49 protein-coding genes, 2 tRNA genes and 1 pseudogene (2 of these 52 only partly in view) are annotated in these 56,583 nt (G+C 68.5%); 30 read left to right on the plus strand and 22 right to left on the minus strand.

Translation table 11 applies throughout. From position 1 onward, the window contains the following. The 4 genes from Q0V34_RS02845 to Q0V34_RS02860 all read left to right on the plus strand — a co-directional run. A protein-coding gene (locus tag Q0V34_RS02845) for a glutathione S-transferase N-terminal domain-containing protein (protein WP_297507392.1) crosses the window boundary here: on the plus strand, positions 1–57 show its end. It extends 549 nt beyond the left edge of the window; only the last 57 of its 606 coding nucleotides appear in the window; the start codon falls outside the window, past its left edge; it ends in the stop codon at positions 55–57. Positions 58–210: 153 nt separating this feature from the next. Then, complete coding sequence (locus Q0V34_RS02850) at positions 211–327, plus strand: hypothetical protein (protein ID WP_295108901.1); 117 nt, start codon at positions 211–213, stop codon at positions 325–327. 92 nt (positions 328–419) lie between these two features. Further along, entirely contained in the window at positions 420–953 is a 534-nt protein-coding gene (locus Q0V34_RS02855; RefSeq protein WP_297507412.1) for a DUF2975 domain-containing protein, read from the plus strand. 17 nt (positions 954–970) lie between these two features. Further along, positions 971–1,198 (plus strand): helix-turn-helix transcriptional regulator, encoded by a 228-nt coding sequence (locus tag Q0V34_RS02860; protein WP_297507416.1) that lies wholly within the window; start codon positions 971–973, stop codon positions 1,196–1,198. An 18-nt stretch (positions 1,199–1,216) separates the two neighbouring features. Here the strand turns inward: Q0V34_RS02860 and Q0V34_RS02865 are convergent, their stop codons facing one another. Together Q0V34_RS02865 and rph are read right to left on the minus strand one after the other, a co-directional pair. Then, entirely contained in the window at positions 1,217–2,194 is a 978-nt protein-coding gene (locus Q0V34_RS02865) for a S1C family serine protease (protein WP_297507420.1), read from the minus strand. Between the two features lie 65 nt (positions 2,195–2,259). After that, on the minus strand, positions 2,260–2,976 hold the full coding sequence (gene rph, locus Q0V34_RS02870) for a ribonuclease PH (protein ID WP_297507423.1): 717 nt from the start codon (positions 2,974–2,976) through the stop codon (positions 2,260–2,262). 129 nt (positions 2,977–3,105) lie between these two features. Here rph and hrcA point away from each other — a divergent pair, with 129 nt between their 5' ends. The 13 genes from hrcA to Q0V34_RS02935 all read left to right on the plus strand — a co-directional run bounded on the left by hrcA (position 3,106) and on the right by Q0V34_RS02935 (position 20,454). Continuing rightward, a complete protein-coding gene (hrcA, locus tag Q0V34_RS02875) occupies positions 3,106–4,179 on the plus strand; it encodes a heat-inducible transcriptional repressor HrcA (RefSeq protein ID WP_297507428.1) in 1,074 nt (357 codons plus the stop codon). A gap of 12 nt (positions 4,180–4,191) precedes the next feature. Continuing rightward, a complete protein-coding gene (gene grpE / locus Q0V34_RS02880; protein ID WP_297507431.1) occupies positions 4,192–4,815 on the plus strand; it encodes a nucleotide exchange factor GrpE in 624 nt (207 codons plus the stop codon). Between the two features lie 266 nt (positions 4,816–5,081). After that, positions 5,082–6,200 carry a DNA polymerase III subunit beta gene (gene dnaN / locus Q0V34_RS02885; protein ID WP_297507434.1) on the plus strand — a complete coding sequence of 373 codons (1,119 nt, stop codon included), beginning with the start codon at positions 5,082–5,084 and terminating at the stop codon, positions 6,198–6,200. Positions 6,201–6,264: 64 nt separating this feature from the next. Further along, positions 6,265–8,208 (plus strand): S9 family peptidase, encoded by a 1,944-nt coding sequence (locus Q0V34_RS02890; RefSeq protein WP_297507439.1) that lies wholly within the window; start codon positions 6,265–6,267, stop codon positions 8,206–8,208. Positions 8,209–8,265: 57 nt separating this feature from the next. Continuing rightward, positions 8,266–8,553 carry a helix-turn-helix transcriptional regulator gene (locus Q0V34_RS02895; protein WP_297507441.1) on the plus strand — a complete coding sequence of 96 codons (288 nt, stop codon included), beginning with the start codon at positions 8,266–8,268 and terminating at the stop codon, positions 8,551–8,553. Between the two features lie 71 nt (positions 8,554–8,624). Continuing rightward, a complete protein-coding gene (locus Q0V34_RS02900) occupies positions 8,625–8,996 on the plus strand; it encodes a VOC family protein (RefSeq protein WP_297507445.1) in 372 nt (123 codons plus the stop codon). Positions 8,997–9,040: 44 nt separating this feature from the next. Next, the gene (recF, locus tag Q0V34_RS02905; RefSeq protein ID WP_297507448.1) at positions 9,041–10,201 is read left to right on the plus strand and encodes a DNA replication/repair protein RecF; all 1,161 of its coding nucleotides are present in this window, start codon (positions 9,041–9,043) and stop codon (positions 10,199–10,201) included. Positions 10,202–10,214: 13 nt separating this feature from the next. Continuing rightward, a complete protein-coding gene (gene gyrB, locus Q0V34_RS02910; protein ID WP_297507451.1) occupies positions 10,215–12,680 on the plus strand; it encodes a DNA topoisomerase (ATP-hydrolyzing) subunit B in 2,466 nt (821 codons plus the stop codon). A 209-nt stretch (positions 12,681–12,889) separates the two neighbouring features. Beyond that, positions 12,890–13,957: a methyl-accepting chemotaxis protein gene (locus Q0V34_RS02915; protein ID WP_297507454.1), complete on the plus strand. Its 1,068-nt coding sequence runs from the start codon at positions 12,890–12,892 to the stop codon at positions 13,955–13,957. 362 nt (positions 13,958–14,319) lie between these two features. Then, positions 14,320–14,934 carry a hypothetical protein gene (locus tag Q0V34_RS02920; protein ID WP_297507457.1) on the plus strand — a complete coding sequence of 205 codons (615 nt, stop codon included), beginning with the start codon at positions 14,320–14,322 and terminating at the stop codon, positions 14,932–14,934. 74 nt (positions 14,935–15,008) lie between these two features. After that, positions 15,009–16,277, plus strand: a complete 1,269-nt coding sequence (locus tag Q0V34_RS02925) for an outer membrane beta-barrel protein (RefSeq protein WP_297507460.1) — start codon at positions 15,009–15,011, stop codon at positions 16,275–16,277. Between the two features lie 45 nt (positions 16,278–16,322). Next, complete coding sequence (locus Q0V34_RS02930) at positions 16,323–18,542, plus strand: polysaccharide biosynthesis tyrosine autokinase (protein ID WP_297507462.1); 2,220 nt, start codon at positions 16,323–16,325, stop codon at positions 18,540–18,542. Continuing rightward, positions 18,532–20,454, plus strand: a complete 1,923-nt coding sequence (locus Q0V34_RS02935) for an O-antigen ligase (RefSeq protein ID WP_297507464.1) — start codon at positions 18,532–18,534, stop codon at positions 20,452–20,454. Before Q0V34_RS02930 ends, Q0V34_RS02935 begins: the two co-directional genes overlap by 11 nt. Before the next feature lie 27 nt (positions 20,455–20,481). On the opposite strand, the gene Q0V34_RS02940 is transcribed toward Q0V34_RS02935, so the two are convergent. Both Q0V34_RS02940 and Q0V34_RS02945 read right to left on the minus strand, forming a co-directional pair. Beyond that, on the minus strand, positions 20,482–23,016 hold the full coding sequence (locus Q0V34_RS02940) for an HWE histidine kinase domain-containing protein (protein WP_297507467.1): 2,535 nt from the start codon (positions 23,014–23,016) through the stop codon (positions 20,482–20,484). After that, the gene (locus Q0V34_RS02945) at positions 22,985–23,584 is read right to left on the minus strand and encodes a biliverdin-producing heme oxygenase (protein WP_297507470.1); all 600 of its coding nucleotides are present in this window, start codon (positions 23,582–23,584) and stop codon (positions 22,985–22,987) included. Before Q0V34_RS02945 ends, Q0V34_RS02940 begins: the two co-directional genes overlap by 32 nt. Positions 23,585–23,748: 164 nt before the next feature. On the opposite strand from Q0V34_RS02945, the gene Q0V34_RS02950 reads away from it, so the two are divergent. Next, positions 23,749–26,610, plus strand: a complete 2,862-nt coding sequence (locus Q0V34_RS02950) for a pitrilysin family protein (RefSeq protein ID WP_297507472.1) — start codon at positions 23,749–23,751, stop codon at positions 26,608–26,610. Positions 26,611–26,645: 35 nt separating this feature from the next. Further along, positions 26,646–27,878 carry an FAD-dependent oxidoreductase gene (locus Q0V34_RS02955; protein WP_297507475.1) on the plus strand — a complete coding sequence of 411 codons (1,233 nt, stop codon included), beginning with the start codon at positions 26,646–26,648 and terminating at the stop codon, positions 27,876–27,878. Here Q0V34_RS02955 and mscL read toward each other — a convergent pair. From mscL to aroA, 6 genes are all read right to left on the minus strand, one after another. Beyond that, entirely contained in the window at positions 27,871–28,290 is a 420-nt protein-coding gene (gene mscL / locus Q0V34_RS02960) for a large-conductance mechanosensitive channel protein MscL (RefSeq protein WP_297507478.1), read from the minus strand. The genes Q0V34_RS02955 and mscL overlap by 8 nt on opposite strands. Before the next feature lie 77 nt (positions 28,291–28,367). Beyond that, positions 28,368–28,658 (minus strand): integration host factor subunit beta, encoded by a 291-nt coding sequence (locus Q0V34_RS02965; protein ID WP_010921415.1) that lies wholly within the window; start codon positions 28,656–28,658, stop codon positions 28,368–28,370. Positions 28,659–28,776: 118 nt separating this feature from the next. After that, entirely contained in the window at positions 28,777–30,729 is a 1,953-nt protein-coding gene (locus Q0V34_RS02970) for a DUF3857 domain-containing protein (RefSeq protein ID WP_297507733.1), read from the minus strand. A gap of 120 nt (positions 30,730–30,849) precedes the next feature. Beyond that, positions 30,850–32,559, minus strand: coding sequence for a 30S ribosomal protein S1 (gene rpsA / locus Q0V34_RS02975; RefSeq protein ID WP_297507488.1), 1,710 nt, complete (start codon positions 32,557–32,559; stop codon positions 30,850–30,852). 146 nt (positions 32,560–32,705) lie between these two features. Then, a complete protein-coding gene (gene cmk / locus Q0V34_RS02980; RefSeq protein WP_297507492.1) occupies positions 32,706–33,347 on the minus strand; it encodes a (d)CMP kinase in 642 nt (213 codons plus the stop codon). Between the two features lie 127 nt (positions 33,348–33,474). Further along, entirely contained in the window at positions 33,475–34,815 is a 1,341-nt protein-coding gene (gene aroA / locus Q0V34_RS02985; protein WP_297507495.1) for a 3-phosphoshikimate 1-carboxyvinyltransferase, read from the minus strand. Between the two features lie 117 nt (positions 34,816–34,932). On the opposite strand from aroA, the gene Q0V34_RS02990 reads away from it, so the two are divergent. The 4 genes from Q0V34_RS02990 to Q0V34_RS03005 all read left to right on the plus strand — a co-directional run bounded on the left by Q0V34_RS02990 (position 34,933) and on the right by Q0V34_RS03005 (position 36,687). Beyond that, positions 34,933–35,403, plus strand: a complete 471-nt coding sequence (locus tag Q0V34_RS02990) for a TIGR02300 family protein (protein WP_297507498.1) — start codon at positions 34,933–34,935, stop codon at positions 35,401–35,403. A 213-nt stretch (positions 35,404–35,616) separates the two neighbouring features. Further along, positions 35,617–35,692, plus strand: a tRNA-Ala gene (locus tag Q0V34_RS02995). A 178-nt stretch (positions 35,693–35,870) separates the two neighbouring features. Further along, on the plus strand, positions 35,871–36,299 hold the full coding sequence (locus tag Q0V34_RS03000) for an Hsp20 family protein (protein ID WP_297507501.1): 429 nt from the start codon (positions 35,871–35,873) through the stop codon (positions 36,297–36,299). Between the two features lie 118 nt (positions 36,300–36,417). Next, positions 36,418–36,687 carry a DUF1150 family protein gene (locus Q0V34_RS03005; protein ID WP_297507504.1) on the plus strand — a complete coding sequence of 90 codons (270 nt, stop codon included), beginning with the start codon at positions 36,418–36,420 and terminating at the stop codon, positions 36,685–36,687. 26 nt (positions 36,688–36,713) lie between these two features. Here the strand turns inward: Q0V34_RS03005 and ptsN are convergent, their stop codons facing one another. The 9 genes and pseudogenes from ptsN to Q0V34_RS03050 form a co-directional block, all read right to left on the minus strand. Continuing rightward, the gene (ptsN, locus tag Q0V34_RS03010) at positions 36,714–37,178 is read right to left on the minus strand and encodes a PTS IIA-like nitrogen regulatory protein PtsN (RefSeq protein ID WP_297507506.1); all 465 of its coding nucleotides are present in this window, start codon (positions 37,176–37,178) and stop codon (positions 36,714–36,716) included. A gap of 86 nt (positions 37,179–37,264) precedes the next feature. Then, positions 37,265–37,894, minus strand: a complete 630-nt coding sequence (gene raiA, locus Q0V34_RS03015) for a ribosome-associated translation inhibitor RaiA (protein WP_297507736.1) — start codon at positions 37,892–37,894, stop codon at positions 37,265–37,267. A 73-nt stretch (positions 37,895–37,967) separates the two neighbouring features. Beyond that, complete coding sequence (locus tag Q0V34_RS03020; protein ID WP_297507509.1) at positions 37,968–38,579, minus strand: exopolysaccharide biosynthesis protein; 612 nt, start codon at positions 38,577–38,579, stop codon at positions 37,968–37,970. Positions 38,580–38,623: 44 nt separating this feature from the next. Continuing rightward, on the minus strand, positions 38,624–40,123 hold the full coding sequence (gene rpoN / locus Q0V34_RS03025) for an RNA polymerase factor sigma-54 (RefSeq protein ID WP_297507512.1): 1,500 nt from the start codon (positions 40,121–40,123) through the stop codon (positions 38,624–38,626). Between the two features lie 192 nt (positions 40,124–40,315). Continuing rightward, complete coding sequence (gene lptB, locus Q0V34_RS03030; RefSeq protein ID WP_291876773.1) at positions 40,316–41,074, minus strand: LPS export ABC transporter ATP-binding protein; 759 nt, start codon at positions 41,072–41,074, stop codon at positions 40,316–40,318. A 9-nt stretch (positions 41,075–41,083) separates the two neighbouring features. Next, a complete protein-coding gene (locus Q0V34_RS03035) occupies positions 41,084–41,653 on the minus strand; it encodes an LptA/OstA family protein (protein WP_297507739.1) in 570 nt (189 codons plus the stop codon). A 62-nt stretch (positions 41,654–41,715) separates the two neighbouring features. Further along, a pseudogene (gene lptC, locus Q0V34_RS03040) lies at positions 41,716–42,379 on the minus strand (LPS export ABC transporter periplasmic protein LptC). Further along, positions 42,346–42,963, minus strand: a complete 618-nt coding sequence (locus tag Q0V34_RS03045) for a ribonuclease D (RefSeq protein ID WP_297507516.1) — start codon at positions 42,961–42,963, stop codon at positions 42,346–42,348. Before Q0V34_RS03045 ends, lptC begins: the two are co-directional and overlap by 34 nt. Before the next feature lie 149 nt (positions 42,964–43,112). After that, positions 43,113–43,199: transfer RNA gene (locus Q0V34_RS03050), tRNA-Leu, on the minus strand. A 170-nt stretch (positions 43,200–43,369) separates the two neighbouring features. Here Q0V34_RS03050 and Q0V34_RS03055 point away from each other — a divergent pair. Next, positions 43,370–44,329 (plus strand): complex I NDUFA9 subunit family protein, encoded by a 960-nt coding sequence (locus Q0V34_RS03055; RefSeq protein ID WP_297507519.1) that lies wholly within the window; start codon positions 43,370–43,372, stop codon positions 44,327–44,329. 288 nt (positions 44,330–44,617) lie between these two features. Here Q0V34_RS03055 and Q0V34_RS03060 read toward each other — a convergent pair whose 3' ends face one another. Beyond that, entirely contained in the window at positions 44,618–45,292 is a 675-nt protein-coding gene (locus tag Q0V34_RS03060; RefSeq protein WP_297507521.1) for a peroxiredoxin-like family protein, read from the minus strand. A 115-nt stretch (positions 45,293–45,407) separates the two neighbouring features. Between Q0V34_RS03060 and Q0V34_RS03065 the strand changes: the two genes are divergently transcribed. Beyond that, positions 45,408–46,316 carry a LysR family transcriptional regulator gene (locus tag Q0V34_RS03065; protein WP_297507525.1) on the plus strand — a complete coding sequence of 303 codons (909 nt, stop codon included), beginning with the start codon at positions 45,408–45,410 and terminating at the stop codon, positions 46,314–46,316. An 8-nt stretch (positions 46,317–46,324) separates the two neighbouring features. On the opposite strand, the gene Q0V34_RS03070 is transcribed toward Q0V34_RS03065, so the two are convergent. Continuing rightward, positions 46,325–47,128: an undecaprenyl-diphosphate phosphatase gene (locus Q0V34_RS03070; protein ID WP_297507527.1), complete on the minus strand. Its 804-nt coding sequence runs from the start codon at positions 47,126–47,128 to the stop codon at positions 46,325–46,327. Positions 47,129–47,355: 227 nt separating this feature from the next. On the opposite strand from Q0V34_RS03070, the gene Q0V34_RS03075 reads away from it, so the two are divergent. Both Q0V34_RS03075 and gltB read left to right on the plus strand, forming a co-directional pair. Further along, positions 47,356–48,804, plus strand: a complete 1,449-nt coding sequence (locus Q0V34_RS03075) for an NAD(P)-dependent oxidoreductase (protein ID WP_297507531.1) — start codon at positions 47,356–47,358, stop codon at positions 48,802–48,804. A gap of 127 nt (positions 48,805–48,931) precedes the next feature. Then, positions 48,932–53,458 carry a glutamate synthase large subunit gene (gene gltB / locus Q0V34_RS03080; protein ID WP_297507534.1) on the plus strand — a complete coding sequence of 1,509 codons (4,527 nt, stop codon included), beginning with the start codon at positions 48,932–48,934 and terminating at the stop codon, positions 53,456–53,458. A gap of 74 nt (positions 53,459–53,532) precedes the next feature. Here gltB and Q0V34_RS03085 read toward each other — a convergent pair whose 3' ends face one another. Next, positions 53,533–53,964 (minus strand): PaaI family thioesterase, encoded by a 432-nt coding sequence (locus Q0V34_RS03085; protein ID WP_297507537.1) that lies wholly within the window; start codon positions 53,962–53,964, stop codon positions 53,533–53,535. Between the two features lie 92 nt (positions 53,965–54,056). On the opposite strand from Q0V34_RS03085, the gene Q0V34_RS03090 reads away from it, so the two are divergent. The 3 genes in view from Q0V34_RS03090 to Q0V34_RS03100 are tightly spaced (at most 60 nt apart) and all read left to right on the plus strand, a layout consistent with a single transcriptional unit that may run on beyond the window. After that, positions 54,057–54,779: a hypothetical protein gene (locus tag Q0V34_RS03090; protein ID WP_297507540.1), complete on the plus strand. Its 723-nt coding sequence runs from the start codon at positions 54,057–54,059 to the stop codon at positions 54,777–54,779. 9 nt (positions 54,780–54,788) lie between these two features. Further along, positions 54,789–56,399: a cisplatin damage response ATP-dependent DNA ligase gene (locus Q0V34_RS03095; protein WP_297507543.1), complete on the plus strand. Its 1,611-nt coding sequence runs from the start codon at positions 54,789–54,791 to the stop codon at positions 56,397–56,399. A 60-nt stretch (positions 56,400–56,459) separates the two neighbouring features. Further along, positions 56,460–56,583: the start of an ATP-binding protein gene (locus tag Q0V34_RS03100; RefSeq protein ID WP_297507546.1), read on the plus strand. The gene runs 1,634 nt beyond the window's last position; only the first 124 of its 1,758 coding nucleotides appear in the window; its start codon is at positions 56,460–56,462; the stop codon falls past the right edge of the window.

Here is a 56,583-nt window from a genome sequence, read left to right on the forward strand (position 1 = left end):
TATGAACGGGTCTCGAAACGGACCTCGATGGTGGCGACGCACGCGGGCGTGGCCTAATTACCACTCGCCTTGGCGCATGTGCATCATTACCAGAGTTTAATATCGTTTCTCGATAAACGTGATTGGCGGAACCCAAATCGGCTTCTATTTGTTGAGCGTGGCGGAGGGTCGAGCGTTTCGACCCCGAGCCCACTTCAACGGAAAGCCCCGATGTCCGCCGCCCGCCTGTTCCGCATCGCCGACAAGGTCGTCATGACCGCCATCACCGCCGCGCTGATCGTGGCCGTGCCGGTGTCGGCCGTCGCGTTCGTGGTGCAAACGCTCTAAGGCGCGCCTGAGGTTATCGCGGGGACGGCCCGGTCTTTGACGCCTCCCGCGACGCGGGGCAGATTGCAGAGCGTCGCTGTGGGGAAGCAGCCATGCGCGCCTTGGGGCCCGGCTCCGTATCGAGTTTCCTGAAGATCATCCTCGACGTGATCTATGTCGGGCTGTGGATCTTCGTCAGCTTGCTGTCGCTGTTCACGCTGGTCGCGCTGCTGTTCAGCTTCAATCCCGAACTTCTGGCCTCGGTGTTGCCGATCAGCGACGCCGTCGAGGCGATCGCCAAGGACGGCCCGCTGTTCGCCGGCGCCCTGGCCGCGTGGGCTCTGCTGCTGGGCGGCTGGATGGTCATTGTCGAGCGGCTGCGCAAGATCTTCGCCACCCTGACCGCCGGCGACCCCTTCCATCCCGACAATGTGGTGCGGCTGCGCCTGATCGGCCTCGTCTTGGCCGGCCTGGAGGTCGGGCGCTACGTCTTTTCGGGCATGGCCCGCTGGCTGGCCCCGAAGGCCAAGGTCATCGACGACAGCTTCACCCTGACCGCGTGGTTCTCGGTGCTGGTCGTCTTCGTCCTGGCCGAGGTCTTCCGCGAAGGCGCCCGCCTGCGCCGCGAAGCCGAACTGACGATCTGAACCGGAGCGACCCCCGCATGCCCGTCCGCGTGAACCTCGACCGCGTGCTGCTCGACCGCCGCATGTCGCTGACGGAGCTTTCCGACCGCGTGGGCGTGACGATCGCCAACCTGTCGATCCTGAAGACCGGCAAGGCCCGGGCGGTGCGATTTTCGACGCTCGACGCCCTTTGCCGCGAGCTGCAGTGTCAGCCGGGAGACTTGCTGACGTTCGAGTACGGCCCGGCCCAGGCGCAAGAGGACTAGCCGGCTAGGGCCAAGCCGCTAGTTCAGCCGCCGCTTCTTCAGCAGATTGGCCCGGTCCATCGAGCGAATCTCGACCTCGAAGGCGTCGCCTTCGCGCAGGATCTTCAGCGGCACGCTGACGCCGGCGGGTCCCAGGCTCCAGAGCTTCTCGTAGAACTCCGCCAAATCCGAGACGGGCATGCCGTCGACCGCCAGGATCAGATCGCCGGCGCGCAGTTCGGCGCGGTCGGCCGGGCCCTTGGGCGAGATGCCGACCACCACGACGTGATCCTCGACCTCCTGGGCGAAGACGCCCAGCCACGGGCGCGGCGGATGGGGCGCACGACCGCGAGCGAGATCGTCGAGGATCGGCGGCAGGAGCTCGGCCGGCACGAACATGTTCAGCGGCCGGGCCTCGCCGCTCTGGTCGCGGCCTTCCAGGGTCAGCGAACCGAGGCCGACGAGGTCGCCCTTGGGGCCGATCAGGGCCGCGCCGCTCCAGTGCGGATGGGCGGGCGCGGTGATGATGGCGTCGTCGAGGAAATATTCCCAGTAGCCGGCGAAGGGGATGCGGGCCAGGACCTTGCCGGCCACGGCGTGGGCGCGGCCGCCGGCGCCGGCGGCGATCACCGACGCGCCCGCGTCCAAGTCCTTCGACGAGCCGATGGTCATCACCGGCAGGTCCAGCGGCTCCAGCGCCTGAACGAGGCCAAGGCCCGAGCGGGCGTCGAGACCCAGGACATGGGCGTGGACGCGACGCCCGTCGTTGCGGGTCAGCACGACGTCCTCGGCCTCGGTGATCAGATAGGCCATGGTCAGGACGAGGCCCCCGGGGCCGATGACCACGCCGTTGCCGACGCGCTCGGTCCCGAGGATGGCGGCCGTATAGGCGTCGGTCGGAACCTTCGCCTCCAGGGCCACCATCGACGACAGCGCCTGGTCGAGATCGAAGCGATAGGCCTCGGCCGACGGGCGCAGGCGGGCTTCGACTTCATAGCCTTCGAACGGGGTGGGCACGAAAAACTCCTGATCCTCAGGTCAGGAATCTGGGACCTGCGACGCCGTCCGGCAAGTGTCGAAGGTTAACCGCCGATCGCCGCGCGCTGGAGGCCGAACAACTCCCCGATGCCCTTCTCGGCCAGGGCGTACAGCGCCTCGAACTCGCCCCGGGTGAAGCCGCGCTTTTCGCCGGTGGCCTGGATCTCGACGATGTCGCCGGCTCCGGTCAGCACGAAGTTGCTGTCGGCCTCGGCGCTGGAGTCTTCCTCGTAGTCGAGATCGAGCACGGGCGTTCCGTTGAACACGCCGCACGAGACGGCGGCCACCTGGCCGAGGATCGGGTCGGTCTTCAGCACGCTCTCGTCGAGCAGATATTTCGTCGCCAGCCGCAGGGCCACCCAGGCGCCGGTGATCGCCGCGGTGCGGGTGCCGCCGTCGGCCTGGACGACGTCGCAGTCGAGGGTGATCTGGCGCTCGCCCAGCGCCTTCAGGTCGACGACCGCGCGCAGGGACCGGCCGATCAGGCGCTGGATCTCCTGGGTGCGGCCGCTCTGCTTGCCGGCGGCGGCCTCGCGGCGGCCCCGGCTGTGGGTGGCGCGCGGCAGCATGCCGTACTCGGCCGTGACCCACCCCTGACCCTTGCCGCGCAGCCAGCCCGGCAGGCTCTCCTCGACCGTGGCGGTGACCAGCACCTTGGTGTGGCCGAACGAGACGAGGCACGAGCCCTCGGCGTAGCGATTGACGCCGGTCTCCAGCGTGACGGCGCGCAGCTGATCGGGGGCGCGTTCGGACGGACGCATGGATGACTCCGGCATTTGAAAGGTGGAAGAGGGCCGCTTATCCTATCGGTCCGCCAAACTTGAAAGAGGCCGACCGCTTTTGTCCGCCGACCGGGTCCCAAACGACACGATCTCCATGGCTATTCCGGCATGACGCAGCTGTTTCCGGGGCCCATCGTCCCGACGCCGGGCCTCGCGGACCTGGACGCGCGGGCCCGCGACATCTTCCGGCGGGTCGTGGAGTCGTATCTCGAGACCGGCGAGCCCGTCGGCTCGCGCACCATCTCGCGCGGCGGCGTGGCGCTGTCGCCGGCCTCGATCCGCAACACGATGCAGGATCTGGCGCATCTGGGCCTGCTGGACGCCCCGCACACCAGCGCCGGGCGGATGCCGACCCACGCGGGCCTGCGGATGTTCGTCGACGGCTTCCTGGAGATCGGCGACATCGCCGAGGAGGAAAAGCGGGCGATCGAGGCGCGCCTGGCCGTGCGCGGCCGCTCGTTCGAGGAGGCCCTGGCCGAGGCCTCGTCGGTGCTGTCGGGCCTGGCGGGCGGGGCGGGGATCGTCGTGACGCCCGTGCGCGAGGGCGGGGTCAAGCACGTGGAATTCGTGCCGCTGGGCGGCGGCCAGGCCTTGGCGGTCATGGTGTTCGAGGACGGCCAGGTCGAGAACCGTCTGATGCGCCAGCCGCCCGGCGTGACGCCCTCGGCCTTGCAGGAGGCCAGCAATTTCCTCAACGCCCGCCTCCGGGGCCGCACGCTCAGCGAGGCGCGCGCCGAGATGGGCGTCGAGCTGGAGACCGCGCGCCGGCAACTGGACGAGACCGCCGCGCGCCTGGTCGAGGAGGGCCTTGCGGCCTGGGGCGGCGAGGGCGACGCCCGCTCGCTGATCGTCCGAGGCCAGGCCAACCTGCTGGCCGACGCCCGGGCCCGCGAGGATCTCGACCGCGTGCGCCAGCTGTTCGACGACCTGGAGCAGAAAGGCCAGCTGATCGGCCTGCTCGACGACGTCCGCGACGCGCAAGGCGTTCGTATCTATATCGGCGCCGAAACGCGGCTCTTTTCGCTTTCGGGTTCCTCGGTGATCGCGGCGCCCTATATGACGGGCCGTCAGAAGGTGCTGGGCGCGATCGGCGTGATCGGTCCGGCGCGATTGAACTACGCCCGAGTCATTCCGTTGGTGGACTACACCGCCCGGGTGCTCGGTCGGATGATGGATGGATAAGGACTTTACCAGATGACCGACGAGCAAACGCCGGCTGAAGACGTCGCCTTCGAGGCCGACGACTCCGCTCAGGAGATCGAGGCCCTGAAGCTCGAGGTGGCGCAACTGAAGGAGCAGGCGCTCCGCTACGCCGCCGAGGCCGAGAACACCAAGCGCCGCGCCGAGCGCGAGATGAACGACGCGCGCGCCTACGCGATCCAAAAGTTCGCCCGCGACCTGCTGGGCGTCGCCGACAACCTGTCGCGCGCCACCGCCCACAGCCCCAAGGACTCGGGCGACGCGGCGGTGAAGAACTTCATCATCGGCGTCGAGATGACCGAGAAGGAGCTGCAGGGCGCCTTCGAGCGCAACGGCCTGAAGAAGATCGATCCGGCCCAGGGCGAAAAGTTCGATCCGCACCTGCACCAGGCCGTGACCGAGCAGCCCTCGACCGAGGTGGCGGCGGGCGGCGTGATCGCCGTGCTGCAGGCCGGCTATGAGCTGATGGGCCGACTGGTGCGACCGGCCATGGTGGCCGTCGCGGCCAAGGGCTCGACGGCGCCCGGCGCGGCCGAACCCTCGGCGTCGACCAATCCCTATGCCGGGGCCGGCGCGGACGGCGCCAATTCGGGCGGCGCGTTCGACACCAAGGCGTGACGCGCCCCGCGATCCGAACCTCGCTCGGCGTTTATCCGCCGGCCGACCCTGTCGGACCCGTGGAACAAGCTCGGGGTGAGGTTCGGATCGGGCGCCCTTCGCCATGATCCTCACCCTGAGCCCGTCGAAGGGCGAGGATCACGCAAGCAAGAGGCCCGGCCCCTCTTCCCCACGCGCGCGTTTTCGCTAATGTCGGCGGTCCATTCTCTACGGGGCCGCGCGGGGCGATTCTCCTGGGGCGGCGGTCCCGACACCTGGACCGGACTATGAAGCTTACCATCGAACGGGCGGCGCTCCTGAAGGCGCTGGGGCACGTGCAGAGCGTCGTCGAGCGGCGCAACACCATCCCGATCCTGTCGAACATCCTGCTGTCGGCCGACCGCGACCAGCTGTCGTTCTCGGCCACCGACCTGGACATGGAGATCATCGACGAGGGCCTGGCCCAGATCGACGTGCCCGGCCAGATCACCGCCCCGGCCCACACCCTCTACGAGATCGTCCGCAAGCTGCCCGACGGCGCCGACGTGTCGCTGAGCTTCAGCGGCGACGATCCGCGCCTCGTCATCCAGGCTGGCCGTTCGCGCTTCAACCTGCCGGTGCTGCCGGCGGGCGATTTCCCGGTGATGAGCAGCGACGGCCTGTCGGGCCGCATCGCCGTCGACACCAACGAGCTGATCCGGCTGATCGACAAGACTCGCTTCGCCATCTCGACCGAAGAGACCCGTTATTATCTGAACGGCCTCTACGTCCACACGGTCAACGAGGGCGGCGAGACCAAGCTGCGCGCTGTGGCCACCGACGGTCACCGCCTGGCCCTGGCCGAGATGCCGGCGCCCGAGGGCGCGGTCGGCCTGCCGGGCGTGATCGTGCCGCGCAAGACCATCGCCGAGGCCCGCCGTCTGATGGAGTCGGCCGGCGAGACGGTCGACCTGCAGGTCTCGGCCCAGAAGGTCCGCTTCGAGTTCGGCCAGGCGGCCTTGACCTCCAAGGTCATCGACGGCGCCTTCCCCGACTACATGCGGGTCATCCCGCGCGACAACGCCAAGATCCTGACGCTCGACAACGACCTCTTCGCCAAGGCCGTCGACCGGGTGGCGACCATCTCGGCCGAGAAGAGCCGCTCGGTGAAGCTGGCCGTCGAGCCGGGCCGCATCACCCTGACCGTGCGCAACATGGAAGCCGGCCAGGCCGTGGAAGAGGTCGAGGTCGATTACGACGGCGAGCCCTTCGAGATCGGCTTCAACGCCCGCTATCTGCTCGACGTCTGCGGCCAGATCGCCGGCCCGCAGGCCGAGTTCCGCTTCGCCGATCCGGCCAGCCCGACCCTGGTGGTCGATCCCGTCGACCCGGGCGTCAAGTACGTGCTGATGCCGCTGCGGGTCTGATCCGCGATTTCTTTGTCGACAGACGGGCGCTTGAGGGCGCCCGTTTTGCTTTCGGGGGTTCGTCATGAAGACGCTGCTGGCCGCCTCGGCCGCCATTCTGGTCCTCGGCGCCGTCGCCGCGCCCGCGTCCGCCCAAACGGTCGAGCGCCGCGAGATCGGCAATCAGATCCTGGAGAACGTGCCGGTCGCGTCACCGGCGATCCGCGAGGGTCTGGCCCGCTATCAGAACGCCCGCTCGGCGAGCTTCGACGACTGGGCCCCCGGCGGCATGATCATCACGACGCGCTTTGGCAACACCAACCAGCTGCACGTCGTGGCCGCGCCGGGCGCCGATCGCAGCCAGATCACCTTCTATGACGAGCCCGTCGCCAGCGCCCGCGCGCTGCCGGGCGGCCGCATCCTGTTCTCCAAGGACACCGGCGGCGACGAGTGGTTCCAGCTCTTCCTGCGCGACGCCGACGGCAAGACCGCTCAGCTGACCGAGACCGGCACGCGCAATCAGTCGCCGGCCTGGTCGCGGGACGGGTCGGTCCTGGTCTGGGCGCGCGCGGTCAAGGGTTCTGCCGACTACGACGTGCTGATGCGCGATCCCTCCGGCGCGACGAAGGTGATCCACAAGGGTCAGGGTCAGGTCTCGCCGGTGGCGGTGTCTCCGGACGGCAAGACGGTCCTTCTCGCCCGCTACTTCTCGGTCAACGAGAGCAAGGTCTGGCTGCTGGACGTGGCCAGCGGCAAGCTGACCGAGCTCAATCCCCCGGCCAAGGGCAAGACGACCAAGATCGCCTACAGCGGCGGGACCTTCACGCCCGACGGCAAGAGCGTTCTGATGCTGTCGGACGAGGGCTCGGATTTCGTCCGCCTGGTCCAGTTCGATCTCGCCACGGGCGCCAAGACCGTCCTGTCGGGCGAGCGTCCGTGGGACGTCGAGGACTTCGCGCTGTCGGACGATGGCGGGACCTTGGCCTATGTCGTCAACGAGGACGGCTACTCCAAGGTCGTCGTGCAGGACGTCCGCGCCCGCCGCGCCTTGCCCCAGCCGGCCCTGCCGGCCGGCGTCGTCTCGGGCCTGGCCTTCTCGCCGGACGGGAGCAAGCTCGGCTTCAGCCTGGCCTCGCCGACGGCGGCCAGCGACGCCTGGAGCTGGGGCGTCAACGACGGCAAGCTGGAGCGGTGGACCACCTCGGAGCTGGGCGGCCTCGACCCCACGGCGCTGGCGACGCCGACGCTCGTGCGGTTCCCGTCCTTCGACAAGCGTTCGATCCCGGCCTTCATCTACAAGCCGAAACTGGCCGCCGGCCAAAAGGCGCCGGTGATCATCAATATCCACGGCGGTCCCGAGGGCCAGTCGCGGCCGACCTTCGACACCTTCAGCCAGCACGCGGTGGCCGAGCTCGGCGCCGCGGTGATCCTGACCAACGTCCGCGGGTCGACCGGCTACGGCAAGACCTATCTCAATCTCGACAACGCCGAAAAGCGCGAGGACTCGGTCAAGGACATCGGCGCCCTGCTGGACTGGATCAAGACCCAGCCCGACCTGGATCCCAGCCGGGTGGTGGTCTATGGCGGCTCGTACGGCGGCTACATGTCGCTGGCCGTGATGACCCACTATTCGGACCGCATGGCCGGCGGCATCGAGATGTTCGGCATCTCGAACTTCGTGTCGTTCCTCCAGAACACCGAAGCCTATCGCCGCGACCTGCGCCGGGCCGAATACGGCGACGAGCGCGACCCGAAGATGCTGAAGGCCTTCGAGACGATCTCGCCGATGAACAGCGTCAACAAGATCACCAAGCCGATGCTGGTCATGCAGGGCTGGAACGATCCGCGCGTGCCGAAGTCCGAGTCCGACCAGGTGGTCGCCAAGCTGCGCGGTCAGGGCGTCGAGACCTGGTACGTGCAGTTCAAGGACGAGGGGCACGGCTTCCGCAAGAAGATCAATGTCGACCGTCGCCGCGAGGTCGAGGTGCAGTTCCTGCAAAAGGTGATGGGAATTTCCCCATCCAAATAGGGCTTCCGAAGCTTGGCCATTGCGCTCGGCGCCGACCTCGGTCATGCACTGAGCCTGATGGCTAAGCTTTCCACATCGCTCGACGACGTCTTCCTGGCGCTGACCGACCCGACCCGGCGCGCGATCCTTAGCCGCCTGGGCCAGGGTCCGGCGAGCGTGGGCGAGTTGGCCGCGCCGTTCGACATGGCTCTGACCTCGTTCATGAAACACCTGAAGATTCTGGAGCGCGCCGGCTGGATCACCACGGCCAAGGCGGGGCGCGTGCGCACCTGCGCCATCGTCACCGAGCGCTTCGCCGACGTGGGCGCTTGGGTTTACGCCCACCGGGCGCTCTGGGAGGCCTGACGTCAGGGTGACGTTGCCGCGGCGGCGAGGCCGTGCCAGGGTCCGTTTCCTATCAAAACGGGAGGCGACTCGTGGCCAAGCTGAACTATCTGACGGTGGGCTCGAACGATCTGGAGAAGGCCAAGGGGTTCTATGACGCCCTGCTGGGCTCGATCGGCTTTAGGCCGCTGTTCGAGCATCCGTCGGGCGGACGGCTCTATCGCGGCGATGGCTGCATGTTCGGGGTGCTGGGGCCGCACGACGGCAACCCGGCCTGTATCGGCAACGGGATGATGGGCGGCTTCGCCTTCGACACGGTCGAGGCGGTCGACGCCTTCCACGCCAAGGCCCTGGAACTGGGCGCTCAATGCGAGGGCCCGCCGGGCGAGCGGATGCCGCGCGCCTATTTCGCCTATTTCCGCGACCTGGATGGCAACAAGCTCTGCGGCTACAAGCTGGGCTGAAGCCGCGTGTGGCGTCGGCCGACGACACCGCTTAAGAACGCCGGATGGCGTCGGCCGCACTGCTTTCCCTGACCCTGACGGACTTCCGCTCGTACGAGCGCGCGCGCCTGGAGACCGGCGGGCGCAGCGTCTATCTGTTCGGGGCCAACGGGGCGGGGAAGACCAATCTTCTCGAGGCCATCAGCCTGCTGACGCCCGGCAAGGGCCTGCGCGGCGCCAGCCTGACCGAGGTGGGACGCCGCCTGCCGGGCGAAGCCGTGGGCCGCCCGTGGGCGGTGGCGGCCGAGGCGGAGGCGGACGACGAGGCGCCGATCCGGATCGGCACGGGCGTCGAGCAGGGCGGCGCGGCTCGGCGGATCGTGCGCATCGAGGGCGAGACCGTCCCGCCCGGCCGCCTGGCCGATCATGTCCGGCCGATCTGGCTGACCCCCGCCCAGGACCGCCTGTTCCTGGAGGCCGCCTCCGAGCGTCGCCGCTTCTTCGATCGCCTGGTCTTCGCGGGCGAGCCCGCCCACGCCGCCAACGCCAACGCCTATGACAAGGCCCAGCGCGAGCGGATGAAGCTGCTGACCGAGGCCTTCGAGCGCGGCGCGTCGCCCGACGCGACCTGGCTGAACGCGCTGGAGGCGCGTCTCGCCGAGGCCGGCGCCCTGCTGGCCGAGGCCCGCGCGCGGACGCTGCGGGCGCTTCAGGCCGAGATCGACGGGCGCGGCGACCGGCCCTTCCCGCAGGCCAGGCTGACGCTGACCGGCGATTGGGAGAAGATGGCCCTCGAGGGCGTCGCGTTCGCCGAGATCGAGGCCAGGCTGGCCGCCGCCCTCGCCGCCGCGCGGCCCCGGGACGGCGCCGCCGGCCGGGCCCTGACGGGTCCTCACCGGGGCGATCTGGCCATCTTTCATGTCGAGAAGGACCGTCCGGCGGCGGAGTGCTCGACCGGAGAGCAGAAAGCCCTGATTTTGAACCTCGTTCTGGCCCAGGCCGCGCGACTTTCGCGTGCGGAAGCCGCGCCGAATCCTGTAATATTGCTCGACGAAGTCGCCGCGCATCTCGACCTGACCAGGCGAGCGGCGCTGGCCGACGAACTCACGGCGCTCAAGCTCCAGGCCTTCCTCACCGGCACGGACGAGTCGCTGTTCGACCATCTCAAGGGTCGGGCTTTGGGCGTTCGCGTCAGCGACGCCGGCCTGACTCCAGTGAGCGCCTAGCTCTGGAAGACGAATGACCGAGAACACCGAAGACCAAGGTTCCGAACCGCCGACCCCGGAGATGACGACCGAGGAAGCCGCCGCTCAGTACGGGGCCGACTCGATCAAGGTGCTGAAGGGGCTCGACGCGGTCCGCAAGCGCCCGGGCATGTATATCGGCGACACCGACGACGGTTCGGGCCTGCACCACATGGTCTACGAGGTGGTCGACAACGCCATCGACGAGGCCCTGGCCGGCCACGCCACCAAGGTGCAGGTGATCCTCAACGCCGACGGCTCGGTGACGGTCACCGACGACGGGCGCGGCATCCCGACCGACATCCACGAAGGCGAGGGCGTCTCGGCGGCCGAGGTCATCATGACCCAGCTGCACGCGGGCGGTAAGTTCGACCAGAACAGCTACAAGGTCTCGGGCGGCCTGCACGGGGTCGGCGTCTCGGTGGTCAACGCGCTGTCGGACTGGCTGGAGCTGCTGATCCACCGCAATGGCAAGGTCCACCAGATGCGCTTCGAGCGCGGCGACGCGGTGACCTCGCTGGCGGTGACCGGCGACTCGCCGATCCGCGAGGACGGGCCCAAGGCCGGCGAGGTGCTGACCGGCACGGAAGTGACGTTCTTCCCGTCGAAGGACACCTTCGCGTTCATCGAGTTCGATCGGAAGACGCTGGAGCACCGGCTGCGGGAGCTGGCGTTCCTGAACTCGGGCGTGACAATCTGGTTCAAGGACCATCGCGGCGCCGAGCCCTGGGAAGAGAAGCTGTTCTTCGAGGGCGGCATCGAGGCGTTCGTCCGTCACCTCGACAAGGTCAAGACGCCGCTTCTGAAGGCGCCGATCGCGGTCAAGGGCGTCAAGGACAAGGTCGAGGTCGACCTCGCCATGTGGTGGAACGACAGCTACCACGAGCAGATGCTGTGCTTCACCAACAACATCCCGCAGCGGGATGGCGGCACGCACCTGTCGGCCTTCCGCGCGGCCCTGACCCGGATCATCACCAACTACGCGGAAAGCTCCGGCATTCTGAAGAAGGAAAAGGTTAGCCTTGGGGGTGAGGATGCCCGCGAAGGCCTGACCTGCGTGCTGTCGGTCAAGGTGCCCGATCCGAAGTTCAGCTCGCAGACCAAGGACAAGCTGGTCTCGTCGGAAGTGCGGCCGGCGGTCGAGAATCTGGTGTCGGAAGGCCTGTCGACCTGGTTCGAGGAGCATCCCAACGAGGCCAAGGCCATCGTCAGCAAGATCGCCGAGGCAGCCGCGGCCCGGGAAGCCGCCCGCAAGGCGCGGGAGCTGACTCGTCGCAAGAGCGCCCTCGACATCACCTCGCTGCCCGGCAAGCTGGCCGACTGTTCCGAGCGCGACCCGGCCAAGTCCGAGATCTTCATCGTCGAGGGCGACTCGGCCGGCGGTTCGGCCAAGCAGGCGCGTAATCGCGACAACCAGGCCGTCCTGCCCCTGCGCGGCAAGATCCTGAACGTCGAGCGCGCCCGCTTCGACAAGATGCTGTCGTCGGACCAGATCGGCACCTTGATCACCGCCCTGGGGGCCGGCATCGGGCGCGACGACTTCAACCCGGACAAGGTGCGCTACCACAAGATCGTGCTGATGACCGACGCCGACGTCGACGGCGCCCACATCCGCACGCTGCTGCTGACCTTCTTCTACCGGCAGATGCCGGAACTGATCGAGCGCGGCTACATCTACATCGCCCAGCCGCCTCTTTATAAAGCCAGCAAGGGCAAGTCCTCGCGCTATCTGAAGGACGACGCCGAGATGGACGCCTTCCTGGTCGACGAAGGCGTCGACGGGGCGGAGCTGGACCTGTCGTCGGGCGAGCGCATGACCGGCCAGGACCTGTTGGCCCTGGTGCAGATGTGCCGTTCGGCCAAGGCCAATATCGACCGTCTGGCCGCGCGGGCCCCGGCCTCGGCCATCGAACAGGCGGCGCTCGCGGGCCTGCTGGGCGAGACGCCGGACGCCGCCGCGGCTGCCACGCGTCTGGATCTCTACGCCGAGGAGGGCGACGGGCCCTGGAGCGGCGAGCGCGGCGAGACCGGCTTCGTCTTCAGTCGCGTGCGCCGGGGCGTTTCCGAGCGCGTGGTGCTGGACGACATCCTGCTGCACGCGGCCGACGCCCGCCGCCTGGCCGAACGGGCGGTCAAGCTGGCGGAGATCTTCGCCGGCCGCGCGGTGTTCCGCCGCAAGGACAAGTCGACGACGGTCCGCGGACCGCTCGACCTGGTCAACGCGGTGCTGGACGCCGGCCGCAAGGGCCTGACCATCCAGCGCTACAAGGGGCTGGGCGAGATGAACCCCGACCAACTCTGGGAGACCACGCTGGACGCCGAGGCCCGCACCCTGCTGCAGGTGCGGGTGAATCACGCCGACGACGCCGACGACATGTTCAGCCGCCTGATGGGCGATCTGGTGGAGCCGCGCCGCGAGTTCATCCAGGAGAACGCGTTGGACGCCGAGGTCGACGTCTAACGCTGAGCCTTACAGCTTAGCATAGCCAGACCTGTTTGTTCGGTAAGCGCCGGGCGCCCAAACGAGGGGCGACCCGGCGTTTTCTTTTTCTGAAACGTCCATTCCGGCTTGGTGGGCGCGTCCATGCGCGTCGCCCGAAGATGACGGGAGCGTCATCGTGCCAAGGTCGGGCCGATTCGCCCGAGAGTTCGCTGTGGGGCGCGTAAGGCATGGAACAGGACGTCAGTCTTCGTCCGGAACGGATCCTGGACCTCTCGGAGCGGCTGTCCGCCGTGGCGGGCGCCAAGATCGGCGAGATCGCCAGGGTCAACCGCGCGGCCAAGATGCTCGCCATCAACGCCTTGATCGTGGCCGCTCGCGCCGGGGAGGCGGGCAAGGGCTTCGCCATCGTGGCCGAGGAGTTCAAGAAGATCTCCACCGAGATCGACGCCGTCGCCGCGGCGTTGGAGAGCCAGGTGCGGGCCGATCTCGATGAGCTGTCGGCGATCGGCGGGGCCATCCTGGGGCATATGCGCGGTCAGCGGCTGGCGGACCTGGCCCTGAACGCCATCGAGATCGTCGACCGAAATCTCTATGAACGAACCTGCGACGTCCGGTGGTGGGCCACGGACTCGGCGGTCGTGGCGTGCCTGGCCGACGGCGATCCCGGGGCGGTCCGTCATGCCAGCGAGCGGCTCGGGGTGATCCTCGACGCCTACACGGTCTATCTGGACCTCTGGATCTGCGACACCGCCGGCCGGGTGGTCGCCAACGGTCGACCCGGCCGCTATCCCGGCGTCGCCGGCCGGTCGGTCGCCGAGGCGCGCTGGTTTCAGGAAGGCCTGTGCACCGCCAGCGGCGATGATTTCGTGGCCTGCGACATCGAACTGAGCCGCGCCTTGGGCGATGCGCCCGTCGCCACCTACGCCACCGCCATCCGCGAGGGCGGCCAGGCCCAGGGCAAGGTCCTGGGCGTCCTGGGCGTGCATTTCGACTGGCGCCCGCAGGCTCAGGCCGTGGTCGAGGGCGTGCGGCTGACCGCCGAGGAGCGAGAGCGCTCACGCGTCCTGTTACTTGATCAAAAGGGCCGAGTATTGGCGGCTTCGGACGGCAAGGGCGTCCTGAGCGAAATTTTCCCGCTCGATATTTCCGCTGGACCGATGGGCAGTTACGCCGACGGCGACAAGACCGTGGGCTATGCTCTCACCCCCGGCTACGAGACCTATGCCGGACTGGGCTGGTACGGGTGTCTGGTGCAAAGGCGACACACCTCGACCGAAACCGGAGTCGCGGCCTAGCCTTATTGGAAAAACATCACGCCACAGGATCGAACTATTTGTTCGCGCCCGAGGCGAAAACGACCAGATTCTCAGCATTAACCACGGAATCTCGTGTCGCAACATTGCCAGACGGCGTCGTACATGGTTTTTTAGCCTCAACCAAAACGCCAATTAAATCTCTGTGTAACTGCCTTGGCGGGGCAAACGCGTCACAATCCTAGTCTATGTGGGCGTTGGCGTACTCTTTCTCGGGAAAATCGCGCCCCGGTGTGATCTTCGGGAAACGGTGTCGCCGAGAAATCGGCGAAAAGTCGTAATCTGGGCTAGAGCATTCGTTTACGTTGTCCTAAAGGGACGTCGTTCAATTGGAGGGAGCAGTCATGGCTTCTAAGCGTCAGGTGATCGCGGTGGCGATCGCGTCGATGGTCGTCGCCGGCCTTTCGGTGGCCGAAAGCGCCGCCTGGGCGCAAACGTCGCCGGCTCAGGGTTCTAATCAAGCCCAACCCACCGTCTCGCTCGCGGACCAGATCGCGTCGGCCGCCGCGGCCGCCCAGGCCGATCCGAGCTTCGCGAGCAAGACCCCGGCTCAAAAGACGGCCGCCATCAAGGCCGCCGTCGCCGCCGTGCTGGCGAGCGGCTCCTACACGACCGCGGAAATCCAGAGCGCTCTGGTGAGCGCCGTCAGCAACGGCCAACTCAGCGCCGTGATGGCCGTCTCGGTGGCGCAGGGCGTTTCGGGCTCGCTCGCTCAGAGCGTGGCTCAGTCCTCGGCGGTCTCCGCCCAACTGCAGGCGCAGGGCATCACGACCAACGTCACGACCTCTTCGGTCACGAGCGACGGCGGCGCGCCGAGCGTTCTGGTCAGCCTCTATTCGGCGGCGAACACCAGCACCAACACGACGACGACCACGAGCTCTTCCAGCTCGACCACGACGACCACGCCGGCTCCGTACGATCCGTGCGCGGGCGTGACCGCCGCCTATTGCGGCGGCTAGGCTAAAGGACTTCTCGCGGCGGACCAGCGCGTCACGACATGCGCCGGCTGTCGCCTACTGGTGGGGATTATAACATGCGACTTCTGACGTGCTCGGCCATAGCGGCCTGTATCGCGTTGTCCGCGCCGCAATTCGCGCAGGCGCAGGACCTTGGTTCCAATTTCAAGCGCGACAAGAACGTTTCCGTTCGCCAGCGTCCCCGCCCGGATTACGAAGCGGCGGGCCAAAAGGCCGGCGGCTTCACGCTGTATCCGCGCGTGACGGTCGATCTTGAGCATAACGACAACATCTACGCCTCGGCCGTGAAGGTCAGCGATGAGATCTGGCGCGTGAAGCCGGAGCTGGCCGTGCGTTCGGACTGGTCGCGCAACGCGCTCGGCTTCTTCGCGGGCGGCAACATCATCCGCTACGGCGACAACAGCACCGAAAACGCCGAGGAATTCACCGCTTCGGCGAACGGCCGCATCGATATCGAGCGCGGCTCCAACATCACCGGCCAGGTCCAAACCCAGTCGCTGGTCGAACCGCGCACGAACCCGAGCGCTCCCCAGTCCGCCACGACGCCGGTGAAATACAATCTGAACTCCGGGTCGATCGTCCTGACGAAGGAGTTCAATCGCCTTCGTGTCTTGGGGCGCCTGGAAGATCGCGACTACAATTACAAGGACGTCCGCAATAAGAGCGGCGGCGTCATCGACCAGGACTTCCGGGACCGCAACGAGTTCGTCTATGGCGGTCGCGCCGAATACGCCGTGAGCCCCGACACCGCGATCTATGTCGCGGCCACGGGCAACAAGAAGAGCTACGACACCAAGGTCGTGGGTCAGGACCGGAGCTCCGACGGCTATGTCGTGGGCGCGGGCGCCGATTTCGACGTGTCCGAACTGGTGCGCGGCGACATCCAGGTCGGCTACATGAAGCAGTCGTACGATTACGCTCAGTTCAAGAGCATCAGCGGCTTCAACGCGTCCGGCCGGGTGGAGTGGTTCCCGACCCAGCTTACGACGGTGGGCATCAACGGCTCGCGGACCATCGAGGAATCGACGGCGCCGCGTTCGCAAGGCTTCATCTCGACCAACATCGGGGCCTCGATCGACCACGAGCTGCTGCGGAACGTTCTGCTCTCGGCCGCCTACAGCCACGGCAACGACGCCTACAAGGGCATTGATCGCACCGACAAGCGCGACAATTTCTCGGCGACCGCCAGCTACCTGCTGAACCGCCGCGTGGGTCTGTTCCTGACCTACAACTATCTGAAGCAGGCCTCGTCGGGCGCGCCCGTCGATCGCGGCGCGTCGTTCAAGGACAACAAGCTGATCGCCTCCGTGGCGCTGCAGTTCTAAGAACGTCCACGAAACGGCAAGGTTTGCCGATTACTGAGAGTGGTTATGGACGGCTCCGGTTTTGAAACTTCGAACGCTCCGGTGAATGACACCGGAGCGTTGTCTTTTGATCTGAACGTCGCGATCGCGACCTTCAGGCGACGCTTCCGCCTGTTCGCGGCGGTGGCGGTCGTGGTGTTCGCGGCGGTGGTGTTGTTCACCCTGCAGCAGACGCCGCGTTACACCGCGGTCGCGCAGGTGATGCTCGACGTGCGGAAGGAACAGGTCACCGACATGAGCGCGGTGCTCTCGGGTCTGCCGGCGGACTCGTCCGTCGTCGACACCGAGGTCGAGGTGCTCAAGTCGCGCTCGCTCGCCGGCCGCGTGGTCAAGGAGCTGAAGCTCGAACAGGATCCGTATTTCAACCCCTATCTCGCGGGCGGGAAGGGACCGACGGCGTGGCTGTTCACGCTGAAGAAAGCCGCTTCGCCCACCGCGACCCAGGACCCCGCCGAACTGCAGCGTCGACGTGAGCGCATCGTCGACAATCTGCTGGGCGGCCTGAAGGTGCGTCGCGCCGGCCTGACCTATCTGATCTCGATCGAGTACACCCACGTCAATCCGAAGCGCGCGGCCGAACTGGCCAACGCCTTCGCCAATCTCTACCTGACCGAACAGCTGGAGGCGAAGTTCGACGCGACCCAGAAGGCCAATGAATGGCTGGACACCCGGGTCGCCGAACTGCGCGAGCAGGTCCAGCAGGCCGACGCCGCGGTCCAGCAGTACAAGATCGAGCACAACCTGCTCAGCGCCGAGGGCGCGACCCTGACCGAGCAAGAGATCTCGGGCCTGAACCAGCAGCTGGCCCTGAGCCAGGCCTCGCAGGCCGAGACCGAGGCGCGCCTGAACATCGCGCGTCAGCAACTGGCCAAGGGCAGCACCGGCGAGGACGTCGGCGAGTCGCTGAATTCGCCGGTGGTGCAGCAGCTGCGCAAGCAGCGCGCCGAGAAGAGCGCCCAGGTCGCCGATCTCAGCGGTCGCTACGGCGAACGTCACCCGGATCTTCTGAAGGCCAAGCGCGAGCTGGCCGACATCGATACGCAGATCCAGGCCGAAATCCGCCGCATCATCTCCAATCTGGAAGCCCAGGCCCAGGTCGCGCGTCAGCGCACCGGTTCGGTGGCCTCGAGCGTGTCGCGTTCCAAGGGAACCCTGGCCGGCAATAACCGCGCCAGCATCGGCCTGGCCGAGCTGGAGCGGAAGTCCCAGTCGGTCAAGACGCTGTACGAAAGCCTCCTGTCTCGCTTCAAGCAGACCACGACCTCGGAAGGCATCGAGCAGGCCGACGCCCGCGTGGTGTCGCCGGCCAAGATCCCGACCGGCCCGAGCTATCCCAAGCCGTCGTTGAACCTGGCCCTTGGCCTGGTGCTGGCGCTGGGCGCCGGCGCGGCGGCGGTGGTGCTGGCCGAAATCCTGATGGCCGGCCTGTTCACCGAGGAAGAGGTCGAGCGTCGCCTGGGCCTGCCCTATCTGGGCGCGGTGCCCACGCTGGGCACCACGGTGGACGACGCCAAGACTCTGAAGGGCATGACGCCGCCGGACTACCTGCTGGCCAAGCCGCTCTCCAGCTTCGCCGAAAGCCTGCGCAAGCTGCGCGCCTCGATCCTGTTCTCCAAGGTCGGCGAGACGGTCAAGGTCATCGCGGTGACCTCGTCCCTGCCGGGCGAAGGCAAGACCACGACCACCTTCTCCCTGGCCCGCACGCTGGCGACCTCGGGCGCCAAGGTGGTGGTCGTCGACTGCGACCTGCGCCAGAGCGCCATCAGCCAGTTCCTGAAGGACACGCCGCCCGTGGGTCTGCTGGAAGTGCTGAACGGCGTCGCCACGCTGGACCAGGCGCTGATCGACGACGAAAGCGGCGCGCAGATCCTGCCGCTCGCCAAGTCCGCCTATACGCCTCGCGACGTCCTGGGCTCGGCGGCGATGCACCGTCTGTTGCAGGATCTGCGGAACCGCTACGAGATCGTGCTGCTGGACACCGCGCCGCTGCTGGCCATCGCCGACACCCGCATCCTAGCGCCGCACGCCGACGCCGTGGTGATGCTGGTGCGCTGGAAGAAGACGCCGGTGAAGGCCGTGCAGTCGGCTCTGGCCCTGTTGCAAGGCACGCGCGCGTTCATCGCCGGCGTGGCCCTCACGCAAATGGACCTCAAGGCCCAGTCCCGCTACGGCTACGGCGACTCCTATTATTACTACGCCAACTACCGAAAGTACTATGCGGACTAGGGGCCGGGCGGGCGCGGCGTCGTCCTCGGCGGCCAAGGCCCGAAAGCTGCAAACCTCCGAGGGCGTCGCGATCGGCGCCCTCATTGCTTTGTTGCTCGCCGAGGTGGTCGCGTTCGGCGCCAGCGACGTCGCCACGGCGGCGGTCTTCAACGCGCTTCACGCCGCCTTCCTGCTCGTCCTGGTGACGACCTGCGCCTGGGCCCGAAGGTCGCCGAGCGCACTCGGCGCGCTCTGGCCAGGCCTCTTGTCGGTCGCCTTGCTCATCGCGACGGCGTGGGCGCTGACGCCGTTCGGCCCCGGCGGAGCCCACCCGGTCTGGCGCTATCTCGGCGACCACGGCGGGGCCCTGACGGTGGATCGCTCGTCGGTGGCGCTCAACATCATCCGCCTGGCCGGCTTGGGTTGCCTGGTGCTGGCCGGACAGATCATCGGCGCCTCGGAGACGCGGCGTCGCGCGCTGTTCTGGTGGCTGCTGCTCGCGCTCGGCGCCTATGCCGCCCTGGCGATCATCGACTATGTCAGCCTGCGCGCGGACGGACGCCTGACCGCGACCCTGCTGAGCCCGAACACCGCGGCGACCCTGATGGGCGTCTGCCTGGTCTTCGCGGTGATGTTCTTCTCCCAGGGCCTTCAGCGCGCCGGCGGCGCGCTGACGCTGGACAAGCTGGGCCTCGACGCCAGCCTGAGCGTGGGCCTCGCCGCGGTGTTCGCCGTGACCCTGGCCATGACGGCCTCGCGCGCGGGGATTTTCGCCACGGTGATCGGCCTGGCGATCCTGCTGACCTGGCAGGTCCTGGCGCAGGGCCGGAAAGTTCGAGCCGTCGCCATTCTCGGCGGCGCGGCCATACTGCTGGTCGCGGTCGGCATCGCCATGCGCAGCGCCGATCTGACCGCCGCGCGCCTGGCGAACCTCGGCGGCGACGCGGCGATCCGCAAGGTGATCTTCGACGCGCACTGGCTGGCCTTCAAGGCCTCGCCCTGGTTCGGCTTCGGCTTGGGATCGTTCCCCATCGTCAATCAGCTGATCACGACCACCGAAACCCTTCCGGTGCTGTTCAACATCCGCGCCACCCACAACCTGTACCTCCAATGGCTGGAGGAGGCGGGCGTCGTCGGAAGTCTGGCGATGCTGGCCTGGCTGCTGGCGGCGGCGTGGCGCGCGGGCGCGGACGCGATCAAGCCGGGTCAGTCAGGGGCCCTGGCGCGCGCGGTGATCGCCGCCGGCGTCCTGGTGCTGGTGCACGGCCTCTCCGACTTCGCGGTCCAGGCGCCGGCCATGCAGGCGCTGTTCGCCGTCGGCCTGGGGGCGGTGACCTCGACCGCGCCGCCGCGCCGCGCGCGCAAGGACGTCCTGGGCTGGGGAACGCCGGCCTTCGCGGGGGTCGTGCTGGTGATCGCCGCCTCGACGGCCCTGCCCTTGGCCGCCGCCCGGTTCGGCGGCGATCTCTCGGCCATGCCCACGGCGTCGGCCGATGTGCTGGCTTCCGCGATCGAGGCTCGCCTCGCCCGCGACGATTCCGATCCCAAAACGCTGGCCGCCGCGCAGGCCCTCAGTCGACGCGAGCTCGCGCTGCGCCCCGGCTCCGGCTCGGCTTGGCTGCGTCAGGCCGCGGTCGACTACCGGCAGGGCGACGTCAGGGCGGCCAATCTGGCGCTCGAGCACTCGCTCGCCGTCGCGCCTCTGCAGACCAGCCTGTTCGCCAGCCGGACGCGGCTTGCCTACGAACACTGGCCGGAGCTGAGCCCCGACGCCCGTCGTCAGATTCTCTATCAGGCGCGGGTGGAGTTTGGCCGTCCCGACGGCGAGACGCGTCTGGCGGCGATCGCCAACAGTCTGCGCAATCCGTCGGGGAGGATCGCGCTGGCCTTTCTGATCGTCGCGGAGCGCGCCCGCCGAGGCGCGGCGCAGTAGGCGCGCCCGGCGCTCCTCGCCCGACCGTCAGAACAGCGCCGCCACGCTTTCGGCGCTGTAGGGCTTCTGCAGGACGGGAACATCACGGAAGCGATCGGGGAACGCCGCGCTATCGCCGAACCCCGTGCCGAAGGCGAACGGAACGCCGGCGTCTTGCAGCGCCTCGGCCACGGGGAAACTGGTCTCGGCGCCCAGATTGACGTCCAGGATCGCGAACGGCGGCAGCGCCTCGGCCAGGGCGTCGAGCGCCTGGGCCACGGCGGAGGCCACGAGGACCTCCTTGACGCCCAGACGGGTCAGCATGTCCTCCAGGTCGAGGGCGATGATCATGTTGTCCTCGAGCACCAGCATCCGCTCAGGGGCGCGGACGGGCGCGTCCGAGCGTCGGACCTGGGTCAGCGCGGCGGCGACGCCGTCGGTGCTGACATAGCGTCCGGGGATGCGGATTCTAGCCTGGAAGCCCTCGGGCCGGTAATCGAGCTCGACGGCGCCATCCAGATCATGCGGGATCGAGTGTTCGATGATCGTCGAGCCGAAGCCCCGTCGGGTTGGCGGCTTCACCGGCGGGCCATCATGCTCTCGCCAATCCAGGATCAGGTCGCCGCGCGCGTCGCGCGCCCAGCCGACGGCGACATGGCCGCGCGCGTCGCTGAGCGCGCCGTACTTGGCCGAGTTGGTCATCAGCTCATGGATGACCAGGGACAGGATCGAGAACGCCTCGGGCGCGAGGGCGATGGGCTCGCCGGACAGGCGTACGCGCGGGGTCTGGCCAGACAGATAGGCCTCGGCCTCGGCGACGATCAGGTCGCTGAGCGCGCCCGGACCCCACTGCTGCCGGGTGATCTGGTCGTGGGCGCGCGCCAGGGCCTGGACGCGGCCGCCGACCACCTCGGCGAAGGCCTCGACGCTGGGCGCGCCGACCTTGCTCTGGCTGATCAGGCCCCGGATCAGGCCCAGGATGTTGCGCACCCGGTGGTTCAGCTCGGCGATCAGCAGTTCCTGGCGCTGATTGGCGCGCTGACGCTCCTCGTCGGCGAGATCGGTCAGTCGGAAGACGATCTCCAGCAGGCTGACCCGCAGGCTCTCGGCCAGGGAGCGCTCGACCAGGGTCCAGGGGCGGCTCTGGCCACGCACGGTCTCTTCCCAGGCCTCGAAGCTCTTGCGCGGCGTCAACCGGTCGCCCAGCGGCCCGACTTGAACCAGCTTGGCCGGCTGACCGGCCCAGACCACCGTCTTGGCCTCCTCCTTGCGGAAAAAGATCAGATAGTCGCGCGGCGCCCGCGACAGCGGCACGGCCATCAGGCCGGCGGCCTTGTCGGTCCAGGCGGTGGCGGACGGTATCAGGGCGCTGATCTCGTTGGTGGCGAACACCGCGTGGGTGTCCTTTTCCCGCAGCAGGCGCAGCAGGGCGTGGACGTCGCTGGCGTCGGGCGTGGAGTCGCGCAGCGTCAGCCGCCCCTCCAGCCACAGGGCCAGGCCGTCGCACGGCACCAGACGGCACAGGTCGTCGAGAAAGGGGCTCAGGCTGTCGGCGCCCTGGGGCGAGGCGACGACGGCGGCCATCATGCGGTCGTGCAGACTGCGCGCTTCGGCCATGCGGCGGGTCTCGATCTCGCGCTCGCGGCTCTCCAGGGTCAGGGAGAACAGCTGGCCGAACAGCTCGGCGGCCGTTCGGCGCTCATAGCTGATGTGCTTGGGCGCGTAGTGGTGACAGGCGAACAGACCCCACAGCTTGCCGTCGCGCAGGATCGAGATCGACAGCGAGGCCGACACGCCCATATTGCGCAGATACTCCAGATGGATGGGCGAGACGGCGCGCAACATGCTCATCGACAGGTCGACGGGCTCGCCGGCCGGACTGGTCTGCGGAATGATCGGCGAGACCTCGGCGTCGACGTCGGCGATGATCCGCAGCCAGTTGCGCTCGTAGAGGGCGCGGGCCTGGGCGGGGATGTCGGAAGCCGGATAGCGTTGGCCCAGGAACGAGCCGACCCCCGGCCGCACCGACTCGGCGATCACCTCGCCGGCCCCGTCGTGGGCGAAGCGGTAGACCATGACCCGGTCGAACTCGGTCCGCGCCCGCACCTGCCGAGCGGCCTCGTGGCAGAACTCCTCGAAGGTCGGACGGGCGCTGATGCGGGCCGTCATCGAGCGCACGGCCGAGGCGGCCTCGATCAGGGTCTCGGCCTGGCTGGGCTCGCCCTCGATGATCAGCAGGCGCCCCGAATAATGCAGGGCGAGGTCGAAATCCTCGCCGCCGTCCAGCAGCGGCAGGCCGAAGATCCGCTCCACCGCGTCGGCGCCGCGCATCACCTGCAGACGCCCCCGGATCGTATGCAGGGCGTGGCCGTTCATGACGAGGGCCAGCGGCTTGCCGATCAGCTCGTCCGGCCGCAGGCCGAGATAGCGCAGGCTGGTCGTCGAGGCGTGGACCACGACCCAGTCGGAATTGACGGCCAGCAACACGCCGAACGGCTGCACCGAGCCGAGGATGTGGATCGGCTCGCGGTCGCAATTGCTGAGATCGACGTCAAACCCGGCCACGGGCGCCGCCTCGGACATTCAGGGCTCCTGACCGGGCGCCCACGGGGGCGCGGCTCTCGAACGCGTCCGAGAAGTATCGAAACCCATATCGCGCACCAGCCTCAGCCGCGTCTGTCCTGATCCCGACACTTTGCGCCTCAAGCCAGGCCAGAAACACGCGCCATGCCTCGCCAGCCTGGCCGTGGGTCAGATAGGCGACCGGCAGGTCGGGACCGGCGTCGCGAACCCGACGCGCCAGCACGCGACCGCCCAGACGAGAGCCCTCCAGGGTGTAGAGCAGGCCGACGCCAAAGCTTCGCGAGGGAACGAAGGCGCCCGGGGAGGATGGCGCCTCCAGCCCTAACGCGATGAGATCCCGCGCGAGCGCCGCGCGCCTCGTGCGCTCAGGCCAGTCCGGCAGCCAGTTCTGGACGCCCGCGCGTTCCAAGGCGATTTCCAGCGGCGTCAGGGCGGCGGCGGAGGCGGCCAGGAACGCGCCATAGCGATCGGGCGTGGCGACGCCGCGGGCCGCGATGAGGTCGTCGAGCGCGGCGTGGCGCTCGGCGGTGGCCCCGCGCAAGCGGTCGCGAAGCGAGATGTCGGACAAGCTTTCCCCCGGCGTATCGGCCCGATACGAGCACGGGGGCGAGACGATCCGTCCTAACGAGGCCCTCGCCGTTTGGTTCCCGCCACAGATGACAGCTCGGTAAGGTTTCCTCGCCGAACACCGGTGCTAGGGTCGCCGCGGACTGTTTCAGGAGATCCTCGCGCATGAACCGCACCGCCAAGCTCGCCTTCATGGCGGCAGCTCTCGCCAGCACCGCCCTGTCGCCCATGGCCACGGCGGCCCCGAAGGCCAAGCCCAAGGCGGCCGCCGCCGCGCCGGCGGTCTCGGCGATCAAGGTTCCGCCCATCGTCTATCAGCAGCGCGTGCTGCCCAACGGCCTGAAGGTCTTCACCTCGCGCGACACGACGACCCCGAACGTCTCCGTGCAAGTCTGGTACGGCGTCGGCTCCAAGGACGACCCCAACGGCCGCTCGGGCTTCGCGCACCTGTTCGAACACCTGATGTTCAAGGCCACCCGCAACATGCCCAGCGAGACGCTGGACCGGCTGACCGAGGACGTGGGCGGCTTCAACAACGCCTCCACCTGGGACGACTTCACCAACTATTACGAGGTCGCCCCGGCCAATCACCTGGAACGCCTGCTCTGGGCCGAGAGCGACCGCCTGAAGGGCCTGGTCATCGACCAGCCGGTCTTCGCCTCCGAGCGCGACGTCGTGAAGGAAGAGCTGCGCCAGCGGGTGCTGGCCGACCCCTATGGCCGCTTCTTCCGCCTGTCGATCCCGCAGCAGTCGTTCACGACCCACCCGTACAAGCGCCCGGGCATCGGCTCGATCGAGGAGCTGGACGCGGCCACGGTCGACGACGTGCGGGCTTTCCACCAGACCTATTACCGGCCGGACAACGCCGCCCTGATCGTGGTCGGCAACTTCGATCAGGCCAAGCTGGACGCGATGATCGACCGCTACTTCGCGCCGATCGCCAAGCCGGCTGGCGACATCCCCAAGGTCACCGTGGTCGAGCCGGCGCGCACGGGCCCGAGGACCGTCGCAACCTATGGCCCGAACGTGCCGCTGCCGGCGGTCGCCGTCACCTGGCTGGCGCCGTCCGCCTCGGACAAGGACGCCCCGGCCCTGACCGTGCTCGACGCGATCCTGTCGGCCGGCAAGTCCTCGCGTCTGTATGACAGCCTCGTCTATGACCAGAAGATCGCCCAGTCGGTGTTCTCGACCGCGCCCGACAACGCCCAGCCGGGTCTGTTCTATGTCGGCGCCATCATGGCCGGCGGCAAGACCGTGGCGCAGGGCGAGGCGGCCCTGCGCGCCCAGGTCGCCCGCCTGCGCGATGGCCTCGTCACCCCCGCCGAGCTGGCCGAGGCCAAGGCCGGGCTGCTGGCCGACGCCGTGCGTCGCCGCGAGCAGATCGATGGCCGCGGCTTCGCGATCGGTTTCGCCCTGGAGACGCAGGGCGACGCCGCCGCCGCCAACGCCAGCCTGGCCAAGCTGCAGGCGGTGACCGCCGCCGACGTCCAGCGGGTGGCGCGCAAGTACCTGGCCGACGACCGCCGCACCGTGATCACCTATCTTTCGGAAAAGGACCGTCCAGCCGGTGAAAAGGACCCGACGCCGCCGATCCCGAAAGTCGCCTCGGTGCAGTACAACGGTCCGGTCACGACCCTGGCCCCGGAAGCCGAGCGTGAAAAGCCGCCCGCCATCGCCGCGCCGGTCGCCGCCGCGCTGCCGACACCGGCCGAGAAGACCCTGGCCAACGGTTTGCGGGTCATCGTCGCCAAGTCCAGCGACCTGCCGCTGATCACCGCCGATCTGACCGTCAAGGGCGGCGCCAGTTCGGACCCGTCCGGCCTGGCGGGCGCTTCCAGCCTGACCGCCGAACTGCTGACCGAGGGCACGACCAGCCGTTCGGCCACGCAGGTCGCCCGCGAGACCGAGGCGCTCGGCGCCAACCTCCAGGCCGGCTCCGGCTGGGAGGCCGCGTCGCTGACCCTCAGCGTCACGGCCAACAACGCCGCCCCGGCCATGGCCATCATGGCCGACGTCGCCCAGCACCCGGCCTTCTCGGCGGCCGAGCTGGACCGCGTGCGCGCCGAGACGCTCGACAGTCTGTCGGTGTCGTTCCAGCGCCCCGGCAGCCTGGCCGGCTTCGCGACCGCGCCCGTCCTCTATGCCGGCTCGGCCTATGGTCACGTCGCCGGCGGCACGCCGGGCTCGTTGCCCAAGATCAAGCGCGACGATCTGGCCCGGACCCACGCGGCCTACTGGCGTCCCGACAACGCCGTGCTGGTGCTGACCGGCAACCTGACGCCAGAGGCGGGCTTCGCCCTCGCCGAGAAGGCGTTCGGATCCTGGAAGAAGCCCGCCGGCGCGCCGCCCGCCCCGCCGGCCGCCCCGACCGGCTACACGCCGCGCAACCTGGTGATCGACCTGCCCGGCACCGGCCAGGCCGCCGTCGTGCTGGCCAAGCCGGCCATCACCCGCGCCGACCCCAACTACTATCAGGGCGTGGTCGCCAACACCGTCCTGGGCGTGGGCTTCTCGTCGCGGCTTAACCAGGAGATCCGCATCAAGCGCGGCCTGTCCTATGGCGCGGGCTCCAGCCTGACGCCTCAGGGACGGTTCGGCGGCTTCTCGGCCCGCGTGCAGACCAAGAACCCGTCCGCGGCCGAGGTCATCACCCTGACCCGGGCCGAGATCGGCCGCCTGGCCGCCGAGCCGACGCCCGTCGGCGAGCTGAACGCCCGCAAGTCGGTGCTGGTCGGCGAGTTCGGCCGCGAGCTCGGCGCCTCGGAAGGACTGGCGAGCATCCTGGGCAATCTCGCCGTCTATGGCGTGCCGCTGACCGAGATCCAAAGCTACGCCGCCAAGGTCGAGGCCGTGAGCCCCGAAGAGGTTCAAGCCTTCGCCAAGGCCAAGCTCGATCCGAACCAGATGAGCGTCATCGTCGCCGGCGACGCCAAGGCGATGGGCGAGGATCTCGCCAAGGCCGCGCCCAACGCCACGGTGATCCCGGCGGCCAAGCTCGACCTCGATGCTCCGGGCTTGACCAAGTAGGGAACGAAAAGGCCCCACGATCCGATTGAGCTCTCATGGACGAGGTCGACATCGCGATCGTGGGCGCCGGCGCCGCGGGCTTGGCCGCCGCCGAGGTGGTCGAGGCCAGCGGCCTCTCCGGCCTGCTGCTGGAGGCCCGCGACCGCCTTGGCGGCCGCGCCCATACGATCCACAGCGCGCTCGGCCCGATGGATCTGGGCTGCGCGTGGCTGCATTCGGCGGACAAGAACCCGCTGGTCGCCCGCGTCGAGGCCCTGGGCCTGACGATCGACAAGACCCCGCCGCCCTGGGCCAATATCGCCGACACGCCGGTCTTCTCGCCGGCGCGGCGGGCTGAATTCGGGGCCGCCTTCCAGGCTCTGGACGCCCGTATCGAGTCGGTCGCGGCCGAAGAGGGACCTGACCGGCCCGTATCCGATCTCATGGACGCCGGCAGCCGCTGGACCCCGCTGCTGAACGCCTTCAGCGCCTTCTATAATGGCGCGGAGTTCGACCAGGTCTCGCTGCGCGACTACGCCGCCTACGAGGACACCGAGGTCAACTGGCGGGTGGCCGAAGGCTACGGAACGGCGATCGCGCGCCTGGCGCCGCGCGGACTGCCGACCCGGCTCGACTGCCCGGTCAGCCTGGTCCGGCACGACGGTCCGCGCCTGACGCTGGAGACGAGCCACGGCGTCGTGGCCGCGCGCGCCGCCGTCATCTGCGTGCCGACGACGGTCCTGGCCACCGGGGCGCTGCGGTTCCTGCCGGCCCTGCCCGACAAGCTCGACGCCGCCGCCGGCTTGCCGCTGGGCCTGGCCGACAAGGTGTTCCTGCGCCTCGACACGCCGGACATGTTCCCGCCGGAGACCCAGGTCTATAGCGACCCGCTCAGCACCGCGACCGGCGCCTATCACCTGCGGCCGCTGGGCCGGCCGATGATCGAGGTGTTCCTGGGCGGCGCCCACGCGCGGTCGCTGGAAGGCGAGGGCTCCGGCGCGGCGGCCGCCTTCGCGGTGGATGGCCTGGCCCGCGTCTTCGGCGAGGCGGTGCGCGGCAAGGTTCACGTCATAGCCCAGACCGCCTGGGCCGGCGACCCGTTCGCCGGCGGCTCCTATTCCCACGCCCTGCCCGGCCACGCGGGCGCGCGGGCCGTGCTGGCCGCCCCCGTCGATCAACGCCTGTTCTTCGCCGGGGAGGCCTGCAGCCCGAATTTCTTCTCCACGGCCCACGGCGCCTGGATGACGGGCCAGGCGGCGGGCGCGGCGGCGGTGGCCAGCCTTATTTAGGGCGAGCCAGCAGGTCGCGGATCTCGGTCAGCAGCTTCTCTTCCGGCGTCGGGGCCGGCGGCGCTTCGGGCGCGGGGGCCTCGGCGTCCTTGCGCCGGATCTCGTTGACCAGCTTGACCAGCAGGAACACGACCACGGCGACGATGAAGAACTGGATCACGGTGTTGATGAAGGCGCCGTACTGGATCGCCACCTTCTCGACCTTCTCGGTGGCCGGGTTCTCGGGGCGCAGAACCCATTCCAGCTTGGAGAAGTCGAGCCCGCCGGTCAGAAGCCCGATCGGCGGCATGATCACCTGGTCGACCAGGCTCTTGACGATGCTGTTGAACGCCGCGCCGATGATCACGCCGACGGCGAGATCGATGACATTGCCGCGCGCGATGAACTCGCGAAATTCCTTGACGACGCTCATGGCGACCCCCTCCCTGAACCAGGCCAGAAAGCTGAAGGTGTTCGCCGTCCAGGGTCAAGCCCTGGAAATAATTGTTCTTATTCGTCGCCGTCGGCGTTGAGGCGGGCGCGCAGTTCCTTGCCGCTCTTGAAGAACGGCACGTGCTTGGCGCGGACGTCGACGGCCTCGCCGGTGCGCGGGTTGCGGCCGGTCCGGGCGGGGCGCGAGCGGACCGACAGGGCGCCAAAGCCGCGCAGCTCGACGCGACCGCCGTCCTCCAGCGCGCCGATCATGCGTTCCAGGATCACGCCGACGACGCGCTCGACATCCTTCTGGGTCAGGTGCGGATTTTCATTCGCGAGCCTGGCGATGAGTTCGGACTTGATCATCGGTATCCCCGGAACGCCCGTGGGAGGAGAAGGGCGCGAGCGGACCATTGCCCAACGATGGCTGAGTCTTCAAGGGGTTGCATGCGATTCTCGAACGGGGTTCGGTTAACGCGAGGGTTCACGAACCCTTCGGCGCGCGGATGATCTGGGCTTCCCCCGACAGGCGACGGAGAAGCTTGTTGGCCTCCTCGGCCTGATCGACCGGCAATTCGCGCCCGACGCTGCGCGCCGAATCGACGAACCGGGCCACGCCATCCTTCAGTTCCGCCGTCTCGACGACCTCGCGATTGCCGACGCGGCCCGAGAAGGTCGAGCCCTTCACCGAATAGCCCTGACCCTTGTTCGGAAGCACCACCTCGGCCGTCGCCACGGAGTAGGCCGGGAAGGCCGTGGCGTAGGGGGCGTCGGCGTTCGGACCCGGCTCGCGGCGGGGGAACGTCGAGGCCTTGCCCGACCCGGAGCCGGGGAAGCGGAATTCCCGTGCGCCGACATCGTCGTTCATGCGCCAGTCCAGGTCGGCCGAGCCGGTCAGGATCAGCTTGCTGACGCCTTCCGGCGTGACCTCGAAGTCGACCTTGTCGATGGTCATCCAGCTGTTGCTCGCCGAGAACTGCTGCTTGAGCCCGCGCTCCATGTCGGCGCGCGGCGTGGTGCGGATCGCCCGGTTCAGGGCCAGGCCGGCATCGCCTCGGAGCGTCATGGTCATCGTCAGGACCGCCGGCTTGTCGAGACCCGCCGAGGCATCGAGCCGGATCAGCGCCTCGTTGTCGGGCCGCGAGAGCGGCGTCTGGACGATTTCCTCCAGGGACGCGCCCGCCGCGCGCAGCGGCAGGGCCCAGCGGAACGGCGGCGGCCGCAAGCTGTCGAGGTCGCCGAGATCGCCCGACCGGGTGCCGTCGAGCCAATAGCTCTTGCCGCCCACGCGGGCGCGGACGATGACATGGTTGAACACGGCCGCCGACGGGACTCGCTCGTCGAGGCCGTCGCCGCCCGTCGTGGACACCAGCACCGGCTCGGCCTCGACGCCTAGCTCGCGCAGCAGGGTCAGCAGCAAGACCGTCTTGCCCTTGCAATCGCCGAAACGGCGCGCCCAGGTCTCGTCGACCGACGCCGGCTTGTAGCCGCCCTCGCCCATGCCCAGGAACAGGTAGCGCGTCTTGTCCTCGACCAGCTGCAGAGCCTTGAAGGCCCGGACCTTGGGATCCGCGCTGGCGGCGGCGATCGCCGCGATCTCGGCCCGCAACGGCGAGTCGGCCGAGAGCTCGGACGCCTTGGCGTAGAGCGGCGCCATGCGGCGCGAAACGTCGTCCCAGCCGGAATAGGTGGTCGCCTCCAGCATGCCCACCCGCTGGTAGCGCAGCGGGGCCCCGACCGGCGGCTTGGGCGTGCGGACGTTGGTCACGTCGACCACCAGCTCGTTGAGCTTGCCGGCCTTGCCGATCTTCGGCTGCGGAAAGGCGGTCGTCATCCGCCAGGTCAGCGGCGTGCCCTCGGGCCACAGCAGCCGCGCGCGGTAGCGGCCCGCCACGCCGCTCCAGCCCATGCGTTCGAAGTCGCTGGTGCGACCGCCCAGCAGCGCCTCGCGATGCTCGTAGGTGTAGGCCCAGTCGATCACGTCGCCGACCCGCAGGTCCTTGATCTGGATCGAGGCCGTCATGCGTCCGTCCAGGGCGGCGCGCTCGAGGTTCGTCTCGCGACGCAGGACCAGCACGTCCTCGCCGTGCTTCAGGAGATCGATGCGCTGGCCGTCGCGAACGATGGTCAGGGTGTGCAGCGTGACCTTGTCGCGGATCGGATCCCAGGTGACCGTGCGAGAGCCGCCTTGCAAGCCCTCGGACTTCAGGACCTTGACGATCCGGCGATTGTAGAAGGTCGAGCCCGTGGCGTCGTGGAGGGACTGGTTGTCGTCCAGCAGAACCTGGGTCGAGGGGGCCTGATCATCGGTCGGGGGCGCGGGGATGTCGGCGACCTCGACCCATTTCGGCGGCGGCCCGTAGCTCGGCTTGTCGTCGGCGCGGGCGGCGCCCGCCAGGACCAGGGCCGAGATCGCGGCGACCGCCGCCAGACGCATGGACACGAACCGCTCTCCCCAGACTCAACCTGGGGAACCTTCTGACAGGCTTTCGCGCAAAAGAAAACGGCGGCTGGATCGCTCCAGCCGCCGTCGTTTCGACTCCGAGGGAGACGAAGCTTAGTCCTTCTGAGCGCGCTCGCGCAGAGCCGCGCCCAGGATGTCGCCCAGCGAGGCGCCGGAGTCCGACGAGCCGAACTGCTCGATGGCTTCCTTTTCCTCGGCCATTTCCAGCGACTTGATCGACAGCGAGACGCGGCGCGCGGCCTTGTCCACGTTGGTGATCTGGGCGTCGACGCGGTCACCCACGGCGAAGCGTTCCGGACGCTGCTCCTGACGATCGCGCGACAGGTCCGACTTGCGGATGAAGGCGGTCATCGGGGCGTCGTCCTCGCCGAAGCGGACTTCGATGCCGCCCGAGGTGACTTCCGTGACGGTGACGGTCACGGTCTGGTTCTTGCGATAGGTGTCGCCCGACATCGGGTCGCCGGCCAGTTGCTTGATGCCCAGCGAGATGCGTTCCTTCTCGACGTCGACGTCGAGAACCTTCGCCTTGACCATGTCGCCCTTCTTGTAGCGGGCCATGGCTTCCTCGCCCGGCACGCTCCAGTCGATGTCCGACAGGTGCACCATGCCGTCGATGTCGTTGTCGAGGCCGATGAACAGACCGAATTCGGTCGCGTTCTTGACTTCGCCTTCGACCGACGAGCCGACCGGGTGGGCTTCCAGGAAGGCCTCCCACGGGTTGGCCAGGGCTTGCTTCAGGCCCAGCGAAACGCGGCGCTTGGAGGGATCGACGTCCAGCACGACCACGTCGACTTCCTGCGAGGTCGAAACGATCTTGCCGGGGTGGACGTTCTTCTTGGTCCAGGACATTTCCGAGACGTGCACCAGGCCTTCGACGCCGGCTTCCAGCTCCACGAAGGCGCCGTAGTCGGTGATGTTGGTGATGCGGCCCGTGAACTTGGCGCCGACCGGGTACTTGGCTTCCACGCCGTCCCACGGATCGCTCTGCAGCTGCTTCATGCCGAGCGAGATGCGCTGGGTGTCCGGGTTGATCTTGACGATCTGGACCTTCACGGTGTCGCCCACGGCGAGCACCTGGCTCGGGTGGTTGACGCGCTTCCAGCTCATGTCGGTGACGTGCAGCAGGCCGTCGATGCCGCCCAGGTCGACGAACGCGCCGTAGTCGGTGATGTTCTTGACGACGCCTTCGCGGATTTCACCCTCTTGCAGCTGCGACACCAGTTCGGTGCGCTGCTCGGCGCGGGCTTCTTCCAGGATGGCGCGGCGCGAGACGACGATGTTGCCGCGCGGACGGTCCATCTTCAGGATGGCGAAGGGCTGTTCCTTGCCCATCAGCGGGCCGACGTCGCGGACCGGACGGATGTCGACTTGCGAGCCCGGCAGGAAGGCCGAGGCGCCGCCCAGGTCGACCGTGAAGCCGCCCTTCACGCGGCCGACGATCGCGCCCATGACGGGTTCGTTGCGGGCGTAGACGCCTTCCAGACGGGTCCAGGCTTCTTCGCGCTTGGCCTTCTCGCGGCTAATGACCGCTTCGCCCATCGCGTTTTCGAGGCGTTCCAGGAACACTTCGACGGTGTCGCCCGCCTTGACGGTCGGCTTGCCGTTCTCGTCGACGCCGAATTCCTTCAGCTGGACGCGGCCTTCGGTCTTCAGACCGACGTCGATGATGGCGAAGTCCTTTTCGACCCCGACGACCTTGCCTTTGACGACGCTGCCTTCCGCGAAGTCGCGGCCGCCCATCGAGTCGTTGAGGAGCGCTTCGAAGTCGTCGCGCGTCGGATTGAAGCTCATATCGTCAGCCATGCTGATCTTTGGTCTCTAGGTTTGGGGAAGCCCTGAAACGAGCGCCGTCGAAAGACGGTTCTCGGGATTCCGATTGAAGTGAGTTCTGAAAGCGGGCCCGCGATGTTCTCGATCGCGGCGAGGCCGGCGGTGGATTTACCCTCCGGCTAGAGCCGGTGATGGGCGCGCGCGTCCTCGACGATACGGCGGGCCGCATCGAAGGCCTGCTCTATAGTCATTTCCGACGTGTCGAGCAAGACGGCGTCGACGGCCTGGGTCATCGGCGCGTCCTTGCGGCCGCCGTCGCGTTCGTCGCGCTTGCGGATATCGGCCAGGATCTCCTGGAAGCCGACATCCTCGCCCTGGCCGACCAGCTGCTTCCAGCGGCGCTCGGCGCGGATTTCCGGGCGGGCGGTGACATAGAGCTTGGCCGGCGCCTCTGGCGCGATCACGGTGCCGATGTCACGGCCGTCGATCACCGACCCCGGCTCGCGCCGGGCGAAATCACGTTGCAGATCGAACAGGGCCGCGCGGACGCCCGGGTGAACGGCGACGCGGCTGGCCGCCTCGCCCGCCGCGCGGGTGCGGACCTCGGCGCGGTCGAGGGCCGTCAGATCGAGCGCGCGCGCCACGGCCTCGGCGGCGATCGGATCATCCAGGTCGCCGAGCCCGTCGAGCACCGCGACGCCCACCGCGCGATAGAGCAGGCCGGTGTCCAGCAACGGGTAGTCGTAGAGCGCCGCGAGACGCCCGGCGATCGTGCCCTTGCCCGAGGCGGCGGGGCCGTCGACGGCGATGACAAAGCCCATGGTCGGCTCCTTGCGTCGTCCTCGCCCTTCGACAGGCTGAGGGTGAGGACGATGGGACAGGCTGTTCGGTAAAAACGTTCCGTGGAAACCTCACCCTGAGCCTGTCGAAGGGCGAGGTTCCGGCTCCTCAGGCCTCCGTCAGGCCGCCCCCAAGGCCACGCATCAGGTCGACGAAGCCCGGGAAGCTGGTGGCGATCATGCCCGGCTCGTCGACGGCCACCGCCTGCTCGGCGGCGAGGCCGAGGACCAGGTGGCTCATGGCGATGCGGTGGTCGCCGTGGGTGTGGACGAGGCCGCCGCCGCGCACGGGATGATTGCCGCCCTGGGTCCCGACGACCGTCATGCCCTCGGGCTCTTCCTCGACCGTGACGCCGCAGGCTTGCAGACCGGCCGCGGTCAGGGCGATGCGATCGCTTTCCTTGACCCGCATTTCGCCGATGCCGCGCATGACGGTCGGGCCGTCGGCGAAGGCGGCCGCCACGGCCAGGATCGGATATTCGTCGATCATCGCCGGCGCGCGCTCGGGCGGCACGACCACGCCCTTGAGCCTGGAATAGCGGGCGGTGATGTCGCCGACCTCCTCGCCGCTGGCCATCCGGCGGTTCGAGATCACGAGGTCCGCGCCCATCTCGAGCAGGGTGGTGAAAAGACCGGTGCGGAGTTCGTTGAGCATCACGCCCTCGACCGTCACCTCGGATCCCGGCACGATCAGGCCCGCTACCAGCGGGAAGGCCGCCGAGGACGGGTCGCCCGGCACCGCCACATGGGTTCCGGTCAGCTTCTGGCCCTCGGGCAGGCGAATGTGGCGGAAGGTCTTGCCGCCGGCCACGCGGTCCTCGACCAGCACCTCGGCCCCGAAGGCCCGCAGCATGCGCTCGGTGTGGTCGCGGGTGGCTTCCGGTTCGATCACCTCGACGCCGCCCTCGGCGTGCAGGCCCGCCAGCAGCACGGCCGACTTCACCTGGGCCGAGGCCATCGGCAGGGTATAGGTCAGGCCGCGCAGGGCGCCGCCTTTCAGGGTCAGCGGCAGACGCCCCTTGTCGCGCCCCATCCAGGTCGCGCCCATCCGGGCCAGCGGCTCCAGCACCCGGCCCATCGGGCGGCCGCGCAGCGACTGGTCGCCGGTGAAGGTCGAGCAGATCGCAAAGCCGGCCGCCGCGCCCATGATCAGGCGCACGCCGGTGCCGGCGTTGCCGCAGTCGATGACGTCCGCGGGCTCGGAAAAGCCGCCTTGGCCCTCGATCCGCCAGCGGCCGACGCCCTCGCGCTCGACCCGCGCGCCAAACGCCGCCATCGCCCGGGCGGTGGCCAGCACGTCATCGCCTTCAAGCAGGCCCTCGACGGTTGTCGTTCCGGTCGCCAGGGCGCCCAGGATCATCGATCGATGGGACATGGACTTGTCCCCCGGCGCGCGCACGATCCCTCGCAGAGCGCCTCCGGGCGCGCTCTTCAATCCAGCCGACGACATGCCGAAACCGGCTCCTTGGACCTTGGTGGTTTTCGCGAAGGGGTTTGCTTTTGACAGCGGGCTCTCGCCATGGCAAGTGACCCGCCGCTTTTCCCATCCGGATCAAAGGGTCGCCACTTGGCCAATCCCGACTTGGGCGCAAAACAAATCTGCCCCAACTGCCAATCGAAGTTCTACGACCTCAACCGTCGTCCCGCCGTCTGCCCCAAGTGCGGCGAGCAGTTCGACCCGGAAGAGGCCCTGAAGTCCCGCCGCGTCCGCGCCCGCGCGATCACGCCGGACTACGACGCCGACGACGAGAAGGAAGCCGTCGCGCCGAAGGAGGTGGACGGCTTCGAGGACGAGGTCGACGAAACCCCCGAGATCGACGAAGCCGCCGAGGCCGATGTCGTCGAGACCGACGACGAGGACGCCGATCCGGGCGCGCCGACGCCGGCGGGCGGCGACGACCTGGGCGTCGACTTCGCCGAGGACGAGGATCTCGCCGAGGACGAGGCCGACGACGTTCCGTTCCTGGAGGACGAGGACGACGACGACATCCTCGACGACGAGATCGAAGGCCTCCCGGGCGAGGGCGACGACGACTGATCCCGGCGATAGCGGGTTTCGAACCAGCGAAACCCGCTATCCACAGGCCTTTCCAGGGGCGCGACAATTTTCTCGAAAAAAGATCGAGAAGAGGGTTGATCCTGGAAAAATCCCGGACTAGGTTCCGCGCCTCTTCGGGGAGCGGCGCCAGTCGAAACGCCGAAGAGACCAAGGATTTCCGAGAGTTACCGCAAGGTTTCTTTCGAAAACCTCGGGGCTATAGCTCAGCTGGGAGAGTGCTTGAATGGCATTCAAGAGGTCAGCGGTTCGACTCCGCTTAGCTCCACCATCAAGGCCCGGACGGAAACGTCCGGGCCTTGTCCATTTCCGGACCTTCCTTTCGGTCTGACCTCCCGCCTCTTGAACCCTCCGTCCACGGCCTCCACATCTGGAGCCGTGTCGCGGGGATCGACGCCGAACCTCGGGTTTGTCGCCGCGAACGAAGTCGCTTCAGCGAGGACTTCGCGATGACCCGCGCCCTTCTGTTCGACAGCCCCTTCCTGCTGGGCTTCGAGCACACCCGAGACCTGATCGAGCGCGCCGCCAAGGCCGCCTCGGAAAGCTATCCGCCCTACAATATCGAGCAGGCCGACCACGGCGGCGTGCGTATCACCCTGGCCGTGGCGGGCTTCTCGCCCGACCAGCTGCACGTGACCGTCGAAGGCGCCCAGTTGGTGGTGGCCGGCAAGCGCGAGAGCGAGGGCGGGCGCGGCGAGGCCGAGCGGGCCTTCCTGCATCGCGGCATCGCCGCGCGCGGCTTCTTGCGCACCTTCGTCCTGGCGGAGGGCATGGAGGTCACGGCCGCCACGCTCGAGCACGGCCTGCTGCATATCGACCTGGCTCGCCCAGAACCCGAGCGACTGGTCCGGAAGATCCCAATCCGATCGGCCGGCTAGTCGGCCGCGTCATTCCAATATCAGCGCGGGCCGGAAGGCCGCGCGGAACCCGTCCCTGGCGGCGCGGCGCTGAACCGGCCGTGGCAAGGCGCGTTCCCTCATCAAGGAGGTGGTCACCATGACGCCCAACACCCATCGTAGCCCGCTCTTCACGAGCGAAGCGTTCGCGACCCTTGGCGCGCCCGACCTCGTCTATGTCCGGCCTATCAAGGCCGCCGAGATCCTCGCCGACGCGCCCGAGGGCGTGGAGGATTTCAATCTCTCGCCCGACCAGACGCTGTACGCGGTGTGCCGCGCCGACGGCGCGCGGCTGGCGGTGATGATCGACCGCGATACGGCCATCGCCGCGGCGCTGGCGCACGAACTGGCGCCCGTCTCGGTTCACTAGGGCGAGAGTGTGAGCGGTTTCGGCGGCTAGGCCGCCGTGCTGGTCGCCTCTTGCGTCAGCAGCACGTGGATGGCGTCGCTTGAGCGCGCTTGCCGCACGGCCTGGCGCGTTTCCGGCTGACGCATGATCCGCGCCACCCGCGCCAGGGCCCGCAGATGCTGAGCGCTGGCGTCGCGCGGCGCGAACAGGGCGATCAGGAGATCGACGGGCTTGTCGTCGAGGGCGTCGAACGCCACCGGCGTATCCAGCCTGACCACGATGGCGCGAACCCGATCCAGGCCATCGAGGCGGGCGTGCGGGATCGCCACCCCGTTGCCGACGCCGGTGGAGGCCGCCGCCTCGCGCTCCAGCAGGCCTTCGAGCGCCGCTTCGGCGTCGACGCCCAGCACCCGCGCGGCCACATCGGCGACCAGCGACAGCGCCTGACGCTTGCCCGGCGCGCCGGCGCGCAGCGCCACCGCTCCCGGGTCGAGAAGATCGCCGATGGTCATGGACTCCAACGCTCGCTCATTGTCGACCGCCTTGGCGCCGTCGCCGCGGATCCGCCGCGACGGCGCCAGACCATGACAGGGTCTGGTTAGCTCGCGGTTGACCCGTGCCCGTTCAGCGACTTCGTGCGTTCGGGGTCGATCCAGCCGATATTTCCGTCTGGACGTCGATAGACCACGGACAAGCCGCCGTGGGCGGCGTTCCTAAACACGATTGCCGGGTATCCGGTCAAGTCCAGTTCCATGACAGCCATCGAAACGGTCATGGTCTTCAACGCGGCCTGGGTTTCCGCGATGACCATCGCCGCGGGCGCGCCCGTCGGGTGGTCGGTTTCGACATCCCAATCTTCGTCGATATCGTCGCCTTCCGGAGCCCGGAGGACGAACATGGCGGCGTTCTCCACCTGCTTGGCGGTGGCCGCCGGCGAGTGGCTCTTCAGCCGTCGCTTGTATCGTCGAACGCGGGTCTCGATCTTGGCCAGGGCCGAGTCGAACGCCGCGTGGGCGTCGCCGCCGGAGCCATGGCTGATGAGTTGCTGACCCGAGGCCAATTTGACCGAGCAATCGACACGGAAGGCGTAGCCCTCCTTACTGACCACGACCTCGGCGTCGCCGCCGCGATCGAAGTACTTGCCAATGCTCAGGGCGATTTCGTCGGAGACTCGCGTTCGCAGAGCCTCTCCAACGTCGACATGCTTGCCGGAGACTTGGACTTGCATACCGATACAACGCGCCTGTCGCGGTCGGGTGTCAAGCGGCGCCATACCCCTTAAGGCGACGGCGGAAAGGCGCTCACAACAGGCCGGAAAAGACGCTCAGAAGTTTGCGCGCGGCGACGATCACCACCTGGGCGCCGACCAGCAGAAGCGCGCCGCTGGCCAGGGTCATCAGATAGCCCAGCAGGGCCAGGACGCCGTCGCGTTGCAGCAGCGCCAGGGCCAGGACGGCGACGGTCGCGCCGGGGGCCAGATTGCCCAGCGGAATGGGCAAGACGAGCACCAGGGCCAGCAAGGTGCAGATCACGCCGATGGCCCGCTCTCCCAGCGGTGCGAACAATAGCCGCAGGCGCGGACGCGTCACCAGCTGCATGCCCCGCACGATCGGCGCCAGCCGCCGGAAGAGCCCGCGCAGGTCGTCCCGTTTCAGCGGCTTCTCGATCAGGCGACGCGGCAGCCACGGCGTCTCGGCCCCGAGCGCGATCTGCGGCGCCAGGAACAGGATCGGCAGCGACAGAATGGTCGACGAGCCCGGCGGCAGCGGCAGGGTGTTGAGCAGGCCGAAGACCAGCAGCATCGCCCCGAAGGCGCGGCTTTCGAACGCCTCGAGCATTTCGCCCACGGTGAGGATGGGCCGGCTGTCCTCGCCGAACCCCTCGATGATGTCGGCGAGCGATCTCTCGGTCATCGAACCTACCCGGTCAGCGGAACGCGCGGGGACGCGTTACGATCTCAGACCGCTTCCTTCATCAGGCGACGGCGCTCCACGGAGGAGGGAATGCGCATCGCCTCGCGATACTTGGCCACGGTGCGCCGCGCGATGTCGACTCCGGCGGCCTTCAGGATCTCGACGATGCGGTCGTCGGAGTGGACGTCGGCCTCGCACTTCTCGGCGTCGACCAGGCCCTTGATCTTGTGGCGGACGCTGGCGGCCGAATGGGCCTCGCCGCCTTCCGAGGACTGAATGGCCGAGGTGAAGAAGAACTTCAGCTCGAACACGCCGCGCGGGGTGGCGATGTACTTGTTGGAGGTGACGCGGCTGACCGTGCTCTCGTGCATGCCGATGGCGTCGGCGACCGTCTTCAGGTTCAGCGGCCGCAGGTGCTCGACGCCGAAGGCCAGAAAGCCGTCCTGCTGGCGCACGATCTCGCTGGCGACCTTCAGGATGGTCTTGGCCCGCTGGTCGAGGCTTTTGACCAGCCAGTTGGCCGAGGCCATGCAGTCGGCGACGAAGGTCTTTTCCTGGTCGCTGCGCGCGCCCTTGGCGACGCGGGCGTGATAGCGCTGGTCGACCAGCACGCGGGGCAGGGTGTCGGTGTTGAGTTCGACGTGCCACATGCCGCCCAGGCCCTCGCGGACCATCACGTCGGGGACCAGGGTCTCGGCCGGCTCGCTGTGATAGGCCGCGCCGGGACGCGGGTTCAGCGCGCGAACCTCGGCGATCATGTCGCGCAGGTCCTCGTCGTCGACGCCGCAGATCCGGCGCAGGGACGTCAGGTCGCGCTTGGCCAGCAGCTCCAGATGGTCGAGCAGCGCGGCCATGGCCGGGTCGTAGCGGTTGAGGTCCTTCAACTGCAGGGCCAGGCATTCGCGGACGTCGCGGGCGAAGACGCCGACCGGCTCGAAGCCCTGCAGGGTCGCCAGGGTCGCCTCGACCGTCGCCAGCGGGCAGCCCAGGCGTTCGGCCAGCTCGCCGATGTCCAGCCGCAGGTAGCCGCCCTCGTCGACCGCGTCGATCAGGATCTCGGCGATGGCGTGGCGCGCCGGCGACAGCGCCGCCTGGACCAGCTGCGCGCGCAGATGCGCGGCCAGGGTCGGCGTGTCGGTCAGGGCGCGCTCATAGCCGTCGTCGCCGTCGAACGCGCCGCCGCCGCCCGCGCGCGACCAGTCGATCTGGCCGCCGGCGTGTTCGGCGGCGGGATCGGCGCCGTCGCCGGTGGCCCGCTCGCCGGGCGAGACGTCGTCGGTGGGAGCGTCCATTTCCCGCCCGGCCGTCGTGTCGGCCACGGCGTCGACCTGGGTCAGGCTCGCATCACGGACCGCCTCGACCTCGCCCGCCGGCTCGTGGTCGCCCTCGTCCCGCTGCAGGAGCGGGTTGCGCTCCAGCTCGGCTTCGACGAAGGCGTCGAGCTCGATGTTCGACAGCTGCAGCAGCTTGATGGCCTGCTGCAGTTGCGGGGTGATGACGAGGCCCTGGCCTTGCCGGAGCTCCAGTCGGTGGCTGAGCGCCAATGCGCCCTCCTGACGAACGAAAAACTTCGAGCGCCATTGAAGGGTGCTTCTGGTTAACGGGACGCCAACGCCTGCAATTATCGGGCCGGTGCGACCTTCCGTCCCGTCGACGTCCGTACGGACTCAATAATGCTTTTAAATCAAGTATTTGAAATAGAGGCTCGGCGCGTCTCGCCACGCGCCGACCTTGGCCTAGTCCCCGAGACGGGGTTCGGAAAAGCTGTCGCCGAGATAGACGCGCTTAACTTCCGGGTTGTCGACGATCTCGCGCGGCGAGCCCTCGAACAAGACCTCGCCGGCGTGGATGATCGAGGCGCGGTCGATGATGTCCAGCGTCTCGCGGACATTGTGGTCGGTGATCAGAATGCCGATGCCCCGACCCTTCAGATAGCCCACCACCTCGCGGATGTCGGCGATCGCCAGCGGGTCGATGCCGGCGAACGGCTCGTCCAGCAGCATGAACGACGGCTCGCTGGCCAGAGCGCGGGCGATTTCGACACGGCGACGCTCGCCGCCCGACAGCGCCACGGCCGGCGACTTGCGGATGTGGGTGATGCGCAGTTCTTCCAGGATCGAGGTGACCTGCTCGCGCGCCTTGCGCGGGTCCTTCTGGCGCATCTCGACCACGGCCATGACGTTCTGCTCGACCGTCATGCCCCGGAAGATCGAGGCTTCCTGCGGCAGATAGCCGACGCCCAGGCGGGCGCGCTGGAACATCGGCTGGGCGGTGATGTTCTCGCCGTCCAGATAGATCGCGCCATAGTCGGCGGCGATCAGGCCGGTGACCATGTAGAAGCAGGTCGTCTTGCCGGCGCCGTTCGGGCCCAGGAGGCCGGCGACCTCGCCGCGCTTGAGGCGCAGCGACACGTTCTTGACGACCGGACGGTCGCCGAACGACTTGCCCACGGAATCGACGAACAGGCCGTCCATGTCGTTGGAGGTCAGGGTCATGGACGGGTCCTAGCGCTGGGCGGGCTGGGCGGCGGCCGCCGGCGCGTCGGTCTTCTTCTCGTCTTCCTGGTAGAACACCGCGCGCACGCGGCGCTTGGCCGCGCGCCCGGGCGCGTTGGACTCCAGTCGGGCGTCGTTGGTCTTGGTGTTGACGACCAGGCGATCGCCCCGGGCGACGTCCTTGCCCTTGACCAGCACCACGTCGCCGGTCAGCACGGCGGTGGTGTCGGCATAGGTGTAGACCGCGTGGTCGCCCGTCGCGATCTGCTGATCGCTGACCACGTAGACCCGGCCGTCGGCCTCCATCCTTTGGGCGTTACCGCAGGCGTTGGCGTTGTCCGCGGTCGCCTTGCGCGCGTTGTAGATCGTCACCTTCTGGGCCCGCAGGCGGGAGCGATCCTGCAGGATCTCCACGTTGCCCGTGAAGATGATGATGCACTTGCTGTTGATCGTCTCCTGGCTGTCGGCGGACACGTCGACCGGCGCGCTGGAGTCGCTTTGCCTGGCATGGGCGACGCCGCCAGCCGCGAAACCAGACAGGATCAACGCGGTCGCCGCCGCGGCCATCCATCGCTTCATCAGAACCATGTCCTCATCCGTCGCCGCCCGTCTTGGAGACGGGCCCGCGCCATTGATCTTCTTTACTGCCGTTCGAACCGGGCGCGAACCCCGCCGCGAAAGACGATGCGGTCGCCCTTGTCATATACGGAGTAGGCGCGAGATTGCACCTGTCCGCTGGGACCTTCGCCGTTCATTGTTGTCTCGCCGGTGACATTTCCGGTCCGTGTGTCGACGAACGACTCCTCGGACGCGAAGCGATAGCCGGCGCCGTCATCCAGCCGCACATCGTCCTTCAGGTTCAGGCCGAAGGTGTCCTGGCGATAGACGCCGTGCTTGGCGGTCATCCGCGTGGGCGTCGGCGAGCCCAGGTCCAGGGTCAGGGCGGGTTCGTCCAGGATGATGCGGCGCGGATCGGCGTCGTCGCGGATGGCCGAGCGCGCGGTGATCATGAAGCTGCGCCCCTCGGTCGACTGGCCGTAGAAGCGCGGGGTGATCAGCCGGATCTCGGTCCTGGCCTCGGCCGGCGGATGGGTCGCGGCCATGTAGGTGCGCCAGCCAATCTGCGAGACCATCACCACCAGCAGCCCGGCGATGGCGGCCGGCAGCACGATGCGGGCGGCCAGAACGCGGCGCGAGCGGCGGCGCCAGCGCGCGAGGTCGGCGCTCATCGCTCGTCCGGTCATGGCCGCGGCCTGGTGCATGGGCGTCCGTCAGCTGTGGGCGAAGATGTCCATCTCCTCCCAGCCGGCCAGGTCCAGCGAGGCGCGGTGGGGGAGATAGTCGAAGGCGGCCTGGGCGTGGGCCATGCGGCCCTCGCGCTCGAGCATGGCGTTCAGCTTGTCGCGCAGGGCGTGCAGATAAAGCACGTCGGAGGCGGCGTAGGCGACCTGGTCGGCGCTCAGGCTGGGCGCGCCCCAGTCGGACGACTGCTGCGCCTTGGAAAGCTCCACGCCCAGCAGTTCGCGCGTCACGTCCTTCAGGCCGTGACGGTCGGTATAGGTCCGCGCCAGCTTCGAGGCGATCTTGGTGCAGTAGACGGGGGCGGTCACCACCCCCAGATGGAGTTCGAACATGGCGATATCAAAGCGTCCGAAGTGAAAAAGCTTCAGGACGCCCGGATCGGTCAGCAGGGCCTTCAGGTTCGGACAGTCATAGGACGGACGATTCAGCCGCACCACGTGGGCGTCGCCGTCGCCGCTGGATAGCTGGACCACGCAAAGCGGGTCGCGGCCCAGGCGCAGGCCCATGGTCTCCGAATCGATCGCGATGACGCCGGCGCCGGCGAACACGCCATCGGGCAGGTCGCCCTCGTGAACGAAATTGGCCAAGTCTCGGAAATCTCCGGTGAAGGGGAGGCGCGCGCGCCGAACCACGCCCTGAATAGGAGCGCGCGACACTTATACTCACGATGAACGGATTAGCTATCCGGAGGATTTTCCGGCGCCACCCCGACCTCTTTCGAGGCTTGGTAAAGGGGTGGTGCCCAGGAGAGGACTCGAACCTCCACGGCCGTTAAGCCACTGGTACCTGAAACCAGCGCGTCTACCAATTCCGCCACCTGGGCCCGCGATCGCGACCACTGGGGCCGCCGCGAGGCCGGGACGTTTAGGGAAAGCGTCCGGCCCCGTCAACAGCGAAAAAACGACAAATCGTGATTTCGTTGCGAAGCGGGGCGCGGTCGTCTAATCCCCCCGATTATAGCGATGGAGTCATCGCGGGCGACGAGGGATGAAGATGCAGGGTCTTGTCACGGTGTTCGGCGGCTCCGGCTTCGTGGGCGGCCAGGTCGTGCGGGCGCTCGCCAAGGCGGGCCATCGGGTGCGGGTGGCCGTGCGTCAGCCCAACCTCGCCTACAAGATGCGCATGCTCGGCGACGTCGGCCAGATCGAGGTCGTCCAGGCCAATGTCCGTCATCCCGCGTCGGTCGCGCGCGCCCTCGACGGCGCCGAGGCCTGTGTCAACCTGGTGGGCGTGCTCTACGAGAGCGGCCGCCAGAAGTTCCAGTCGGTGCATGTGATGGGCGCGCGCCACGTGGCCGAGGCGGCGGCCAAGGCCGGCCTCAAGCATCTGGTCCACGTCAGCGCCATCGGCGCGGACGCCAACGCCAGCGCCAAATACGCCCGCACCAAGGGCGAGGGCGAGGCGGCCGTGCGCGCGGCGTTCCCCGGCGCGACGATCGTGCGCCCGTCGATCGTCTTCGGTCCCGAGGACGACTTCTTCAACCGCTTCGCCCAGATGGCCGCGCTGGCCCCGGTCCTGCCGCTGGTCGGCGGCGCGACGCGCTTCCAGCCGGTGTTCGTCGGCGACGTCGCCGCGGTGATCGCCAAGGCCGTGGCCTCGCCGGCCGCCGTCGGCGTGACCTACGAGCTGGGCGGCCCCAGCGTCTACACCATGCGCGAGATCCTCGAGCTGATCCTGGTCGAGACCGGCCGCGCCCGGCCGCTGCTGCCGCTGCCGTTCCCGGTCGCGGCCCTGATCGGCCAGGTCGGCGACGTCGTGGCCGTCTTCCTGCCGCCGCCGCTGACCAGCGACCAGGTCGAAATGCTGAAGAGCGACAATGTCGCCGAGCACGGCCTGCCCGGCCTGGCCGAGGCGGGCGTCGGCGCCACCGCCGTCGAGGCCGTGGTCCCGACCTATCTCTACCGCTACCGCAAGGGCGGCCAGTACGCCGAGACGCCGGCCGGCGCGTTCTAGGCCAACGGGTTCGATCAAGAACGAAAGCGCCGGACGACCGATCGTCCGGCGCTTTTTCTTTGGCTGTGTTCACGTTGAGTGTGGTGGCTGGTCCGGATGGAAATCCTCGTCCCCCCGGGTCCGGCGGCGCCGGCCCGAGGACATGCTTCGACAGGCTCGGGATGAGGATTTCGTGCCCACGGCGCCTGTGGTCTTCCTCACCCCGAGCCTGTCGAAGGGCGAGGACGGCGCTGAGGAGGCCATCAACACTCAGGGCTAAAGCAGCCTTTTCCTTGTCGGCGGCGCGCGTCAGGCGACGCGGTTGGCCAGCCGCTCCAGGGTCGGCAGCAGCTCCGAGGGATCCGGCCGCTGGGTGTAGTCGGCGTTGACCTCGGCATAGGCGATGATCCCGTCGGTCCCGATCACGAACCGCGCCGGCATCGGCAGGGTCCAGGACGGGTCCTTGTTGATCAGCGGCAGGTCGTTGCCGAACGCCTTGTAGAGGGCGATCAAGTCGTCCGGCAGGGTGAAGCGCAGGCCGAAGGCCGCGCCGGTCTCGCCGCCCGCGTCGCTGAGGATCGGGAAGGCGAGGCTGTTCTGGCGCTGCGACTTGCGACTGTTGGCCGGGGTCTGGGGCGAGATCGCCACCAGGCTCGCGCCTTGCGCCTGGATCGAGGGCAGCGCCGCCTGAAGCGCCTGGAGCTCCAGATTGCAGTAGGGGCACCAGACGCCGCGATAGAAGCTGATCACCAACGGCCCCCGGGCCAGCAGCTCGCGCGACGAGACGACGGCGCCGTCCGGATCCTCGAGGGCGAATTCCGGCGCGCGATCGCCGGCCTTCAGGGCGCGCTCGGCCTGGCCCGTGGCCACGAGCTCGGCGGTGGCCTTGTGCATCAGGTCGATCGCGTCACGGGGCGCGTTGTAGGGCGGGGCGCCGGACTCGAACTGGGCGCGGAAGGCGTCGAGGCGGTCTTGCAGCGACATCGGAGGTCTCCTTTCGAGGGTTCGGCGGGAAGCGCCGTTTCGATGGAGACAAGATCAGTCATGCGCGTTCGTGACGGTATTCCATGATTTCGCAGATCATTTATACATTCGGCGAATGAGTGATCGCCTGCAGGAACTGGCCGTCTTCGCCCGCGTCGCCGACAGCGGCAGCTTCTCGCGCGCCGCGCGCGAGCTGGGCCTGTCGCAGCCCTCGACCTCGCGCATCGTCGGCGAGCTGGAGGCGCGGCTCGGCGTCAAGCTGCTGCTGCGCACCACGCGCCGGGTGACGCCCACCGACGCCGGCCTCGCCTTCCTGGAGCGGGCCAAGCAATTGCTGGCCGACCTGGACGAGGCCGAGCATCTGGCGCGCGGGGTCGACAGTCTGCGGGGCCTGATCCGCATCGTCATGCCGGTGACCTTCGGCCTGCGCGAGGCGATCCCCCGCCTGGCGCCGTTCCTGGAGGCGCATCCTGGCTTGCGGCTGGACATCAACATGGCCGATACGCGCCAGGACCTGGTCGCGGAGGGCGCCGACGTCGCCCTGCGCCTGGGCGACCTGCCCGACTCCAGCTTTGGCGCGCGCAGGCTGGCGACCTTCGACCGGATCGTCGTGGCGGCTCGGACCTATGTCGACCGCCATGGCGCGCCGCGGACGCCGGCGGAGCTGGCCGGCCACGCCTGCGTGATGGGTCCCCATCTGATGGCGCGCTCCCGCTGGGCCTTCACGCGGGACGGCAAGACGGTGTCCGTCCAGCCCGACGAGCGCGTGCGGGTCTCCACCGGCGAGGGCATGATGGCCTGCGTCCGCGCCGGCATGGGCGTGGGCATGACCTCCACCGTCATGTGCGGCGACGAGATCGCGGCCGGGACCCTGGTGCGGCTGCTGGCCGACTACGATCTGCCGACCGTGACGGCCCACGCGGTGTTCCCGGGCGGGCCGAGACCGTCAGCCAAGGTCCGGGCCCTGGTCGACCACCTGGCCCGCTCGTTCGAAGAGGCGCCCATCCCGCCGGCGCCGCGCTGACCTCTCGGTCAGTGGCGCAGGTACAGCACCGCCAGCCCGGCGACGCCGACCGCGATCCGCCACCAGGCGAACGGGGCGAAGCCGCGCTTGCTGACGAAATCCAGCATGTACTTGACGACCACCAGGCCCGACAGGAACGACACGACGAAGCCGATCGCCACGATGCCGACGTGGGCGGTGTCGAGGGCGTCGCGGTTCTTGTAGACGTCCAGGGCGAAGGCCCCGACCATGATCGGAATGGCCATGAAGAAGCTGAACTCGGCCGCCGCGCGTCGCTCGATGCCCAGCAGCATGGAGCCGACGATGGTCGAGCCCGAGCGCGAGACGCCGGGGATCAGCGACAGGCACTGGAACAGGCCGACGATCAGCACCTTGTGCAGCGGCAGGGCCATGGCGTCGTGATCGACGGCGGGCGGCGCCTTGCGGTCGATGGCCAGCAGGATCACCCCGCCGATCAGCAGCGACCAGCAGATGATCAGCGGGCTCTCGAACAGGAATTTCTTGATCACGTCGTGCAGAAGCAGCCCGGCCGCGAAGGCGGGGATCACCGCGATGATTACGCTGAGCGCGAAGCGCCGCGCCTCCGGCCGGGTCGGCAGGCCGATCAGAACCCCCCAGAGCCGTTGGAAATACAGCGCCACCACCGCCAGGATCGCCCCCAGCTGGATCAGGACGATGAAGGTGTCCCACGAGGCGTCCTTCAGGCCCATCAAGCCCTTGGTCAGCAGCAGGTGCCCGGTCGACGAGACCGGAATGAACTCGGTCAGGCCCTCGACCAGACCCAGAAGGATAGCGCTCAACCAATCAGGCATCGTTCGGCTCCCAAACCCCGCCCTGGCGTGCGCCCACGACGGTAAACAGGTCGTAAATCCACAAAATAGACTATTTATGCCGCTTCTTTCGGCGAGCAGGGCCATGGCCGCGCGCAATCTCGGCGAATATTGTCCCTAAAGTAGACGAACACATTCTTCTTGCCCAAAAGAGTCCCTAAGACGCCGTCGAAAGCAATTTTCTCCCTCTGGAGACAAAGGGACGTCGCATGGCCGAGCGCATGCTGAAATTCACGACGGTGAGCCGCAAGACGCCCGAGAAGCGCGCGGCCGCCGAGCGGTCCGGCGATTTCCACGAGATCTACGCCGACTTCATCGACGCCAAGGCCAGCGAACAGGCCTCGCGCTGCTCGCAGTGCGGCGTGCCGTTCTGCCAGACCCACTGTCCGCTGCATAACAACATCCCCGACTGGCTGCGGATGACGGCCGAGGGCCGGCTGGAGGAAGCCTACGCCCTGTCGCAGGCGACCAATACGATGCCGGAGGTCTGCGGCAGGATCTGCCCTCAGGACCGGCTGTGCGAAGGCAATTGCGTCATAGAGCAGTCGGGTCACGGCACCGTGACGATCGGCTCGGTCGAGCGCTACCTGACCGACAAGGCCTGGGAGATGGGCTGGGTGAAGCCGCTGGTCGCGGGTCCGGCGCGCGGCCAGTCGGTCGGCGTGATCGGCGCTGGCCCCGCCGGCCTGGCCGCCGCCGAGCGGCTGCGTGAGGCCGGCTACGACGTCACGGTCTATGACCGACACGACCGGGCCGGCGGCCTGCTGATCTACGGCATCCCCGGCTTCAAGCTGGAAAAGGACGTCGTCGAGCGCCGCACGACGCGCCTGGCCGAGGGCGGCGTCGTCTTCAAGCTGGGCTTCGAGGTCGGCAAGGACGCCACGCTGGAGGACCTGCGCCAAAAGCACGACGCGGTGCTGATCGCGGTCGGCGTCTACGCCGCGCGCGACCTGACCGCCCCGGGCGCGGGCAGCAAGGGCGTGGTTCCGGCCCTCGACTATCTGATCGCCTCGAACCGCCTGTCGCTGGGCGACAGCGTTCCGGCCTTCGAGTCCGGCGAGCTGAACGCCGAGGGCAAGGACGTGGTGGTGGTCGGCGGCGGCGACACCGCCATGGACTGCGTGCGCACGGCCGTGCGCCAGGGCGCGCGGTCGGTCACCTGCCTCTATCGCCGCGACAAGGCCAACATGCCGGGCTCGATGCGCGAGGTCGCCAACGCCGAGGAGGAAGGCGTGACCTTCGAATGGCTGGCCGCCCCGCGCGCGCTCTCCGGCGAGGCCGACGCCGTCAAGGGAGTCCGGGCCATCCGCATGCGCCTGGGCGCCCCCGACGCCTCGGGCCGCCAGAGCCCCGAGGAAATCCCCGGCGGCGATTTCGATCGTCCGGCGCAATTGGTGGTCAAGGCGCTGGGCTTCGAGCCGGAGAACCTGCCGGAGGCCTGGTCGGCGCCCGACCTGAAGGTCACGCGCTGGGGCACGGTCAAGGCCGACGTCCGCGACCAGATGACCAATCTCGACGGCGTGTTCGCCGCCGGCGACATCGTCCGCGGCGCCTCGCTGGTGGTCTGGGCGATCAAGGACGGCCGCGACGCCGCCGACGCCATTGATCGTTACCTTCGGGCCAAGGCCGGCGCGCCCGCGCTGATCGCGGCGGAATAGTCACGGCGACCGATTTCCTCGTCCTTCGACAGGCTCAGGATGAGGAAATCGGACTGACGCTTAAGTAGTCCTCATGCTGAGCTTGTCGAAGCACGAGGACGGACCAAGACCCTTCTCGGAGGCCACCATGGCCCAAGACCTCGACCTTTATCTGAAGAACCGCCAGGCCCTGATCGACGGCCATGCCTACGACCCGTCGACCGAGCGCGACGCTTGCGGCGTCGGCCTGGTCTGCGCCATCGACGGCCAGCCGCGTCGCGAGGTGGTGGAACTGGCGATCAAGGCCCTGAAGGCGCTTTGGCACCGGGGCGCGGTCGACGCCGACGGCAAGACCGGCGACGGGGCCGGGGTGCTCGTCTCGGTCCCGCAGGACTTCTTCGTCGACCAGGTGCGGCGCACCGGCCACGCCCTGCGCGCCGGCCCGATCGCGGTCGGCCAGGTCTTCCTGCCGCGCACGGACCTCGGCGCCCAGGAGGCCTGCCGCACGATCGTCGAGGCCGAGGCCCTGCGGTTCGGCTTCTATATCTATGGCTGGCGCCAGGTGCCGGTCGACACCTCGGTGATCGGCGAGAAGGCCAACGCCACCCGGCCCGAGATCGAGCAGATCATGCTGGCCCCGCCGGCCGGCCTGGAGGGCGAGGCTCTGGAGCGGGCGCTGTTCCTGTGCCGCAAGCGCATCGAAAAGCGCGTGCATGGCCAGAACATCAGCGACTTCTACATCTGCTCGTTCTCAGCCAAGTCCTTGATCTACAAGGGTATGTTCCTGGCCGAGCATATCGACGAGTTCTATCCCGACCTGAAGGACGAGCGCTTCGCCGCGGCCGTGGCGATCTTCCACCAGCGCTATTCGACCAACACCTTCCCGCAGTGGCGCCTGGCCCAGCCGTTCCGGATGCTGGCCCACAACGGCGAGATCAACACGATCAAGGGCAACATCAACTGGATGAAGTCCCACGAGATCAAGATGGCCGCCCAGGCCTTCGGCGAGTTCGGGGACGACGTGAAGCCGGTGATCCAGCCCGGCGGCTCGGACAGCGCCAATCTCGACAACACCTTCGAGGTTCTGGTCCGCGCCGGCCGCGACGCGCCGATGGCCAAGGCCCTGCTGGTCCCGGAAGCCGCCAATCCGAAGATGAAGGACGCCCACAAGGCGCTCTATTCCTACTGCAACGCGGTGATGGAGCCGTGGGACGGTCCGGCCGCCCTGTGCGCCACCGACGGCCGCTGGGTCGTGGCCGGCAAGGACCGCTCGGGCCTGAGGCCGCTGCGCGTGGCCTATACCGACGACGGCCTCGTCATCATGGGCTCGGAAGCCGGCATGTGCGGCGTCGAGGAGGCGCGCATCACCCGCAAGCTGGCCATCTCGCCGGGCCGGATGATCGCCATCGACCTGGCCGAGGGCCGCCTCTATGGCGAAGAGGAGATCATCGACGAGCTGGCCACCCGCCACCCCTATACCGAGTGGCTGGGCAACATGGTCGATCTCGAAAAGGAGATCGGGCCCGGTCCCGAGCCGCGCAAGTACGGCCGCGAGGAACTGACCCGCCGCCAGGCCGCCGCCGGCTACAGCCTGGAAGACCTGGAGATGATCCTCGCCCCCATGGTCGAGGAGGGCAAGGAAGCCGTCGGCTCGATGGGCGACGACACCCCGCTGGCGGTGCTGTCGGAGAAGTACCGTCCGCTCAGCCACTACTTCCGCCAGAACTTCAGCCAGGTGACCAACCCGCCGATCGACCCGCTGCGGGAGACCGGCGTCATGAGCCTGAAGACCCGGTTCAAGAACCTCGGCAACATCCTGGCCCAGGACGCCGCGCAAGCGGATGTGTACGTGCTGGAAAGCCCGGTGCTGACCACCGGCATGTACGAGCGCATCCACGGCCTCTTGGGCGAGAAGAACGTCGCGGTCATCGACTGCACCATGCCGCTGCCGGCCGAGGAGGCCCGCGCCGGCGACGCTCTGCGCGCCAATCTCGACCGCATCCGCGCCGAGGCCGAGGACGCGGTGCTGCGCGGCTGCGGCGCGATCGTGCTGACCGACGAGGCCAGCGACGAGAGCCGCGTCGCCCTGCCGATGATCCTGGCCACCGGCGGCGTCCACGCCCACCTGGTCGCCAAGGGCCTGCGCAGCTACGTCTCGATCATCGTCCGCTCGGCCGAGTGCCTGGACACCCATTACTTCGCGGTGCTGGTCGGGGTCGGGGCCACGGCGGTCAACGCCTATCTGGCCCAGGAGAGCTTCCAGGACCGCCTTGAGCGCGGCCTCGCCGGCGACAAGACGCTGCGCGACGTCTGCATCAACTTCAAGACGGCCATCGAGGGCGGGCTGCTGAAGATCATCTCGAAGATGGGGATCAGCGTCATCAGCTCGTACCGCGGCGGCTACAATTTCGAGGCCGTCGGCCTGTCGCGGGCGCTGGCCGCCGAGTTCTTCCCCGGCATGCCGTCGCGCATCTCGGGCATCGGCCTGGCCGGCATCGAGAGCAAGACGGTCGAGCTGCACCGCAAGGCCTGGGGAACGCCCGCCGTCACCCTGCCGGTCGGCGGCCTCTACAAGGCTCGCCGCTCGGGCGAGGCCCACGCCTTCGAGGCGCGGCTGATGCACACCCTGCAGACGGCCTGCGACACCGGCGACTACGAGCTCTATCGCCGCTGGTCCAACGGCCTGCGCACGCAGAAGCCGATCCAGCTGCGCGACCTTCTGGACTGGCGCTCGGACCGCAACCCGATCTCGACCGACGACGTCGAGAGCGTCAACGAGATCCGCAAGCGCTTCGTCACGCCCGGCATGAGTCTGGGGGCGCTCAGCCCCGAGGCCCACGGCGCCCTGAACATCGCCATGAACCGCATCGGCGCCCGCTCGGTCTCCGGCGAGGGCGGCGAGGACAGCGCGCGCTACAAGCCGCTGCCGAACGGCGACAATCCCAACAGCGCCATCAAGCAGGTGGCCTCGGGCCGCTTCGGCGTCACCGCCGAATATCTGAACCAGTGCGTCGAGCTGGAGATCAAGGTCGCTCAGGGCGCCAAGCCCGGCGAGGGCGGCCAACTGCCCGGCTTCAAGGTCACCGAGATGATCGCCCGCCTGCGTCACTCCACCCCTGGCGTGATGCTGATCAGCCCGCCGCCGCACCACGACATCTATTCGATCGAGGACCTGGCCCAGCTCATCTATGACCTGAAGCAGATCAACCCGATCGCCCGCGTCACGGTGAAGCTGGTGGCCGCCACCGGCATCGGCGCGATCGCGGCGGGCGTCGCCAAGGCCAAGGCCGACGTCATCCTGGTCGCCGGCGGCGTCGGCGGCACCGGCGCCTCGCCCCAGACCTCGGTGAAGTACGCCGGCGGTCCGTGGGAGATGGGCCTGTCGGAAGCCAACCAGGTGCTGACCCTGAACAACCTGCGCCACTCGGTGGTGCTGCGGGCCGACGGCGGCATGCGCACGGGCCGCGACATCGTCATCGCCGCCATGATGGGCGCCGAGGAGTTCGGCATCGGCACCGCCTCTCTGGTGGCGATGGGCTGCATCATGGTCCGCCAGTGCCACTCCAATACCTGCCCCGTCGGCGTCTGCACCCAGGACGAAGCCCTGCGCGCCAAGTTCACCGGCACGCCCGACAAGGTCATCAACCTCTTCACCTTCATCGCCGAAGAGGTGCGCGAGATCCTGGCGGGCCTGGGCTTCAAGAGCCTTCAGGAAATCGTCGGCCGCACCGACCTCCTGGCCCAGGTCAGCCGCGGCGGCGAGCACCTCGACGACCTTGATTTGAACCCGCTGCTGGTCCGCGCCGACCCGGGCGCGAACAAGCCCTATTGCACGGTGGAGGGCCGCAACGCGGTGCCGGACACGCTGGACGCCCAGATCGTCCGCGACGCCGCCCCGCTGCTGGAGCGCGGCGAGAAGATGCAGCTGACCTATACGGTCCGCAGCACCGCCCGCACCATCGGCACGCGCACTTCCAGCCACATCGTCCGCAAGTTCGGCATGAAGGGCCTGCCCTCGGGCCACCTGACGGTCCAGCTGAAGGGCTCGGCCGGCCAGAGCCTGGGCGCCTTCGCGGTCCAGGGCCTGCGCATCGAGCTGACCGGCGAGGCCAACGACTATGTCGGCAAGGGCCTGTCGGGCGCGACGATCGTGATCAAGCCCGCGCGCGGCCTCGCCGCCCCGGAGACCAACACCCTGATCGGCAACACGGTGCTGTTCGGGGCCACCTCGGGCCGGCTGTTCGCGGCGGGCCAGGCGGGCGAGCGCTTCGCGGTCCGCAACTCGGGCGCCACGACGGTGGTCGAGGGCTGCGGGGCCAATGGCTGCGAGTACATGACCGGCGGCCAGGTGGTGATCCTGGGCCCGACGGGCGGCAACTTCGGGGCCGGCATGACCGGCGGCATGGCCTTCGTGCTCGACCAGCACGACCGGTTCCTGGACAACATCAACCCCGACAGCATCGTGGTCCAGCGCCTGGCCTCGCCCTACTGGGAAGGGGTTCTGCGCGCGCTGATCGCCGAGCACGCCCGCGAGACGGACTCGGCCTTCGCCGAATCCCTGCTGCGGGATTGGGATCGCTTCCGCGATCAGTTCTGGCAGGTCTGCCCCAAGGAGATGATCAGTCGTCTGCCCCAGCCCCTGGCGGCGGAGGCGGCGGTCGGCGCGCGGGCTTGATCCGCGCGAATATTCGGGCGGCTTAATGGGAAACCTCACCCCGAGCCTGTCAGAGGGCGAGGTTTCCCGCCCCCTTAAGCCGCCGCCTTCGCCTCCAAGAGCTTGAAGGTGGCGCGCGCCCGCGCCACCGGCTCCCCGTCGGCGCGCACGGTGGCCTCGGTGAAGCAGATCGACCGGCCCAGCTTGGCGAAGTCGGTGTCGAACTCCAGCCATTGTCCCAGCTTGGCGCTGCCCAGATAGTCGAGGGTCAGCGAGACGGTGACGAGCCCGCCGGCCGGCTGCCGCGCGGCCGCGAGCCGGACGCCCAGGGACAGGCCCATGGCGTTGTCGGCCAGGGCGGCGAGGAATCCGCCGTGCGGCATGCCGCGCGAATTGCAGTGCGCCTCGCGCACCCGCACCCCCAGCACCAGCCTATCGGCGGTCTGACGGGCATAGAGCGGCTCCCAGGGTTCGGTGACCGGGCTCTTGCGAAGATGCGGGGCGAAGCCCTCGGGGATGTGGTCCATCGGCGCGCCTTCGATCTCGATTCAAACAACTGTTTTAATCTAGCACCGTCCGCCCCCTTGCGCGAGGGGCGGCGAACCTGCGCTATGGCGCCATGGCCAAGCGCGGCGATCGTCAGAAGCTGGACGCGGACAAGGTGGTCGAGACGCTCGACGGCCTCTATGCCCGCGTGGCCGCGCGCTTTCCCGCCTCGGGCCTGGCGATGGTGTGCGCGCGCCTGGCCGACACGGCGCGCCGGACCGCGGCCCGGGCCCGGCGGCTCGCCCGGCCCTATCTCTTTCTTCGGTTGCTGGTCGGCGTGATCGTCCTCGTCGGCGTCGGGCTGGAGGCGATGCTGGCCTGGCGGCTGGACTGGAGCGCGGTGCTGCGCGCCCGGGAAGGGTTCGGCCTGGCCCAGGGCCTGGAGTCGGCGGCGAACCTTGCCTTGCTGTCGGGCGCGGCCGCCTGGTTCCTGGCGTCCCTGGAGCGGCGCTGGAAGCAGCAGCGAGTCCAGAAGGCGCTGCATGAACTGCGCTCGTTCTGCCATGTCATCGACATGCACCAGCTGACCAAGGATCCGACGGTGCTGCTGGGTCCCGCGACGGCGGCGTCGCCCAAGCGCGAGATGACCACCTTTCAGCTCTCCCGCTATCTCGACTACTGCGCCGAGATGCTGGCCCTGACCGCCAAGCTGGCCGCCCTCTACGCCGGCGAGAGCGACGATCCCGTCATCATCTCGGCGGTCAACGACATCGAGACCCTGGCCTCGGACCTGGGCCGCAAGATCTGGCAGAAGATCATGATCCTGGGCCAGCTGGACGAAGCTCGGGCCAGCTAGCCGCGTTCCATGTCCATGCGCGCCTTCGCTCACCTGCTCGACCGGCTGTCCCTGACCAGCTCGCGCAACGCCAAGCTGACCCTGATCGAGGACCATCTGCGGCAGACGCCCGATCCCGATCGCGGCTACGCCCTGGCGGCCCTGACCGGCGCGCTGTCGTTCAACGCCGCCAAGCCGGCCTTCATCCGCAAGGCGGTCGAGGCGCGCATGGACGCCCAGCTGTTCGCCTGGTCCTACGACTATGTCGGGGACCTGGCCGAGACGGTCGCCCTGGTCTGGCCGGCCCAGCCCGGCGCCAATAGACCGCCGGAGCTCTCCGAGGTGATCGAGGCCCTGCACTCGGCCTCGCGGGCCGAGGTGCAGCGATTGATCGAAGGCTGGCTGGACGCCCTCGATCCCGACGGCCGCTGGGCGCTGTTGAAGCTGATGACGGGCGGCCTGCGGGTCGGCGTCTCCTCGCGGCTGGCCAAGCAGGCCTGCGCCAACTTCGGCCAGGTCGAGATCGGCGAGATCGAGGAGGTCTGGCACGCCATGGCGCCGCCCTATGGCGACCTCTTCGCCTGGCTGGAGGGGCGTTCGGAGCGCCCATCGCCCGACGCGCCGGGGCGCTTCCGGCCGGTGATGCTGGCCCAGCCGATCGACGAGGCGGTCGACTTCGCCAAGCTGGACCCGTCCGACTATCTGGCCGAATGGAAGTGGGACGGCATCCGCGTCCAGGCGGTCAGCGAGCGCGGCGAGCGCCGGCTCTATACCCGCACCGGCGACGACATCTCGGCGAGCTTCCCCGACGTGGTCGAGGCGCTGGACTTCGAGGGCGCGATCGACGGCGAGCTGCTGGTGCTGCGCGACGGGGCGCTGGCCCCGTTCGGCGACCTGCAGCAGCGCCTGAACCGCAAGACCGTCGATGGCAAGCAGCTGGCCAATTTCCCCGCCGGGATCCGCGCCTATGACCTGCTGCTCGACGGCGAGACCGACCTGCGCGGCCTGCCGTTCGTCGAGCGCCGCGCGCGGCTGGAAGCCTTTGTCGGCCGCCTGAAGACCCGGCGGATCGACCTGTCGCCCCTGCAACCCTTCGGGACCTGGGCCGAGCTGGCGGCGCTGCGCCTCGATCCGCCCGAGGGCGACGCGCGGCTTTCCGAGGGCCTGATGCTCAAGCGCCGCGACAGCGTGTACGAGCCGGGCCGCCCCAAGGGGCCCTGGTTCAAGTGGAAGCGCGATCCGCACCTGATCGACGCGGTGCTGATGTACGCCCAGCGCGGCCACGGCAAGCGCTCGAGCTTCTATTCCGACTACACCTTCGGCGTCTGGCGCGAGGACGAGGAGGGCCGCCGCGCCCTGACCCCGGTCGGCAAGGCCTATTTCGGCTTCACCGACGAGGAGTTGAAACAGATCGACAAGTTCGTGCGCGACCACACGATCGAGCGGTTCGGCCCGGTGCGCTCGGTGCGCGCCGATCTGGAGTTCGGCCTGGTGTTCGAGGTCGCGTTCGAGGGGCTGCAGCGCTCGACCCGGCACAAGTCGGGGGTGGCCATGCGCTTCCCGCGCATCAATCGAATCCGCTGGGACAAGCCGGCGCGCGAGGCCGACGAACTCAAAACGCTGGAAGCCATGCTGGACTAGGGCCGGCGTTTACCTCGCGTTTTCCATACCGGCCTAGGCACGGTCGCGAGGAGTATTCCCATGTCTCCCTTCCTTGCGTCCTTGCTGCCGCATCTGCGCCGCAACGCCCATGAGCGCCATCGCCAGATCTATTCGCGCGTCGGCCTGACGGCGTTGCTCAGCTGGGCGCTGGCCCAGATCGGGC

Origin of the sequence: uncultured Caulobacter sp., assembly GCF_947036865.1 — a bacterium.
In the GTDB taxonomy this organism is placed as follows: domain Bacteria; phylum Pseudomonadota; class Alphaproteobacteria; order Caulobacterales; family Caulobacteraceae; genus Caulobacter.

What these genes read in the sequence shown, in the direction of transcription:
- Q0V34_RS02940 (WP_297507467.1), bottom strand. Translation starts at nt 23,016, where the DNA reads ATGTCCGAGGCGGCGCCCGTGGCCGGGTTTGACGTCGATCTCAGCAAT.
- gyrB (WP_297507451.1), top strand. Translation starts at nt 10,215, where the DNA reads ATGACCGAGAACACCGAAGACCAAGGTTCCGAACCGCCGACCCCGGAG.
- Q0V34_RS03095 (WP_297507543.1), top strand. Translation starts at nt 54,789, where the DNA reads ATGTCCATGCGCGCCTTCGCTCACCTGCTCGACCGGCTGTCCCTGACC.
- Q0V34_RS02850 (WP_295108901.1), top strand. Translation starts at nt 211, where the DNA reads ATGTCCGCCGCCCGCCTGTTCCGCATCGCCGACAAGGTCGTCATGACC.
- Q0V34_RS02855 (WP_297507412.1), top strand. Translation starts at nt 420, where the DNA reads ATGCGCGCCTTGGGGCCCGGCTCCGTATCGAGTTTCCTGAAGATCATC.
- dnaN (WP_297507434.1), top strand. Translation starts at nt 5,082, where the DNA reads ATGAAGCTTACCATCGAACGGGCGGCGCTCCTGAAGGCGCTGGGGCAC.
- Q0V34_RS03085 (WP_297507537.1), bottom strand. Translation starts at nt 53,964, where the DNA reads ATGGACCACATCCCCGAGGGCTTCGCCCCGCATCTTCGCAAGAGCCCG.
- rph (WP_297507423.1), bottom strand. Translation starts at nt 2,976, where the DNA reads ATGCGTCCGTCCGAACGCGCCCCCGATCAGCTGCGCGCCGTCACGCTG.
- lptB (WP_291876773.1), bottom strand. Translation starts at nt 41,074, where the DNA reads ATGACCCTGACCTCCAACGACATGGACGGCCTGTTCGTCGATTCCGTG.
- raiA (WP_297507736.1), bottom strand. Translation starts at nt 37,894, where the DNA reads ATGCAAGTCCAAGTCTCCGGCAAGCATGTCGACGTTGGAGAGGCTCTG.
- Q0V34_RS02860 (WP_297507416.1), top strand. Translation starts at nt 971, where the DNA reads ATGCCCGTCCGCGTGAACCTCGACCGCGTGCTGCTCGACCGCCGCATG.
- cmk (WP_297507492.1), bottom strand. Translation starts at nt 33,347, where the DNA reads ATGGGCTTTGTCATCGCCGTCGACGGCCCCGCCGCCTCGGGCAAGGGC.
- Q0V34_RS03055 (WP_297507519.1), top strand. Translation starts at nt 43,370, where the DNA reads ATGCAGGGTCTTGTCACGGTGTTCGGCGGCTCCGGCTTCGTGGGCGGC.
- Q0V34_RS03020 (WP_297507509.1), bottom strand. Translation starts at nt 38,579, where the DNA reads ATGACCGAGAGATCGCTCGCCGACATCATCGAGGGGTTCGGCGAGGAC.
- Q0V34_RS02955 (WP_297507475.1), top strand. Translation starts at nt 26,646, where the DNA reads ATGGACGAGGTCGACATCGCGATCGTGGGCGCCGGCGCCGCGGGCTTG.
- Q0V34_RS03065 (WP_297507525.1), top strand. Translation starts at nt 45,408, where the DNA reads ATGAGTGATCGCCTGCAGGAACTGGCCGTCTTCGCCCGCGTCGCCGAC.
- gltB (WP_297507534.1), top strand. Translation starts at nt 48,932, where the DNA reads ATGGCCCAAGACCTCGACCTTTATCTGAAGAACCGCCAGGCCCTGATC.
- recF (WP_297507448.1), top strand. Translation starts at nt 9,041, where the DNA reads ATGGCGTCGGCCGCACTGCTTTCCCTGACCCTGACGGACTTCCGCTCG.
- grpE (WP_297507431.1), top strand. Translation starts at nt 4,192, where the DNA reads ATGACCGACGAGCAAACGCCGGCTGAAGACGTCGCCTTCGAGGCCGAC.
- Q0V34_RS03000 (WP_297507501.1), top strand. Translation starts at nt 35,871, where the DNA reads ATGACCCGCGCCCTTCTGTTCGACAGCCCCTTCCTGCTGGGCTTCGAG.
- Q0V34_RS03075 (WP_297507531.1), top strand. Translation starts at nt 47,356, where the DNA reads ATGGCCGAGCGCATGCTGAAATTCACGACGGTGAGCCGCAAGACGCCC.
- Q0V34_RS02925 (WP_297507460.1), top strand. Translation starts at nt 15,009, where the DNA reads ATGCGACTTCTGACGTGCTCGGCCATAGCGGCCTGTATCGCGTTGTCC.
- rpsA (WP_297507488.1), bottom strand. Translation starts at nt 32,559, where the DNA reads ATGGCTGACGATATGAGCTTCAATCCGACGCGCGACGACTTCGAAGCG.
- Q0V34_RS02965 (WP_010921415.1), bottom strand. Translation starts at nt 28,658, where the DNA reads ATGATCAAGTCCGAACTCATCGCCAGGCTCGCGAATGAAAATCCGCAC.
- Q0V34_RS02950 (WP_297507472.1), top strand. Translation starts at nt 23,749, where the DNA reads ATGAACCGCACCGCCAAGCTCGCCTTCATGGCGGCAGCTCTCGCCAGC.
- Q0V34_RS02930 (WP_297507462.1), top strand. Translation starts at nt 16,323, where the DNA reads ATGGACGGCTCCGGTTTTGAAACTTCGAACGCTCCGGTGAATGACACC.
- Q0V34_RS02915 (WP_297507454.1), top strand. Translation starts at nt 12,890, where the DNA reads ATGGAACAGGACGTCAGTCTTCGTCCGGAACGGATCCTGGACCTCTCG.
- Q0V34_RS03035 (WP_297507739.1), bottom strand. Translation starts at nt 41,653, where the DNA reads ATGAAGCGATGGATGGCCGCGGCGGCGACCGCGTTGATCCTGTCTGGT.
- Q0V34_RS02935 (WP_297507464.1), top strand. Translation starts at nt 18,532, where the DNA reads ATGCGGACTAGGGGCCGGGCGGGCGCGGCGTCGTCCTCGGCGGCCAAG.
- Q0V34_RS02970 (WP_297507733.1), bottom strand. Translation starts at nt 30,729, where the DNA reads ATGCGTCTGGCGGCGGTCGCCGCGATCTCGGCCCTGGTCCTGGCGGGC.
- aroA (WP_297507495.1), bottom strand. Translation starts at nt 34,815, where the DNA reads ATGTCGTCGGCTGGATTGAAGAGCGCGCCCGGAGGCGCTCTGCGAGGG.
- Q0V34_RS02890 (WP_297507439.1), top strand. Translation starts at nt 6,265, where the DNA reads ATGAAGACGCTGCTGGCCGCCTCGGCCGCCATTCTGGTCCTCGGCGCC.
- Q0V34_RS03090 (WP_297507540.1), top strand. Translation starts at nt 54,057, where the DNA reads ATGGCCAAGCGCGGCGATCGTCAGAAGCTGGACGCGGACAAGGTGGTC.
- mscL (WP_297507478.1), bottom strand. Translation starts at nt 28,290, where the DNA reads ATGAGCGTCGTCAAGGAATTTCGCGAGTTCATCGCGCGCGGCAATGTC.
- Q0V34_RS03060 (WP_297507521.1), bottom strand. Translation starts at nt 45,292, where the DNA reads ATGTCGCTGCAAGACCGCCTCGACGCCTTCCGCGCCCAGTTCGAGTCC.
- hrcA (WP_297507428.1), top strand. Translation starts at nt 3,106, where the DNA reads ATGACGCAGCTGTTTCCGGGGCCCATCGTCCCGACGCCGGGCCTCGCG.
- Q0V34_RS03070 (WP_297507527.1), bottom strand. Translation starts at nt 47,128, where the DNA reads ATGCCTGATTGGTTGAGCGCTATCCTTCTGGGTCTGGTCGAGGGCCTG.
- Q0V34_RS03005 (WP_297507504.1), top strand. Translation starts at nt 36,418, where the DNA reads ATGACGCCCAACACCCATCGTAGCCCGCTCTTCACGAGCGAAGCGTTC.
- Q0V34_RS02895 (WP_297507441.1), top strand. Translation starts at nt 8,266, where the DNA reads ATGGCTAAGCTTTCCACATCGCTCGACGACGTCTTCCTGGCGCTGACC.
- Q0V34_RS02920 (WP_297507457.1), top strand. Translation starts at nt 14,320, where the DNA reads ATGGCTTCTAAGCGTCAGGTGATCGCGGTGGCGATCGCGTCGATGGTC.
- ptsN (WP_297507506.1), bottom strand. Translation starts at nt 37,178, where the DNA reads ATGACCATCGGCGATCTTCTCGACCCGGGAGCGGTGGCGCTGCGCGCC.